The 57,671-nt window shown below is 38.4% G+C and carries 47 protein-coding genes (1 of these 47 running past the window's edge); 42 read left to right on the top strand and 5 right to left on the bottom strand.

All coding sequences use genetic code 11. The features are described 5' to 3' along the window. Nucleotides 1-351: 351 nt before the first annotated feature. Nucleotides 352-1,050, bottom strand: a complete 699-nt coding sequence (locus VZD24_RS10925) for a DUF4294 domain-containing protein (protein WP_342687614.1) — start codon at nucleotides 1,048-1,050, stop codon at nucleotides 352-354. A 126-nt stretch (nucleotides 1,051-1,176) separates the two neighbouring features. Between VZD24_RS10925 and VZD24_RS10930 the strand changes: the two genes are divergently transcribed. Next, nucleotides 1,177-2,262 (top strand): M42 family metallopeptidase, encoded by a 1,086-nt coding sequence (locus VZD24_RS10930; protein WP_279448079.1) that lies wholly within the window; start codon nucleotides 1,177-1,179, stop codon nucleotides 2,260-2,262. A 329-nt stretch (nucleotides 2,263-2,591) separates the two neighbouring features. On the opposite strand, the gene VZD24_RS10935 is transcribed toward VZD24_RS10930, so the two are convergent. Next, the gene (locus VZD24_RS10935; protein WP_342687615.1) at nucleotides 2,592-3,989 is read right to left on the bottom strand and encodes an alanine/glycine:cation symporter family protein; all 1,398 of its coding nucleotides are present in this window, start codon (nucleotides 3,987-3,989) and stop codon (nucleotides 2,592-2,594) included. A gap of 79 nt (nucleotides 3,990-4,068) precedes the next feature. Between VZD24_RS10935 and VZD24_RS10940 the strand changes: the two genes are divergently transcribed. Together VZD24_RS10940 and VZD24_RS10945 are read left to right on the top strand one after the other, a co-directional pair. Then, nucleotides 4,069-5,334, top strand: coding sequence for an acyloxyacyl hydrolase (locus VZD24_RS10940; protein WP_342687616.1), 1,266 nt, complete (start codon nucleotides 4,069-4,071; stop codon nucleotides 5,332-5,334). Beyond that, the gene (locus tag VZD24_RS10945; RefSeq protein WP_342687617.1) at nucleotides 5,331-6,653 is read left to right on the top strand and encodes an acyloxyacyl hydrolase; all 1,323 of its coding nucleotides are present in this window, start codon (nucleotides 5,331-5,333) and stop codon (nucleotides 6,651-6,653) included. Before VZD24_RS10940 ends, VZD24_RS10945 begins: the two co-directional genes overlap by 4 nt. A gap of 15 nt (nucleotides 6,654-6,668) precedes the next feature. On the opposite strand, the gene VZD24_RS10950 is transcribed toward VZD24_RS10945, so the two are convergent. Beyond that, complete coding sequence (locus tag VZD24_RS10950; RefSeq protein WP_342687618.1) at nucleotides 6,669-7,619, bottom strand: phosphoribosylaminoimidazolesuccinocarboxamide synthase; 951 nt, start codon at nucleotides 7,617-7,619, stop codon at nucleotides 6,669-6,671. 88 nt (nucleotides 7,620-7,707) lie between these two features. Next, nucleotides 7,708-8,661, bottom strand: coding sequence for a PhoH family protein (locus VZD24_RS10955; protein ID WP_279448084.1), 954 nt, complete (start codon nucleotides 8,659-8,661; stop codon nucleotides 7,708-7,710). Nucleotides 8,662-8,870: 209 nt separating this feature from the next. Between VZD24_RS10955 and VZD24_RS10960 the strand changes: the two genes are divergently transcribed. From VZD24_RS10960 to VZD24_RS11135, 36 genes are all read left to right on the top strand, one after another. Beyond that, on the top strand, nucleotides 8,871-9,710 hold the full coding sequence (locus VZD24_RS10960) for an SAM hydrolase/SAM-dependent halogenase family protein (RefSeq protein WP_279448085.1): 840 nt from the start codon (nucleotides 8,871-8,873) through the stop codon (nucleotides 9,708-9,710). Nucleotides 9,711-9,841: 131 nt separating this feature from the next. After that, a complete protein-coding gene (locus VZD24_RS10965; protein ID WP_279448086.1) occupies nucleotides 9,842-10,135 on the top strand; it encodes a putative quinol monooxygenase in 294 nt (97 codons plus the stop codon). Nucleotides 10,136-10,329: 194 nt separating this feature from the next. Then, nucleotides 10,330-12,726, top strand: a complete 2,397-nt coding sequence (gene gldG / locus VZD24_RS10970) for a gliding motility-associated ABC transporter substrate-binding protein GldG (protein ID WP_342687619.1) — start codon at nucleotides 10,330-10,332, stop codon at nucleotides 12,724-12,726. A 210-nt stretch (nucleotides 12,727-12,936) separates the two neighbouring features. Next, nucleotides 12,937-14,055, top strand: a complete 1,119-nt coding sequence (dnaN, locus tag VZD24_RS10975; RefSeq protein WP_279448088.1) for a DNA polymerase III subunit beta — start codon at nucleotides 12,937-12,939, stop codon at nucleotides 14,053-14,055. A 189-nt stretch (nucleotides 14,056-14,244) separates the two neighbouring features. Continuing rightward, nucleotides 14,245-15,060, top strand: coding sequence for an alpha/beta fold hydrolase (locus VZD24_RS10980; protein WP_342687620.1), 816 nt, complete (start codon nucleotides 14,245-14,247; stop codon nucleotides 15,058-15,060). Continuing rightward, on the top strand, nucleotides 15,060-17,072 hold the full coding sequence (locus VZD24_RS10985) for an ATP-binding protein (protein WP_342687621.1): 2,013 nt from the start codon (nucleotides 15,060-15,062) through the stop codon (nucleotides 17,070-17,072). Before VZD24_RS10980 ends, VZD24_RS10985 begins: the two co-directional genes overlap by 1 nt. Before the next feature lie 174 nt (nucleotides 17,073-17,246). Then, nucleotides 17,247-18,290 carry a T9SS type A sorting domain-containing protein gene (locus tag VZD24_RS10990; RefSeq protein WP_342687622.1) on the top strand — a complete coding sequence of 348 codons (1,044 nt, stop codon included), beginning with the start codon at nucleotides 17,247-17,249 and terminating at the stop codon, nucleotides 18,288-18,290. A gap of 211 nt (nucleotides 18,291-18,501) precedes the next feature. Then, nucleotides 18,502-18,840 (top strand): type II toxin-antitoxin system RelE/ParE family toxin, encoded by a 339-nt coding sequence (locus tag VZD24_RS10995; protein WP_279448092.1) that lies wholly within the window; start codon nucleotides 18,502-18,504, stop codon nucleotides 18,838-18,840. Between the two features lie 4 nt (nucleotides 18,841-18,844). Further along, entirely contained in the window at nucleotides 18,845-19,177 is a 333-nt protein-coding gene (locus VZD24_RS11000) for a helix-turn-helix domain-containing protein (protein WP_279448093.1), read from the top strand. 949 nt (nucleotides 19,178-20,126) lie between these two features. After that, the gene (mnmE, locus tag VZD24_RS11005; RefSeq protein WP_342687623.1) at nucleotides 20,127-21,521 is read left to right on the top strand and encodes a tRNA uridine-5-carboxymethylaminomethyl(34) synthesis GTPase MnmE; all 1,395 of its coding nucleotides are present in this window, start codon (nucleotides 20,127-20,129) and stop codon (nucleotides 21,519-21,521) included. A gap of 242 nt (nucleotides 21,522-21,763) precedes the next feature. Continuing rightward, the gene (locus VZD24_RS11010) at nucleotides 21,764-22,114 is read left to right on the top strand and encodes a helix-turn-helix domain-containing protein (protein ID WP_279448095.1); all 351 of its coding nucleotides are present in this window, start codon (nucleotides 21,764-21,766) and stop codon (nucleotides 22,112-22,114) included. Continuing rightward, nucleotides 22,114-23,208 (top strand): phage integrase SAM-like domain-containing protein, encoded by a 1,095-nt coding sequence (locus tag VZD24_RS11015; protein WP_279448096.1) that lies wholly within the window; start codon nucleotides 22,114-22,116, stop codon nucleotides 23,206-23,208. The genes VZD24_RS11010 and VZD24_RS11015 overlap by 1 nt, the downstream gene beginning before the upstream one ends. Then, nucleotides 23,208-24,161 (top strand): DUF6617 family protein, encoded by a 954-nt coding sequence (locus VZD24_RS11020; protein WP_279448097.1) that lies wholly within the window; start codon nucleotides 23,208-23,210, stop codon nucleotides 24,159-24,161. Before VZD24_RS11015 ends, VZD24_RS11020 begins: the two co-directional genes overlap by 1 nt. A gap of 158 nt (nucleotides 24,162-24,319) precedes the next feature. Next, nucleotides 24,320-24,619: a helix-turn-helix domain-containing protein gene (locus tag VZD24_RS11025; RefSeq protein WP_269353725.1), complete on the top strand. Its 300-nt coding sequence runs from the start codon at nucleotides 24,320-24,322 to the stop codon at nucleotides 24,617-24,619. Continuing rightward, nucleotides 24,616-24,912 carry a helix-turn-helix domain-containing protein gene (locus VZD24_RS11030; protein WP_269353724.1) on the top strand — a complete coding sequence of 99 codons (297 nt, stop codon included), beginning with the start codon at nucleotides 24,616-24,618 and terminating at the stop codon, nucleotides 24,910-24,912. Before VZD24_RS11025 ends, VZD24_RS11030 begins: the two co-directional genes overlap by 4 nt. Beyond that, nucleotides 24,899-25,819, top strand: a complete 921-nt coding sequence (locus tag VZD24_RS11035; protein WP_279448098.1) for a BT4734/BF3469 family protein — start codon at nucleotides 24,899-24,901, stop codon at nucleotides 25,817-25,819. The genes VZD24_RS11030 and VZD24_RS11035 overlap by 14 nt, the downstream gene beginning before the upstream one ends. Nucleotides 25,820-25,822: 3 nt before the next feature. Beyond that, the gene (locus VZD24_RS11040; protein ID WP_279448099.1) at nucleotides 25,823-27,637 is read left to right on the top strand and encodes a DUF3987 domain-containing protein; all 1,815 of its coding nucleotides are present in this window, start codon (nucleotides 25,823-25,825) and stop codon (nucleotides 27,635-27,637) included. Nucleotides 27,638-27,761: 124 nt separating this feature from the next. After that, nucleotides 27,762-28,088, top strand: a complete 327-nt coding sequence (locus tag VZD24_RS11045) for a helix-turn-helix domain-containing protein (RefSeq protein WP_279448100.1) — start codon at nucleotides 27,762-27,764, stop codon at nucleotides 28,086-28,088. Continuing rightward, a complete protein-coding gene (gene dcm, locus VZD24_RS11050) occupies nucleotides 28,078-29,334 on the top strand; it encodes a DNA (cytosine-5-)-methyltransferase (protein ID WP_279448101.1) in 1,257 nt (418 codons plus the stop codon). The genes VZD24_RS11045 and dcm overlap by 11 nt, the downstream gene beginning before the upstream one ends. Beyond that, nucleotides 29,331-31,007 carry an McrB family protein gene (locus VZD24_RS11055; RefSeq protein WP_279448102.1) on the top strand — a complete coding sequence of 559 codons (1,677 nt, stop codon included), beginning with the start codon at nucleotides 29,331-29,333 and terminating at the stop codon, nucleotides 31,005-31,007. The genes dcm and VZD24_RS11055 overlap by 4 nt, the downstream gene beginning before the upstream one ends. Then, nucleotides 30,991-32,688, top strand: a complete 1,698-nt coding sequence (locus VZD24_RS11060) for a hypothetical protein (protein ID WP_279448103.1) — start codon at nucleotides 30,991-30,993, stop codon at nucleotides 32,686-32,688. Before VZD24_RS11055 ends, VZD24_RS11060 begins: the two co-directional genes overlap by 17 nt. Before the next feature lie 12 nt (nucleotides 32,689-32,700). Then, nucleotides 32,701-33,024 carry a hypothetical protein gene (locus VZD24_RS11065; RefSeq protein WP_269353716.1) on the top strand — a complete coding sequence of 108 codons (324 nt, stop codon included), beginning with the start codon at nucleotides 32,701-32,703 and terminating at the stop codon, nucleotides 33,022-33,024. 58 nt (nucleotides 33,025-33,082) lie between these two features. Further along, nucleotides 33,083-35,164, top strand: a complete 2,082-nt coding sequence (locus tag VZD24_RS11070; protein WP_279448104.1) for a Piwi domain-containing protein — start codon at nucleotides 33,083-33,085, stop codon at nucleotides 35,162-35,164. Between the two features lie 168 nt (nucleotides 35,165-35,332). Next, a complete protein-coding gene (locus tag VZD24_RS11075) occupies nucleotides 35,333-36,355 on the top strand; it encodes a hypothetical protein (RefSeq protein ID WP_342688807.1) in 1,023 nt (340 codons plus the stop codon). Between the two features lie 5 nt (nucleotides 36,356-36,360). Further along, the gene (locus VZD24_RS11080; RefSeq protein WP_279448106.1) at nucleotides 36,361-36,681 is read left to right on the top strand and encodes an STAS-like domain-containing protein; all 321 of its coding nucleotides are present in this window, start codon (nucleotides 36,361-36,363) and stop codon (nucleotides 36,679-36,681) included. Further along, complete coding sequence (locus tag VZD24_RS11085; protein WP_279448107.1) at nucleotides 36,665-37,222, top strand: hypothetical protein; 558 nt, start codon at nucleotides 36,665-36,667, stop codon at nucleotides 37,220-37,222. Before VZD24_RS11080 ends, VZD24_RS11085 begins: the two co-directional genes overlap by 17 nt. Nucleotides 37,223-37,954: 732 nt before the next feature. Beyond that, nucleotides 37,955-42,370: a CusA/CzcA family heavy metal efflux RND transporter gene (locus tag VZD24_RS11090; RefSeq protein ID WP_279448108.1), complete on the top strand. Its 4,416-nt coding sequence runs from the start codon at nucleotides 37,955-37,957 to the stop codon at nucleotides 42,368-42,370. A gap of 16 nt (nucleotides 42,371-42,386) precedes the next feature. Further along, complete coding sequence (locus tag VZD24_RS11095; protein ID WP_279448109.1) at nucleotides 42,387-43,643, top strand: efflux RND transporter periplasmic adaptor subunit; 1,257 nt, start codon at nucleotides 42,387-42,389, stop codon at nucleotides 43,641-43,643. A gap of 107 nt (nucleotides 43,644-43,750) precedes the next feature. Next, the gene (locus VZD24_RS11100) at nucleotides 43,751-44,089 is read left to right on the top strand and encodes a P-II family nitrogen regulator (protein WP_279448110.1); all 339 of its coding nucleotides are present in this window, start codon (nucleotides 43,751-43,753) and stop codon (nucleotides 44,087-44,089) included. A gap of 16 nt (nucleotides 44,090-44,105) precedes the next feature. Next, nucleotides 44,106-44,528 (top strand): Fur family transcriptional regulator, encoded by a 423-nt coding sequence (locus VZD24_RS11105; RefSeq protein WP_154192128.1) that lies wholly within the window; start codon nucleotides 44,106-44,108, stop codon nucleotides 44,526-44,528. 44 nt (nucleotides 44,529-44,572) lie between these two features. Then, the gene (locus VZD24_RS11110) at nucleotides 44,573-44,920 is read left to right on the top strand and encodes a SpoIIAA family protein (protein ID WP_154192127.1); all 348 of its coding nucleotides are present in this window, start codon (nucleotides 44,573-44,575) and stop codon (nucleotides 44,918-44,920) included. A gap of 9 nt (nucleotides 44,921-44,929) precedes the next feature. After that, nucleotides 44,930-47,455, top strand: coding sequence for a heavy metal translocating P-type ATPase (locus VZD24_RS11115; protein ID WP_237608730.1), 2,526 nt, complete (start codon nucleotides 44,930-44,932; stop codon nucleotides 47,453-47,455). A gap of 39 nt (nucleotides 47,456-47,494) precedes the next feature. Next, nucleotides 47,495-47,929 carry a Fur family transcriptional regulator gene (locus VZD24_RS11120; RefSeq protein ID WP_237608731.1) on the top strand — a complete coding sequence of 145 codons (435 nt, stop codon included), beginning with the start codon at nucleotides 47,495-47,497 and terminating at the stop codon, nucleotides 47,927-47,929. A gap of 80 nt (nucleotides 47,930-48,009) precedes the next feature. Then, nucleotides 48,010-49,326 (top strand): APC family permease, encoded by a 1,317-nt coding sequence (locus VZD24_RS11125; RefSeq protein WP_269353708.1) that lies wholly within the window; start codon nucleotides 48,010-48,012, stop codon nucleotides 49,324-49,326. 174 nt (nucleotides 49,327-49,500) lie between these two features. Further along, on the top strand, nucleotides 49,501-49,710 hold the full coding sequence (locus VZD24_RS11130) for a GDCCVxC domain-containing (seleno)protein (protein ID WP_073217619.1): 210 nt from the start codon (nucleotides 49,501-49,503) through the stop codon (nucleotides 49,708-49,710). A gap of 59 nt (nucleotides 49,711-49,769) precedes the next feature. Next, the gene (locus VZD24_RS11135) at nucleotides 49,770-51,674 is read left to right on the top strand and encodes a heavy metal translocating P-type ATPase (RefSeq protein ID WP_279448112.1); all 1,905 of its coding nucleotides are present in this window, start codon (nucleotides 49,770-49,772) and stop codon (nucleotides 51,672-51,674) included. Between the two features lie 1,236 nt (nucleotides 51,675-52,910). On the opposite strand, the gene VZD24_RS11140 is transcribed toward VZD24_RS11135, so the two are convergent. After that, on the bottom strand, nucleotides 52,911-53,132 hold the full coding sequence (locus VZD24_RS11140) for a hypothetical protein (RefSeq protein ID WP_342687626.1): 222 nt from the start codon (nucleotides 53,130-53,132) through the stop codon (nucleotides 52,911-52,913). Nucleotides 53,133-54,017: 885 nt separating this feature from the next. Between VZD24_RS11140 and VZD24_RS11145 the strand changes: the two genes are divergently transcribed. The 3 genes from VZD24_RS11145 to VZD24_RS11155 form a co-directional block, all read left to right on the top strand. Next, nucleotides 54,018-54,452, top strand: coding sequence for a DUF6943 family protein (locus VZD24_RS11145; RefSeq protein ID WP_342687627.1), 435 nt, complete (start codon nucleotides 54,018-54,020; stop codon nucleotides 54,450-54,452). A gap of 177 nt (nucleotides 54,453-54,629) precedes the next feature. Then, a complete protein-coding gene (locus VZD24_RS11150; protein ID WP_342687628.1) occupies nucleotides 54,630-55,271 on the top strand; it encodes a DUF6266 family protein in 642 nt (213 codons plus the stop codon). A 764-nt stretch (nucleotides 55,272-56,035) separates the two neighbouring features. Beyond that, nucleotides 56,036-57,671 carry the 5' portion of a PAS domain S-box protein gene (locus tag VZD24_RS11155; RefSeq protein ID WP_342687629.1) on the top strand. The gene runs 1,502 nt beyond the window's last position, so the window shows 1,636 of its 3,138 coding nt (coding positions 1-1,636); the start codon lies at nucleotides 56,036-56,038; the stop codon falls past the right edge of the window.

Raw genomic sequence — 57,671 nt, forward strand, 5'->3', positions numbered from 1 at the left:
AATCCCGCAATACTTTTTAAAAAAATATTTCAAAAAAATTTCAGAGCGTCCGGCTTAACTCTTTTTGAACAGCTATCTGTCCTGCTAAGCGGGTGCAAATATAAAACCCTTTTCTGTTCCCACAACATTATTTAAAGGTTTTTTTGAATGTTTTTTATCAACAAATAATAAGGCTTTGAAAGCGACCATATTACCAAATAAAAAAAATGAAATGGATCTAAAAACTGTTTTTATATCTTCAGAAAAACCATTCTGAAGCCAACACCTTCATATAACGGAGGTTACCAAAAACCAAAAGAGCGAACTACGAATATAACATGTTTTACAATGCTGTGCAACTACTTGAATGGCTTAGTTATTAACAGTTTTTTTGTTCCACGCTGCCTTTAAATCTAAATAGTTTATAGGAAAAGCTGGTTTTTGACGCTCTAAGATATTTTCCTGAAAGGATCTTTCCAGAATATCTTCAATTAAATAGTCTTCTTTTACATCAAAAGGATTGTATGCTTCTTTTAAGGATATTTCAAAAAGACTGGCTGTAGTGTTGTACCAGAATGCCCGCCAACCAGTGCGCAGTTCTTTTACAAGGTCAAAAGCCGTGCGACCCGTTTGTCTGTGGATTAGTTTTACCAAAATTTGACCTTCGGTATGTGTTAGTTTTTTTAGCTTTTCTGAAAATTCTCCTTCAATATATTTTTGAATACGTTTGGTGTAACGTCTCTTGTCGCGGTTTTTGTCGATGGTTTTCAATCTTTCGGTCATTGTTGTTAGCCTTTCCGAAGCCAATTTTGCATAGGGATACACTTTTCGGGTTTTTCGACGGAGTATTAAATAGCGTCTTCGATCCTGTTCTGAACTAAATTTTAATTTGTCGAGCAAGATCACTTCATCTAGGTCTATTATTTCGCGAGCTATGGTATCACCTTCAATTATGTAGAACATAACTTCGGTAGAATCTTTTTGCTTTTTTAGGTATTCGGTATCTGTTTGTGCGATAGCATGTAAGCCGAAGAAAAATAGGCATATATATATAGGTAGAAAAAATTTCATCTAAAACTGTTTTTTTAAGCTCGGTACTCTCCAAGAACGTGCCAAAAATAAGCAAATTGCCTCGTTGCCCTTAATAAGAATTTGCTAATTTTACCCTATTATACAAATAATCAGAAAAACGCATTTATGAATACATCAATATTGAATGACAATTCGCTTAAATTTTTAGAATCGTATTTAAATAACGCATCGCCTACCGGTTACGAATGGGACGGACAAAAGCTTTGGATGGAGTATTTAAAGCCATACGTAGATGACTTTTTTACCGACACCTACGGCACGGCGGTAGGAGTTATTAATCCCGATGCAAAATTTAGAGTGGTAATTGAAGGCCACGCAGACGAAATATCCTGGTATGTTAATTATATTTCAGACAATGGCTTGCTCTATGTAATTAGAAATGGCGGAAGCGACCATCAGATAGCGCCTTCAAAAATTGTAAATATTCATACCAAAAACGGTATAAAAAAAGGTGTTTTTGGGTGGCCGGCAATTCACACACGCGACAAACAAAAAGAAGAAAGTCCTAAACCGGATAATATTTTTATAGATGTTGGCGCAAAAGATAAAGAAGAAGTTGAAAAAATGGGCATTCATGTAGGATGTGTGATAACCTACCCCGATCCTTTTCATATATTAAACGAAGATAAATTTGTGTGTCGCGCTTTAGACAATAGAATGGGCGGTTTTATGATTGCCGAAGTAGCGCGTTTGCTTCACGAAAATAATATTACACTACCCTTTGGGCTTTATATTACTAATTCGGTGCAGGAGGAAATTGGCTTAAGGGGTGCCGAAATGATTGCGGAGCGCATTAAACCGAATATTGCAATCGTGACCGATGTTACCCACGATACCACTACCCCAATGATAGATAAAAAAGTACAGGGACTGGCGGAAATTGGCTGCGGGCCAGTGATTGCCTACGCCCCTGCCGTACAGCAAAAACTGCGGGATTTAATTGTTGATACCGCCGAAAAGAAAATGATACCCTTCCAAAGAGCTGCACTTTCAAGGGCTACCGGTACAGATACCGATGCCTTTGCATATAGCAACGGCGGGGTGGCGAGTGCTTTAATTTCTCTGCCACTTCGGTATATGCACACTACGGTAGAAATGGTGCATAGAGATGACGTGGAGAACGTAATTAAACTAATCTACGAAACGCTCCTTAATATAAAAGACGGAGAAACTTTTAGTTATTTTGACTAAATTAGTGTTGTCCGATTAAAAACTTAAGACCGCTTTGCTATAAGGCGTAAGATGAAGCCTCTACTTATTGAAATACAATTATCTAAGAATAAACAACTAACTATTTTTTCGAAGGGTTCAAAAAACTTAAAAGCGAGGTAGCGGGTTTAGATTTGTCTGTAATTTTCAATAATAACAATACTTTCAAAAATATTAATCGGACTACATTGTTACTACCTTCAGTTTTGTTTATAACCGCAGCAAGTGAAAATTTGCTGCGGTTTTCATTTAATTATAGTTGAAAAAAGCAAGCTGAAACTGAGATGCAGGTGAAATTGGCATTTAAATAATTAGAAATCTTTCTTTGCAGCTATTCTATGCTGTTTTAATTTTTCAAAATAAATCTTTGCAGCTGTAATCACTTTCGGCGCAAGAAGTATGGTAGCCGTCATTGTGGGAATTGCCATTAAAGCGAAGAAGGTATCAATTAGATTTATCATCATACTCAAGGAGGTGGTGGCACCGATGAGAATACTCAGAATATAGAAATAATTATAAATCCCTTTGTTTTTTGCACCAAAAAGAAAGGCCATGCACTTGCTACCGTAGTAGGAATAGGAGAAGAGCGAAGAAATACTAAAAATAGCGATACACGCCAGCAGACCATATTTGCCGAATAAGGGCATACTTTCCTCAAATGCTGAAGCCGTTAAACTAACACCGTTTGCATCGCTGCTTTGCCATACTCCAGTTACCAAAATTGCCAAAGCGGTAAGGGTGCAAATAATAAGGGTATCAATAGCTGGGCCTAACATGGCTACCAGACCTTCGCGAATAGGTTCGTTGGTTTTTGCGGCACCGTGAGCCATGGGGGCGGTACCGATTCCCGCTTCGTTTGAAAAGGCACCACGGCGAATGCCCAGTAGGATTATACCTCCTACAATGCCACCCAAAAATGCATCGCCTTTGTAGAAGTTCGCCGAAAAGGCATCAGTAAAAATCAATCCCAAATATTTAGGGATTACATCTATATTCGTAACGAGAATAAACACCACAAGGCCGAAGTAAAGCAAAACCATTGCCGGAACCAGTTTAGATGCGGTTTTGCTAATTCGTTCCAAGCCGCCCAAAATTACTATGGCGGTAATTCCTGAAAGTATAACACCTATTATTAAATCGGTTTTAAAGCCTTCATAAACGCCAGCTGGTTTTAGTAATATGTCGTTTATGGCTTGTGTAAGTTGGTTTACGTTAAACACCGGCAAGGCGCCAATTAAACCGGCAACACTGAATACTATTGCCATCGGCAGCCATTTTTTACCCAAACCTTCGGTTATAAAATACATGGGGCCACCCTGAACAACCCCCTCACTATCTTTTCCTCTGTAAAGGATGGAAAGAGTTGCAGTAAAAAACTTAGTACTCATACCAATTACAGCACTAACCCACATCCAAAAGACAGCTCCGGGGCCGCCAATTGCGATGGCAACCGCAACGCCTGCAATATTGCCCATCCCAACAGTTGCGGAAAGAGCGGTTGTAAGAGCTTGAAAATGTGTAATTTCACCTAAATCGTTTTTATCGTCATATTTACCGCGCAAAACGGCAATGGCGTGCCCTAAATACCGAAATGGTAAAAAGCGAATTCGAATTATTAGGTATAATCCACCGCCAATTAATAGTATTAAAAGCGGCAAACCCCAAGCTGCGGAAGCCATTTCGGCAATAAATTTGTCGGTTTTTTCCAAGTTTCGACTTTAAATGTTTTAACGAATGTAGGATTAAAATTTTTAAAATTAATAAGGAAATTGTTACTTGTAGCGCCAAATGAAATTACAACTAACCATTTTAATGCTATTTGCATGCATTTTCACATTCGCACAAAGCTCGGATGATTGGAAGAAACCTGCCTTTTACTTTAATCCAGAAATACTTTTGGGGCTTACTATGGAGTCTAATGATGGTTTCCCTGATACAAAACTACAAAAGCAACTTATATTAAATTTTGGACGTACCCATACCAACAATCCGCAGGCTTGGGCACAAAGATTAAAAGGTCCCACCACGGGGTTGAGTTTTGGTGTAACCGATTACGGGAATTTAGATAGTTTGGGAATTTCAATTACCGCCATGCCTTTTATTGAGTTTAAAGCTTTTGGCAGCGAGCGGTGGAAAGTGCTAACGGGAATGGGCGCTTCATATTTCACAAAACAGTACAATGCCGAAACCAATCCGAAGAACCAAGCGGTAACTACCGATATTACCTGGGCGTTTAGAATGTATTTATACTATCACTTTCTAACTACCAAAAATATAGATTGGCGCATGGGGCTTGGCTACTCGCATCACTCCAATGGGCATATGCGGTTGTTAAATCAAGGGTATAATTCGTTTTTGGTTAGCTTTTCGGCAGCGATAAAGAATCCGATGGGTGCTTCTAAAAACACAGTTGCCGCAATGGTGCCCAACGATGAAAATACAACTTATAACTACTTTAGTGTTCGCAGCGGTTTGGGTCAGAATGTTTTTGCCTTGGCGTTTAACGATAAAAGAAACGTTTATACAGTTGCGGGGGAATACGGTCAGGTTTACAACAACACCTTTAAAATTGGCATTGGCTTGTACTACCGGTTTTACCAACATTATTACGATTATATAGCGGGGAATGAGTCTTTGGTTCAAGCGGGTCGGGAGTTTGATTATTTTAGGAGCAACCCTTGGTATTACGCATCTAATGTGGGAATTACGGTACATGGCGAAATATTCTTAAACCACTTTGGCATAGACGTGCAGCTAGGATACAACTTGCACAAACCAGCCTATAAAATAGATTGGCGCATAAATCAAGGGTGGGATAACCCACCGCGCGAAATTCCGAGAAGTTGGGTTTTGGGCGAATACAACGCCGGCTATAAAAAGAAGAGTCGGATTTCTTCCCGTTTGGGTTTAAAGTATTATTTAATAGGTATGGAAAAAGCCCCAAAAAATAATTTTTATATCGGGGCGCATCTGAAGGCGAATCTCGGGCAAGCCGATTTTTCTGAGTTGAGTTTTGGATATGTTCACAGTTTTAATCATAGATTAAAGCCGTGATAAAGACACTTTATTTTCGATTTAACGGTAATTTCGCCCTACATTTAAGTTGCTTTCGTTTTAAGGTGGCGAGCTGTTGCTGCATTCTTTTATTTTGCACTCTTTCGGTCGTAGGACAAACGGATGCCAATTGGTTAGACCATTCGTTATTTTTTAATACTGAATTACTTTTAGGGGAAACACAGGAAGCCAACTTCGGTTTTCCAAGTACCAAAACGCAAAAACAAATTATTTTTAATATTGGAAGAGATCAATCCAAGAATCCGCAGGAATGGTCGCAACGGTTAAAAGGTCCGAAAACGGGTTATTCGTTTGGCATCACCGATTTTGGCAATAGAGACAGTTTGGGGCTGGCTTTTTCATTTATGCCTTTTATACGTTTTAATGCGTTTAGAAGCGAAAGAATTAGTGTGCTGGCAAGCTTGGGAACTTCGTTTTTTACGGAAAAATACGAGGCTAAAAAGAATCCGAGAAATCAAGCCGTAACCACAGATATTACCTGGGCCTGTAGGCTGTTTTTTTATTATCGGCTTTTTACTACAGACTATATTAATATGCACTTAGGTTTTGGATATGCCCACCACTCCAACGGGCATATGCGGTTACACAATAAAGGCTACAATTCATATTTACTGAGTTTATCTACCGATATAAAAAGTATGCCGGAAGCGGAATTAGAAACTGCCGAAGTAGTGTTTCCCGCTTTAAAAAATTCGGTTTATACGTATTTTGATCTTCGGGCTGGGCTTGGGCAAAATTCATTTGCTTTGGCCTTTAATGAAAAAAAGCAGGTGTACACTGTTGCTGGCGAATACGGACGGGTTTATAACAACACGTTAAAAGTAGGGCTCGGCTTTTATTTTAGACTTTACGAACATTATTACGATTATATAAACGAAAACGAATGGTTGGTGCGCAATGGGCAGGAATACGCTTATTTTAAGAGTTTGCCGGTGTATTACGCCACAAATTTAGGGGTGCTTGTTAGTGGGGAAGTTTTAATGAACCACGTGAGCGTAAATCTTCAAATTGGGATTAATTTGCACAAGCCCGCTTATAAAATGGAATGGCGAATTAACAAGGGATGGGAAAATACGCCTAGAGAAATTCCCGAAGGTTGGGTTCTTGGGAATTTTGACGGATTTTATAAATTTAAAGAATTTATTTCCGGAAGGTTGGGCTTAAAATACTATATAATCGGAACTAAGTTGCGGCCCAAAAACAACCTGTATATTGCCGCGCATATCAATTCAAATTTGGGGCAGGCAGATTTCTCCGAAATAAGTTTGGGGTATGTACGCAGCTTCAATTTTCGGTAACTCGTTAGTACTTATTTAATTAGCCAGGTAGTGCAAAACATTTTCCTCAATACGCTTATGTATATTTGAAACATCTGCTTTTACAAATTTTTCACCTGTAATATTTTCGTAAAGCTCAATATATCTTTCAGAAACTGTTTTGATATAGGCATCGGTCATTGCAGGTACTTGCTGGCCTTCCAAACCTTGGAAGCCATTTTGGATTAGCCATTGGCGCACAAATTCTTTTGAAAGTTGTTTTTGAGGTTCGTTATTTTTCTGGCGTTCTTGATATCCTTCGGCATAAAAATAACGCGATGAATCTGGAGTGTGAATTTCATCGATCAGCACCACTTTTCCATCTTTTGTTTTGCCGAATTCGTATTTAGTATCTACCAAAATAAGACCTCTTTCGGCTGCAATCTCACTGCCGCGTTGAAAGAGTTTTCGGGTGTAATCTTCCAATTGCAAGTAATCTTCTTCTGAAACAATGCCACGGTTTAAAATTTCTTCCCTTGAAATATCTTCGTCGTGATCGCCCATTTCGGCTTTGGTTGCCGGAGTGATAATAGGTTGGGGAAATTTATCGTTTTCCTTCATACCTTCTGGCATGGCAATGCCGCAAAGCATCCGTTTGCCAGCTTTATATTCGCGGGCCGCGTGGCCACTCATATAACCGCGTATAACCATTTCGACTTTAAAAGGTTCGCAAGCTTCGCCAATGGCAACATTAGGATCTGGAGTTGCAATTAACCAATTGGGCACCAAATCTTCGGTGTCGCGCATCATTTTAGTAGCAATCTGATTTAATATCTGGCCCTTGTACGGAATACCTTTGGGCATTACCACATCAAAAGCGCTAAGCCTATCGGTTGCTACCATTAAAAGTGTATTGTTTTCTAAGGTATAAACCTCGCGCACCTTGCCGTGATAGACGTGTTTTTGTCCGGGAAAGTTGAAGTTGGTTGAAATTATTGTATTACACATTGGGATGATGGCTTGTTGGGATTTGTTATTTCGTTAATTCGTTAATTTGAAATTTAGGATTTGGGATTTGGGATTTGGAATTTGTATTTTAATCTACATTTTCAATTTTTTTATAAGCGGCAATTACTTCTTTTACCAAGCGGTGACGGATTACATCTTTATCGTCTAAATATATCATTCCTACGCCATTCACATCTTTTAAAACCAGCAATGCTTCTTTTAAACCGGAGGTGATTCGTCGCGGTAAATCTATTTGTCCGGGGTCGCCGGTGATCATAAACTTTGCGTTTTTTCCCATTCGGGTAAGGAACATTTTCATCTGGGCGTGGGTTGTATTTTGGGCTTCGTCTAAAATAACAAAGGCGTTATCTAAGGTCCGGCCGCGCATAAAAGCCAGAGGGGCAATTTGTATAACGCCATTTTCAATATGTGCCGCCAGTTTTTCTGCGGGAATCATATCGCGAAGTGCATCGTACAACGGCTGCATATAGGGATCTAATTTTTCCTTTAGGTCGCCTGGAAGAAAGCCAAGATTTTCACCTGCTTCTACAGCTGGCCTTGTTAAAATAATACGCTTAACCTCCTTTTCCTTTAAGGCTTTAACCGCAAGAGCTACCCCGGTATATGTTTTTCCAGTTCCGGCGGGGCCTACTGCAAAAACCATATCGTTTTTACTCATTAGGGCCACGAGCTTGCGTTGGTTGGCGGTTTGTGCCTTAATGGGTTTTCCGCTTGTGCCGTGAACTATTACTTCCCCACTGCTGGCAGGAGTTTCGTAATCGTCTTTTGTGCGGCTTAATAGCACGCGTTCAATTACGTTTTCGTCTAATTTGTTGTATTTGGCCACTTGTTCCAAAAGCATCATCATTCGTCTATCAAATTCCTCCAGCACGTCTTCATCTCCATAAGCCTTTATTTTATTGCCACGGGCAACGATTTTTAGCTTTGGGAAATATTTTTTGAGAAGATCAATATTTGCGTTTTCCAGTCCGAAGAAATCTCTAGGACTAATCTCGGTAAGTTCAATGATAAGTTCGTTCAAAAGGCGTATATTTTAAATATAATGTTTGGTCTAAAGCTATTCAATTTTCTGCGATTTCGATATAAAAAATAGCGATGTAAATTTTACAAAAACACGAAATAATTTATTGTGATTTAAAATTTACGTATTCGGTCAGAAATAGTTTTGCTACTAACAAAAGTAACCTATTTTTGTGGGAACTCTTTTAAGAAAATATCAACAATCCATTTATGGCTATAATTACACTTACTACTGACTTTGGAGAGAAGGATCACTTTGTTGGCGCGGTTAAGGGAGCTATATATTCAGAAATGGAAGATGCGAAAATTGTTGATATCTCGCATTATGTTTCGCCCTTCCACTTGCATGAGGCTGCTTATATAATCCAAAATGCCTATAAGAGTTTTCCACTTGGCAGTATCCATATTATTGGGGTAGATTCGGAATTAAATCCTGAAAATAAACACATTGCGGTGTATATGGACGGGCATTATTTTGTGTGTGCCGACAACGGAATTATCTCGATGCTTACCTCGGAGATGCGGCCCGAGAAAATTGTAGAAATAAATATTCACGATAGGATAATAAGCAATTTTCCTGTTTTAGACGTATTCGTAAAAGTTGCCGGACATATTGCCCGTGGGGGAACCCTGGATGTAATCGGGAAAAATATTACTGAAATAAAGGAACTCACAGGACTGCGCCCCGTAATAAGCAACCAAGACAGTGTAATTATTGGCAACGTAATTTACATTGACAACTATGGCAATGTGATTAGCAATATTTCCAGAAAGCTCTTTAAGGAAGTAGGACGCGGCAGACCGTTTATTATTAATGCACGAACAGCTAAATTTGATACAGTTTACGAGCGGTATAGCGATGCCATAAATTTTAACAATACTGCCGATAAACGGGAAGAAGACGGAAAGCGACTGGCACTTTGGAACTCATCTGAATTTTTGGAATTGGCAATTTACAAAAGCAATCCCACTTCAGTGGGGGGCGCTGCCAGCCTGTTTGGGTTGGAGTTTAGGGATACGGTTACGGTAAATTTTAATACTGAATTATAAGGTAATGGGTTTATGAATTCTGCATATTTATAAGCCATAGAACGATTGGAGATGAAGCGCGTTCAGAGAGAAACAAAGCCTATAAAGAAAGCGAAAAAGATAGAATAGTTTAGCCAATTAAATATGGAATTATGTTTACAAGAATTGTAAAAATGGAATTTGAAAAGGAAAACATCCCAGATTTTCTGGCTAATTTTGAAGTGGTAAAAGAGAAGATCCGCAGCTTTCCGGGGTGTTTGTTTTTGGAACTTTACCGCGATAAAAATGACGAAACAATCTTTTTCACCTATAGTCGTTGGCATAAGGAAGCAGCCTTGGAAAATTATAGAAACAGCCAACTGTTTAAAGAAGTCTGGAGTGTAACAAAACCGATGTTTCGCAAAAGAGCTGAAGCTTGGAGTGTAGATACGGTGGCTAGTTTGTAGTTGACGGTTGACGGTTGGCGGTTGGCGGTTGTCTGTTGTGGGTTGTGGGTTGGCGGTTGTCGGTTGTCGGTTGTCGGTTGTCGGTTGACTGTTGGCGGTTGTGGGTTGGCTGTTGTGGGTTGTCTGTTGTGGGTTGGCTGTTGTGGGTTAATTAATAAAAATACTTGGCGTCTTGGCGCCTTTGTGAGAGAAAAATGTTTACAATAATAAAACGCGAAATAAACTCTTTTTTTTCCAGTACTGTTGGGTATTTGGTAATTGCCGTGTTTTTGGTTATAAACGGTTTGTTTTTGTGGGTTTTTAGCGGAAACTACAACGTGTTGGATTCTGGGTTTGCAGACCTTTCCCCCTATTTTCAACTTGCGCCGTGGGTACTGTTGTTTTTAATTCCCGCGGTATGTATGCGTGCCTTTAGCGACGAGATTAAGATGGGCACTTTAGAGCTATTGCTCACCAAACCCCTGCACTTAAAAGAAATAGTATTGGGGAAATATTTTGGCGCCGTTATATTAATTGTAATTGCACTTATTCCCACAGGTTTATATGTATTAACCATTTCAGAATTGGGGCTTCCGCGGGGCAATTGGGATCTTGGTAGCACCTTGGGCTCATATATTGGGTTGTTGTTTTTGGTATTGGCCTATACATCAATTGGGGTGTTTGCATCTACACTTTCGCAAAACCAAATTGTAGCTTTTATCATTGCTGTTTTTCTGTGTTTTGTGCTGTATTACGGGTTTGAGGCTTTTGCGTCTTCCTCGTTTACTATTTCGCAATTGGGCATGAAAGCACATTTTGACAGTGTAGCGCGTGGGGTTTTAGATACACGGGACCTTGTATATTTTGCAGTACTATCTATACTGTTTATAGGTCTTACAGTATTTAAACTGGAAAAGAAATCACCTGCTTTATCAAAAAAACGAACCACCCATTATTTGCAGTTTGCAGTGGGTTTAATCTTATTGATCGGGCTCGGTAATTATATTTATAAGCGTTTCGATTTAACGCAGGACAAAAGGTTTACACTTTCTGAAGAAACAAAGAACATTATTGCTTCCATAGATTCGCCAATTATAGTTGATGTGTTTTTGAAAGGTGATTTTCCGCCGGAATTTAAAAGACTTCAAGGGGAAACAGAACAACTTTTAGCCGAGTTTTCGGCTTATAATTCGAATATAAAATTCGATTTTATAAATCCTACCGAAGAAGGGAACGATGCTTTTCTGGCGCAATTTGAAAAGTTTGGACTAACCCCTGCCCAGGTGTGGGTTACTGAAAAGGGGAAACAAAGTACCGAGTTGGTTTATCCGTGGGCATTGGCACATCACGATGGCCGCTCCGTAAAAATAGCCCTACTTAAAAACCAACTGGGGGCAAGCTCGGAGGAACGGGTAAATAGTTCGTTGCAAAACCTACAATACGCCTTTGCCGATGGATTTAAAAAATTAGCAAACGAGAAGTCGAAAAAAATAGCTGTTTTAAAGGGCAATGGCGAATACGACGACCGTTATATAGCAGACTTTTTTGCCACGCTGCGGGAGTATTATTTTATTGCACCTTTTACCTTGGATTCGGTTGCTTCCAATCCTGAAAAAACCTTAAAGGCATTACACAGCTTCGATTTAATTGTAGCCGCACAGCCAACGGAAGCATTTAGCGATGCCGAAAAATACGTGTTGGATCAATATATAATGAAGGGTGGTAAATCGCTTTGGCTGATGGATGCCACACAGATGCAAACTGATTCTGCCACCGGAAAAACCTTTGCCTTTGGGAAGGATTTAAATCTGGGCGATTTCTTTTTTAAATACGGCATTCGAATTAACCCCAATTTGGTTAAGGATGTTTATTCGGCGCCAATAGTATTGGCAAGTGGCGATGAGCGGGAGGCACAGTACAACCGCTACCCGTGGTTTTTTAATCCGTTGAGCAGTAGCGCGAACAACCATCCAATAGTAACAAATATTGAAGCGGTAAAGTTTAGTTATGCCAGTGGGATAGACACGCTTCCCAACAACATACAGAAAACGGTTTTGCTATCTACTTCACCTATATCGAAAAGTGTGGGGCTCCCCTTCCCTATTGACTTTGATATGGAAATTCCGAAGAACTTGCAAGTGGTAAATGAGGGGCCTGCCCCTGGGGATTTTAGCGCAGGCGAAATACCGTTAGCAGTGTTATTGGAAGGCAATTTTACTTCGGTTTATAAAAATAGAGTTAAGCCCATAAGCTTAGAGAACACTAAAAACTTAGACGAGGGGGTGGCTTCCAAAATGGTGGTAATTAGCGATGGCGACGTTATTAAAAACCAAATGCAGGGCAACAGACCGCTGGAACTAGGTTTTGATAAAATGACCAATCAATTCTACGGAAATAAGGAATTTCTGCTTAATACGGTTAATTATCTGCTTGACGACAGCGGACTTATAAACATTAGAACGCGCCAAATTGCGGTGCCATTTCTGGATCCGCAAAAAACTGTAGCGCAGCGCACCAAGTGGCAAATGCTTAATATATTGCTACCGTTGGGATTACTAGCTATTTTTGGATTGGTTTTTACCAGCTACCGCAAACGAAAATACACCCGTTAAATGTTGATAAGTTTGTTTTAACAAACACTTCAATTGAAATATATTTGTACTTCGGCGAAGTTTATATAAAGCAAGGTCGAAATGCGCAATACCCATAACGAATACATTAAATTACGATAAATTTGGGTAGGATTGCCTAGCTTTTATTCCATTAAATTTAAAAGTTTTGGGGCGTATTTATTGAGAATTATTTCATAAAAAACACATAGAATGAAATTTATTGTATCGAGTTCCTATTTATTAAAACAACTACAAGTATTAGGCGGTATTATTAACAACAACAATACCCTGCCAATTTTAGATAATTTCTTGTTTAACCTAGACGGAAAATCGCTTACTGTTTCCGCTTCCGATTTGGAGACTACCATTTCTTCAAAATTAGAAGTAGAAAGTGCCGAAAAAGGAATGGTTTGTATTCCCGCACGGCTTTTATTGGAGACGTTGAAAACCTTTCCCGAGCAGCCGCTAACCTTTACTATTGAAGACAATAACACTATTGAAATTAGCAGTAACCACGGTAAATATGCTCTGGCATATGCCGATGGGGAGGAATTTCCGAATGCAGTAGATTTAAAGGATCCTTCGGCTACAATTGTACAGGGCGACGTACTTGCTACCGCAATTAGCAAAACAATCTTTGCCTCTGGAAATGACGATTTACGACCTGTAATGAGCGGGGTTTTCTTTCAGTTTTCAACAGATAATTTGGTGTTTGTAGCTACCGATGCCCACAAGTTGGTTAAATATACCCGCGATGATATAAGCGCCTCCCAAACGGCAGAATTTATTATGCCGAAAAAACCACTTACCCTTTTAAAAAGCATACTTGCGGGAAGTGAAGAAGATGTTACCATTGAGTACAACGAGAGCAATGCGAAGTTTATTTTTGAAAACACCGAAATGGTGTGCCGCCTTATTGACGGTAAATATCCAAATTACGAAGCTGTTATTCCGAAGGAGAACCCGAACAAATTGGTTATAGACCGAAATCAGTTTTTAAATTCCGTGCGTAGGGTATCTATTTTCTCAAGTAAGACTACGCATCAAATTAGGTTAAAGATTGCCGGTGCCGAACTGAATATTTCGGCAGAAGATATAGATTACAGCAATAAAGCCGAGGAACGATTAACTTGCGATTATCAGGGCGATGATATGCAGATAGGCTTTAACAGCAGGTTTTTAACCGAGATGCTAAACAATCTTACCAGCGATGAAGTTTCTTTAGAGATGAGCCTTCCTAACCGCGCAGGGATACTTACTCCGGTAGATGGCCTGGATGAAGGCGAAACCGTTACCATGCTCGTTATGCCAGTGATGCTTAACAATTAGTAAGTAATTATAGAAGTTATTTGTATAGAATACGGTTGTTATTAGCTATCAGTAATAGTAATACAGTTTCTTTTTAAACAAAAAGAACCGCAATTTTTCTACCACTAGTTAACTATTGTGAATTTTAACATTTCATAATAGTTAACTAGTTTTTTTTTCTATTTTTAAACAATCAAAAACCTACATATTATGACCAACCAATTTAAAGATATTGATCAAGCGTTTAATATAAGTATTTTGGGAAAAGGTACTCAACCCATGGTATTTGCCCATGGTTACGGTTGCGACCAAAATATGTGGCGATTTGTTTACCCTTACTTTCAAGAGAAGTATAAGGTTATTTTATTTGATTATATAGGTGCTGGAAATTCGGATATTTCGGCATATACCAATGAAAAGTACAATTCGCTGGAGAGTTACGCCAACGACGTTCTTGCAATTTGCGAGCATTTAAAATTAAAAGATATAATATTTGTAGGGCATTCGGTTAGTGCAATGATTGGAATGTTAGCTTCGATTAAGGCACCTTCCCTATTTTCAAAATTAATTTTAATAGGTCCGTCGCCCTGTTACATCAATAAAGAAAACTATATTGGCGGCTTCGATAAGGAATCTATCGATGAACTTTTAGAGGCTTTAGACAGTAACTATCTGGGGTGGTCGCAAAATATGGCACCCGTTATAATGGGCAACGAAGACAGACCCCAATTAGGGAAAGAATTAAGTAATAGTTTTTGTAATACCGACCCTGAAATCGCTAAAAATTTTGCCCGAGTTACTTTTCTATCAGACAATCGGGAGGATTTACAAAAAGTGTCGCATCCTTGCCTTATACTGCAGTGTTCGCAAGATGTAATTGCGCCTACTGAAGTTGGAAAATACGTGGCAAATACCGTTAAAGATGGCACCCTTAAAATTTTAAAAGCCACGGGGCACTGTCCTAATTTAAGCGCCCCCGAAGAAACCGCAGAAGCAATGATAAATTTTCTAGAAAATAATCCTTAGTGGACAAAAACTATAGTTCGTTAAAGCAAACAGATTCTATTCGTTTAAAGGCAGCTTTAGACTTATATGAAAATGCACCTTGCGGTTCAGTTGTATTTCGTAACGATGGGTTAATTATTGCTATGAACAATACCCTGGCCCATTGGCTAGGTTTTAAAAAAGATGAAATTGTTAATGTTCGTACGCTTCCAAGTTTTTTTAAAGTAGGTGGAAAAATATATTTTGAAACACACTTTTTTCCCTTGATTAAAATGCAAGGCTTTATCCACGAAGTGTATTTTGATATGTTGCGGAAGGATAAAAGTAATTTTCACGCTTTAATTAATGTAAGGGAAATACCTGCGAAAGAAAGTAATGAAGCTACATTTCAGGCGACTATTTTAGATGTTTCGGACCGCAGGGAGTACGAAAAGCAGCTATTGGAAGCAAAGCGAAAAGCCGAAGCCGACAGCAAAGCAAAAGCAGATTTTTTAGCTACGATAAGTCACGAAATTCGCACCCCATTAAATGCTATCTTGGGTATTGGCAATCTACTTCACAATACTCCATTAAACGAAAACCAAAAGGAATACGCTCGACTTCTATTAGGCTCTTCAGAACATTTGCTCAGCCTTGTAAATAATTTATTGGATTTAAGTAAGATTGAAGCAAAGAAGCTAGAATTGGAATACGTTTCTTTTAACTTGAATGAACTCATTACCATTTTAAAACAAATATATTCGGTAAAGGCTTCAGAAAAAGGGGTTGAATTGCGATTAGAATTATCAGAAGATGTTCCTCAAAATATAATTGGCGATCCCGTTAAATTAAATCAGATTCTTACCAACCTTATCGGGAATGCTATAAAATTCACTAAAAAGGGAGCTATTACAGTGGCTATAAGTGTAATTCAGAAAGTAAAAAAACAAGTTACTTTAAAATTTGAAGTTACCGATACTGGCATTGGCATACCGGAAGAAAAACTTGAAACCATTTTCCAAGAATTCTCCCAAGCAAGTTACGACGTAAGTGTAGAATATGGCGGAACAGGCTTGGGACTTACCATTAGTAAAAAACTACTCGAACTTCAGGGCAGTCAGTTGCACGTTAGTAGTAAGCTCAATAAAGGATCAACTTTTAGTTTTGAATTAAATTATAAGATTGATAAAAAGAAAGTCAATAAAACCGCACAACTTCTCAATAAAAAAGACGACGTAAGTTTTGACGATTATAAGGTTTTAATAGTTGACGATAACCATGTGAACATTTTTATTACGGCTCAATATCTGGATCAATGGCGTATTTCATATGTTACAGCTAAAAGTGGCACGGAGGCTTTATCTATTTTAAAGAAAGAAAGTGTAGATATTGTATTACTCGATTTACAAATGCCAAAAATGAACGGGTATCAAACTGCGGAAAAAATTAGAGCATTAAAACTTTCTAAAAAGCCTGTAATTGTTGCATATTCGGCAACTACAAAAGGTGAAGTGCAAAACGAACTTATTAAAGCTGGTATAGACGACCACCTGCCGAAACCTTTTCAACCAACAGAACTTTTCGATCTTTTAAAGATGTATAAAACCTTAAAGCAAGCAAAAGGGAAGAAAAAGCGAAAAAGTTTGATGAAGACTGCCACCTTATCTAAAAAGTATGCGAAAGAATTAAAGCCTGTGGATAACACTACAATTGAGGAAAGTTTTAGTTTGGAGCGATACCAGAAAATGGCTAATAACAACCCGAAGTACCTAAGAAAGTTTATAAAAAGTTCGCTAAAAGCCATAAAGGATTATGAAGGTGAATTTAAAACCGCTTTAAAGAATAAAGATGTATCCGGATTAGAAAGTCTTATCCATCAATCTACAATGACATTGTATTACATAAAAGCCGAGAAATTAACTTCATTAATGAAGAAGTGTAAAGACTTAATTGCGACCAATGATAGCGATACGAATTTAAAATTGGCTATTGACGATTGCAATAAAGAGTTTGCAATCATATTTGAGGGTTTAAAAAAGGCTAAAAACAAATAGTCTCTTTTGTATATTTCACTAATATATTTCAGCACTTATTTCTTACTATAGCGGGCCACTTCTTCCTTTTTTCACTTTATTCTATTAAAATTATGTAAGAAGAAGAGTTTTCGTGATGACATTTTTGGTTTGTTCCGATCGTATAGGAGAAGTATTAACTAAAATTGACAAATTATGAGAACATTGTACACCTTTATTGCTGTTTTATTTTTAAACATTTTAATCTGCCCCGCCCAAGTAACCGATGTGGTAACCGGAATTAACGACCCTTCACGATTACTTCTTGACGGCAATACACTGTATTATTGCACAGGATCGGAAATTTTTAAGATAGATGTAACGGAGAACTCTCCAACACCTATTTCGGTATTAAGTGGTTTAAATGGTGTGGTAGGAATGACTGTTGATGGCAATACCCTATATTTTTCTGAATTTAATGCGGGATCAATTTCAAAGATAGACCTCACCGATCCCAACCCAACGAAAGAAACCGTTATTGATGGGCTTAATACCCCTGCAACGATTTATCTTTCTGGAACTACTATGTATTATTCAGATGCCAATGACAATGTGGTCAATAAATTTGATGTAACCGACCCCAACCCCACCACGGTTTTGGTTGCTACCAGCAATGTAAATTTTAGTCCCACTGGTTTGGCACTACAGGGAGATATACTGTATATGGGACAAGGACAGGCCAATCGGGTTTCAAAAGTGGATGTTACAAGTGGGGTAACCCAACCGGTAGATGTGGTAACCGGAGTTCAAAGACCGCTGGGGATACGTATTGTGGGAAACAATTTATTTATGGCAGAATATATTGGGAATAAGGTATCTATAAAAAATCTTACCGCTGGTTCTGGTACGGCGGAGGATGTTGTAACAGGCATAGACAAACCCACCGATATAGAAATTTGGGGGAATACGCTTTTTATTATGGAAAGGGGAGCCAATAGAATAGTAAAAATGGAGTTGCAATTGGGCGTAATGGAGTTTAATGCAAACCGTATTACCCTGTTTCCAAATCCGACGTCGGCGTTTATTGAAATCTCCAATCTACGGGAAACGACAAATTATATTATTTATGCCATTGATGGATCGCAAGTAGGTACAGGTACAATTAATCCGAAGGAAAAAATAGATGTTTCGAACCTATCGAGCGGTAGCTATTTCTTGAGAACTGAGCACGGAGCTATGGCTAAGTTTATAAAAAAATAGGCGATGTGTTTCTCTACCCATATGCTGCCCCGATGGGGCAGTTTGTTTTAGGTATTTAGCTGGACATTGCATTTTATTTAGCTACCGCACGTTTGTTATGGGTGTGATTCTCTATCCAAATGTTACCAATATTGCAATTAAGAAACATAAGTTTCCATATAATACAACTTTTTGATTTATATTTGTCTATTAAAATGGATGCATTAAACGAATGAAACCAAAGTTTGAAGTCGTTTTTCTTGAACAAGCGATTGACTTTATGGCTAAAATTGACCCAAAGTCAAAAAAGAAGGTTTATTATAATATAGACAAAGCCAAGCTGACTAATGATCCTGAACTATTTAAAAAATTAGAAGATAAGATTTGGGAATTTAGAACAAAATATATTGGACTTCAATACAGACTCCTCGCCTTTTGGGACAAAACTGACAAAACTGAAACACTAGTCTTGGCGACCCATGGAATTATAAAGAAAACGGACAAAGTTCCAAAAGCCGATATAGAAAAAGCGAAAAAGATTATGGCGGAATATTTTACCCAAAAAGAATAGAAATATGGAAGCAAAAAAGAAAAAGATGAAAATGATGACCCTTGACCAAATGAAGGATAAGGATTTGGGAGAGATTGGAACACCTGTGCGCGATAAATACGAGTTCGACTTAAAAATGGAAGTCTTGGGTGATATGATAAAGTTGGTTCGGAAAGAAAGAAAATTGACACAAGAACAACTCGGAGAGTTAATTGGAGTTCAGAAATCCCAAATTTCAAAATTGGAACGGAATACGAAAAATGTGACTATTGAAACCATTTTAAAAGTATTTGGAGCTTTAAAGGCCAACGTAAAATTCAGCGTAGAAATGAACGAATTGGAGTTTACAGTGGCATAAGCACTGGGATTGGAAAGGCATATTATGTCCCTACGGGACATTTGTTGCTAGGGGTGGCGTTTCTCTACCTATATGCTGCCCCGCTGGGGCGGTTTGTTTTCGGTATTCAGCTGGACATTGCATTTTATATATCTACCGGACGTTTGTTATGGGCATGATGTTTCTTCACCTATATTCTGCTTTGCTGGGGCAGTTGTTTTTTTGGTACTCCATTTGGGATTGGAAAGGCATATTATGTCCCTACGGGACATTTTGTTGCTAGGGGTGGCGTTTCTCTACCTATATGCTGCCCCGCTGGGGCGGTTTGTTTTCGGTATTCAGCTGGACATTGCATTTTATATATCTACCGGACGTTTGTTATGGGCATGATATTTCTTCACCTATATTCTGCTTTGCTGGGGCAGTTGTTTTTTGTATTCAATTTGGGATTGGAAAGGCATATTATGTCCCTACGGGACATTTGTTGCTAGGGGTGGCGTTTCTCTACCCATATGCTGCCCCGATGGGGCAGTTTGTTTTAGGTATTTAGCTGAACATTGCATTTTATTTAGCTACCGCACGTTTGTTATGGGCATGATATTTCTTCACCTATATTCTGCTTTGCTGGGGCAGTTGTTTTTTTGGTACTCCATTTGGGATTGGAAAGGCATATTATGTCCCTACGGGACATTTTGTTGCTAGAGGTGGTGTTTCTCTACCCATATGATGCCCCGATGGGGCAGTTTGTTACACCAAAATGAGTTTTAAATACACTAATCTAAACTTTTTGATATATATGATTTTTAGAAGATTATAGAGTAAAGTTAAGGAGGAAAGGAATTGACAGGCTTACGAATAAGATAGTATATGCAAACAAGGTAAAAGGGGTGGTATTCTTACAACTCCTTTTTTTATTGTGGCTATCTTAAACTTATAAAACTTGTGGAAAGTAATGTTACCTTTGCAATCCATGACACACACAGATACCATAGTTGCAATGGCAACACCTGCGGGCGTAGGAGCAATAGCGGTAATACGGCTTTCGGGCCCCGAGGCATTACCTATTGCCGCCTCACTATTTAAATCGGTTTCAGGCAAGGATATTTCAAAACAAAACACCCATACCGTTCACCTTGGAAATATAATAGACGGGGAACGTGTTATAGACCAGGTGCTGGCCACCATTTTTAAAAACCCGAATAGTTATACGGGCGAGGATGTGGTTGAAATATCTTGTCACGGCAGTAATTACATCCAACAGGAAATCATTCAATTATGCCTGCGCAAAGGTTGCCGAATGGCACAGGCGGGGGAATTTACGCTTCGCGCATTTCTGCACGGCAAAATGGATTTGAGTCAGGCGGAAGCTGTGGCAGATTTAATAGCCAGCGATAGTGCTGCCAGCCACCAATTGGCGATACAACAGATGCGTGGGGGCTTTTCTTCAGAAATAAAAAAACTACGCGAGGAGCTATTGAACTTTGCTTCGCTTATAGAGTTGGAGCTGGATTTTGCGGAAGAAGATGTTGAATTCGCAAATCGGGAGGAGTTTCAGAAACTTATTACGAGGATAAGTTTGGTATTAAAGCGATTGTTGGATTCGTTTGCAACAGGCAATGTATTAAAGAATGGTATTCCCGTAGCTATTGTCGGCGAGCCCAACGTTGGAAAATCTACTTTACTAAACGTATTGTTAAACGAAGAGCGTGCCATAGTAAGTGACATTGCAGGTACGACCCGCGATACGATAGAAGACGAAATTACCATAGACGGCATAGGTTTTCGATTTATAGATACGGCAGGAATTCGCGATACGGCCGATGTTATTGAAAGTTTGGGCATCAAGAAAACCTTTGAAAAGATTGAGGCCGCACAAGTAGTTATTTATCTTTTTGATGCGTCGCCCTCCTCTCAAGGGGTAGCTTATAAAGATGTTCAATCTGAAATAGAAAAAATCCGAAACAGATACCCGTTAAAAAACTTAATTATTGTAGCCAATAAGGTTGATAAGCTTTCAGAAGAAGAGATTGAAAAGCTACAGGCAGCGATTGGTAGTCTTCATTTATTATCGGCCAAAAAAGCTATGGGCGTGAAAGAGCTACAGGATAAATTGCTTGAATTTGTAAATACTGGCGCGCTTCGCAATAACGAAACTATAGTTACCAACAGTAGGCATTACGATGCCATGTTAAAAGCATTGGAGGAAATAAACAAGGTACAGGAAGGAATTAACAGCGGTTTAAGCGGCGATTTGTTGGCTATTGACATTAGGCAAGCCTTATATTATTTTGGTGAAATTACCGGTGAAATCAGCAATGACGAGCTACTGGGAAATATATTTGCCAATTTCTGCATCGGAAAGTAATTACATTTCCCTTGCTACCCTAAACCCTTCTTTTTCTTACTCTTAGAGCGTTTTTCTTTCCTTTATTTGTTGCTAATTTTCCTTTTTATTGCTTATATTTGTTTCTAATTTGTTGCTAATAGCAACAAATCTGTTGCTAACAACAGATTTTTTAGACCGTGGCGAAATGATGTTACATACAGATACATACTGATATTTCCAGATACCTCCAGTGACAGAAACAAGCCTAAAAAGATTATACAATGAGCAGCAACATCGAAATACGTAAAATTTGTCAAGATTGCGGAAATTCATTTATCGCCCGAACTACTGTAACCAAATTCTGTAGTCACAAATGCGCCTCGAGAAATTACAAAAAACGCAAGCGAGATGAGAAAATCCAGCAAGTGGCTCCAGTAAGTGTTCAACGAATGGAATTCAATCAAGAGCAATTAAAGGACAAGGACTTCTTAAGTATAGATGAAACCTGCAAATTATTAGGTACAAGCCGAATGACGATATATCGTCAGATTAAGAGCGGAAACATAAAAGCCGGAAAAATTGGGAGACGTACCATTATCCAGAGAACCGAAATCGATAAACTTTTTCAATAATGAAGGTAACACTAAGAAAACGCAATCAAGGTGGTAAAACCAGTTTATACTTGGATTATTACCACAAAGGTAAACGCAAAGCCGAATACCTTAAACTCTACCTTGACCCCGCGGCCAAAACCAAAGAAGCGAAAGAAGTCAACAAGAAGACCTTGCAGTTAGCAGAAACCATTCGGGCCCAGCGACAAATCGAAATCCAAAACGGTGTATATGGTTTCAGGGACAACGAAAAACTAAAAGCCAGCTTCACCAATTACATTGAGCTACTGACTGAAAAAAGAAAAGACAGCACCGGCAATTACGGCAATTGGGACAGTATGCTAAAGCACTTAAAATCCTACATTCCTTGGGATACTACTTTTTCGGAAGTAAACAGAGAGTTTGTCCAAGGCTTTAAAGAGTTCCTGGATAAGGAAGTAAAAACGAAAGGCAACCAAAGTCTTTCCCAAAACTCCAAATACTCATATTTCAATAAACTTAGAGCGGCATTGAAACAAGCTGTTAAAGACGGCATCATTCCCACCAATCCGGCAGAAGGAATTGATGGTTTTAAGCAAGGCGAACCTCAGCGCGAATTCCTAACCCTTGAAGAACTTCAAGCTGCGGTTAAAGCGGAATGTGAAATTCCACAAATGAAAACAGCTTTCATATTTTCTTGCTTAACTGGATTACGCTGGTCAGACATAAATAAACTACTTTGGTCAGAAGTTCAACACTCCAATGAAATGGGTTATTACATACGTTTCAGACAAAAGAAAACTAAAGGAGCAGAAACGCTTCCTATCTCCGCCCAAGCCTTCGGCTTGCTTGGAGAACGTCAAGATAAGGATGAAAGAGTATTCAAAGGGTTAAAATATTCAGCGTGGCATAATCTAAAATTACAGCAGTGGATGATGAAAGCCGGCATTTCCAAAACCATTACCTTTCATTGCGCTCGGCATACATACGCTACTTTACAACTTTCGGCAGGTACCGACATTTATACCGTATCAAAACTTCTTGGCCATAGAGAATTAAGAACCACACAGATTTACGCCAAGGTTATTGATGAAAAGAAGAAAGAAGCAGCTAACAAAATTCAACTTGACTTATAATGAGTGGTAATATTTTTTCATCCCTGGTGTCTATAACGAGAGGAATTCATAGAGACAATAAAACAGAGCACGAGTACACCTTGCTTTTAACTCATATAGATAAAGTGTCTTTGGCTTCCAATGCTGCTTTTGAAATAAAGTTCAAGCGTCCTTTGAACAGTAAAAAGGAATATTATCAGCAAGTAATCCGTAATGAAACAGAAAAAATAATACAGTCATTTCTTGAGGAATTTCCTTCTAATGCCATTATGGAAGAAAATAAATTCGCTTACGGTATCTTCGAAAACAAATTCACAAAATACTTACAAGACATCGCCTATTATATTGAAAACAGACAGATTGATGATGATTTAAGAACCGATGATAATTATATTATCCACTACCTAAAAATTTCCGCGCTCCGATTATATGCCGAACTGCAGGAGCAATACGGTCAATATTCAACCAATCCCGCTTACACTATTCCAGAATTAGCCGAAAAATATTTCAATGACCCTGATTTTGGAACTGACAGTATTTGTAAAAAGGAAAAGAAAAGTGTTTTAACTGTAGAAAAAGGTAGCTCCAAGACGATTAGAAATACAAAGACCTCCTTTAATTTCACAAAAACAGACACTTCCATTTTACTCAAAGTTCTCCAACAATTACAGCTGAAAATTGATTTGCTGAAAATTGAAACAAATGTTGAACAGCTATATCAACTTTTAATATCATCAGATTACAATCAGTTGGATTATAAAATTTATCTTGAATGTGAAACTACTCAATTCAGCTACATTGTTTCTCAGCTGAATCCTTTTTTCACCAATCTTAAACCCGCCTCAATTGAGCGCTCCAACAAGTTCATTACCCTAACTGGTGTACCGTTAAAAGCGAATAATCTCTACAAAAACAAAGTTCATAACACGAAAGAAAAGGAAGAGATTGATAAAATAATCCAACAACTGCAATAAAAAACAGTAAGAATAGTAAGAAATCTTACTGTTACCTTACCCTTAGCTTACACCCTTACTAAAATCGTCCTACTCTTTTTAAACCTTTGTCCTGTTCTTGAAACCCAAGAATGACAATTGGCCAATTGTCCATTTATCTATTCCAAAATATAATAGCAATGGACGAAATTTTAAAAAGACTCGAAATAATCGAGAAACACGTATTAGACCAGAACATCATTCTGAAGAATGTACTCAACTTCAATGAAGCTTGTAAGTACTTGGAATTATCCCAATCGCATCTGTATAAACTTACGAGTGCCGGCAGTATTCCTCATTACAAACCCAACGGTAAAAAATTGTATTTCAACCGTGCCGAATTGGAAGAGTGGTTATTGCGTAACCGCAATACCACACAAGATGAAATCGATAAACAAGCAGCTAATTATCTAATCAAAAAAGGGAGGGTAAAGCTATGACAGAGATAATCGATTTGCTCTTGGCACTCTCCCAAGAGATTAAGGACCTAAAAACACGTATCGATATTACCAGGGCAACGAGAGTAGAACGCCTAAAAGATACGTGGATTGACAATCAAGATGTAATGCAAATGCTACACATAAGTCAGCGAACCCTGCAAACGCTCCGGACGAATGGTACTATTCCCTTTAGCCGGATACGCGGTAAATTTTATTACAAGGTATCCGACATTGAGAAGCTTTTGCAAGACCATTATTATAACCCAAATTTCAAATGCGATGGAAATAAGTAAAGAAGCAATTCTAAACAAAACGCATTATGGGTTAAAAGTTTATGCCTACATCCTACGGCAGTATTATCCTGAATCAGTCCTTTCCCTAAAGGGAAGGGACTGCGGGATAACCCGAAACCCATTTAATGGAGGAAAGGACACATTACAAATAAACATTGTTGATAATGTTGCCCAACACTATGACACAGAACTAACTGATTTTAAAGGAGATATTTTTGAGTTTGCATCGTATCACTTTAAAACATTAGAAGAACAGGATTTATTGATAAAATTGAATGAAGCACTGCATCTACGTATTGGTCAAAAGAACAGTTTTTACAATCAAGAAGAATTCCAACCCGCGGTCGAGTTTCCCGAAATCGCAACACAGGCTTCGCCCGTGTTCAGCTATTTTCAAAAACCTGTAACCAATATAATCCCAAATCGGCAAGCCTCTTTGGTTGAGGTGTTCCACCTCATCAAAGGAGATGATTTTGCTTCGTGTACAAGTACACTTCGCAAAATTCAAGACGTGAAAAAAGCCCGAAAGTATAAGGCGTTTCATTTCGATTATGTAACCTTTTCCGGATTGTTCTCAAAACGAAACGATAAGGACCTTAAAAAGCATTCGGGACTTTTAACTATTGACTTTGACCACCTCAAAGATATTTCCAATTTAAGGGAAGCTTTGCTCAAAGATGAATACTTTGAAACCGAACTTCTTTTTACATCACCTTCCGGTGATGGCCTAAAGTGGGTTATCCCTATTGAATTAACCAAAGTCAAACACCAAGATTTCTTTAAAGCGGCCGCCAACTACATCCAGCATTCATACAGCTTGGAAGTGGACGTATCGGGCAAAGACATTTCAAGAGCCTGTTTTTTACCACACGACCCTAATGTTTTTATCAATCCAAAATATTTATAAGTTATGCAGAAAAAAACGTTTAATCCGTTGGATTGGATGGAAAACCCAACCCAACAACAGCAACTTACAGAACAGAAACCACAACCAGTTACAGACAATAATTCAGATGTTGAAAAAATCATCCAGAACATAGAGGCAAATCAAATTGATATTGCCCCAAATTATAACGACTGGATTAACATAGGCTTCGCCTTCGCGGATGAATTTGGAGAAACTGGAAGAAACCTGTTCCACAGGGTCAGCCAATACTATTCCGGCTACAATTCAAAAGAATGCGACAAGCAATTTGACAATTGCCTAAAGTCCAAAGGTCAAGGCGTATCCCTCAAAAGTTTCTTCTTTCTTGCCAAACAAGCGGGAGTTTCGATTGCGACGCAATCTTCACACACCAGTGCTTCCTCGCTTGCTAATCGCAAGCATCGGATAAATGAACAACAACAAAATTCTCATTCAGAAGAACGAACACGGGAAAAAATGCCAACGTTCCCAAAATCTCTATATCCTGAACTTCCTCAATTTCTACAACAGGTCGTTGCTATCGCAACTTCTGATGAAGAAAGGGATATTTTGCTGTTAGGTTCCCTGGTCGCAATCAGTGCTTGTTTACCAAAAGTCTATAGCATTTATGACGGTAAAAAAGTATTCTCCAATCTCTTTCTTTTTGTTACAGCCCAAGCTTCAGCAGGTAAGGGCCGTATGGTGCATTGCCGCCAATTGGTAAATCCCATTCACAAAGAATTACGCGAAGAAGCCAAATTGCACAAACAGCACTACGAGTTGGATTTAGCAGAGTATAATGCCAAAAAAGGCAAGGAAGAAGGTGTCGAAAAACCCTCCAAACCACCTGAAAAAATGCTATTCATTCCAGCAAATAATAGTTCTACAGGAGCCTACCAGCTTTTGGGAGACAGCGATGGCAAAGGACTGATTTTTGAAACCGAAGGAGACACCTTAGCGCACGCCTTTAAAAGCGATTACGGCAATTACAGCGATGGTTTCAGAAAAGCCTTCCATCACGAAACTATTTCCTATTACCGCAGAACCGACCGCGAATTTGTGGACATTGAAAATCCTTGCCTTTCTACGGTGCTTTCGGGAACCCCAAAACAAGTTTCGGCATTGATACCCAATGCTGAAAACGGCTTATTCAGCCGTTTCATTTTTTACTATATGAATATAAATCCTGTTTGGAAAAATGTATTTGCGAGCACCACCGACAACGGTCTCGATGATTACTTTGAAACCTTAGGGAATGAGTTCTACGAACTCTATAAATTACTCAAAAGCAATGGAGAATTTCAATTCAATCTTACGGTTGACCAGCAAGAACAATTCAATTCATTTTTTAGTAAAATACAAGGCAAATACATCACGCTACAAGGATTGGATTATATGGCCACTATTCGCAGATTAGGGTTAATCGCTTATAGGTTCTGTATGTTGTTTTCCGCTTTGCGGATACTGGAGACAGGAGATATTTCAAACAAATTAGTTTGCGAAGAAAGGGATTTTCAAGCTTCGCTTGAAATTATTAAAGTTTTGGTAGTTCACTCAAGTAAAGTATTCAGTGAATTACCAGAAGAAGAACAAAAACCCTCCCGCAAAAACAGAAAGGAAAAATTTCTCCACAATCTACCAAAACACTTCAACCGGCAGATATATTTAGAAGTTGCCAAAGAATTGAAAATTCCAGCGAAAACAGCTGAAGGTTATATTACGAGTTTTATAAAGGCAAATCTCATTCATCGCGAACAACAGGACAACTATTTAAATCTCCTTAATGAGGAAAATGAGGATATTGAGGATGTTAAGAAATAGCATCCTCAATATCCTCTACTTCCTTAATATCCTGTTTTCAAAAATATCTCCTTGCATATTTTATTCTGTAAAAAAATAATTGTTATTTTGAGCAAGATTTTATTTTCAAGAAAAAAAATTCAAAATGAAAAAAGGAATTGGAGAATATTTGCGAGAATTACGTAAATCCGAAGGATTTACTCTTACTCAAATGGGTGCGAAATTGGGAATGGATTCAGGAGCACTTAGTAAAATTGAGAATGGTAAGAGAATTTTAGATGCTGGATATCTACCAATAGTGGCTCAGGTTTTTAATCTCGATTTAGAAATTTTAAAAACCGAATTTTTTGCAGAGAAAATTGCTAACGAATTGATAGAAAACTCTTGCAATGAAAGTACACTAAGACTTGCAGAGGAAAAGATTAAATACATAAAAGTTAAAACGGCTGAACAGACTAAACTTGAAATATAAAATGCTTAAATATTCTACCATAAGAAAAAGATTTAATTTAGAAAGACTTAATTCTGATTCTACAGAATTAGCAAATTTTACCCATTTTCTTCAGAATTCTAATGAAGATATTTTTAGAGCTAATGCATTGAATTATTTAGAAGAATATGATTTAGATATTTTATCCGCATTTGAACCTTCAAGTATTCCTTATTTGCCTATAAAATGGGATATACCTTTTCCAGGTCCAGAAAATCCTGATTTTACATTTATTGACCTATTTGCTGGCATTGGTGGATTTAGAATAGGTGCTCAGGAGAATAATGGAAAATGTGTTTTTAGCTCTGAATGGGATAAATATGCAATGCTCACTTATGAAAAGAATTTTGGTGAGATTCCATTTGGTGATATAACTAAGATAAGCGCAAGTGAAATTCCAGACCACGATATTTTATTTGCAGGATTTCCGTGTCAACCTTTTAGTTATTCTGGACGAAATGAAGGCTTCAAAGATAAGACAAGAGGAACATTGTTTTTCGATGTTCTTAGAATTCTTGAGGAAAAAAGGCCTAAGATGTTTCTACTTGAAAACGTAAAAGGTATAATGTCACAGAATAAAGGAAAAACCTTGCAAATAATACTCGAATCCCTTGAGAATATAGGGTATCATATTAAATGGGAAATTTTAAAAAGCTATGACTTTGGGTTACCACAGATGAGGGAAAGATGGTATTGTGTTGGTTCAATAAATCCGATAATATTTGAATTTCCAGTTGGTAAAGCGAATAAACCTGCTCTGAAAGAAATAATTGATTTCAGCGAAAAAAGCCCTTTATTAGCATTATCTCAATTTGAAATGGAAAGAATTGATTTTCATTTTAAAAACGTGGGAAACGGTGTAGAGCGCGTAAAACACGATAATTCCAAATATGAACCTAATACTAAAAAAGGTAAACACGGTGTCTATTCATTTCAAAAAGCTGACGGTTCATTAAGATTTCACGTAGGAGACAGGTCAAAAACTCAAATACAAGAAGCCTTTTATTGTACGTTAAATTCATATTCACCTACAATTATTGCCAATCGTGTACCTAAACTTTGGGATTTGGGCAGGAAATTATCTATACTGGAATCAAAACGTTTACAGGGTTTTCCCGATGAATATGATTTTCCTGTTTCCGATAATCAGGCTTATAGGCAGTTAGGCAATAGTGTATCAGTTCCAGTAGTTCAAGCTATAATCCAAGAAATGAAAAAATATCTATGAGCAAACTAAGTCTTGAAACCGTCCTGCAAAGCTATAAAAACTTGGACGGGCACATTAATAATCAGATAATTGGACTACTCTCCGTTTTTATCAATTCAGATGTGAGTGGCATTATTCAGCCTAATCAAACTTATAGGGTTCCAATTAATATTTTAGCAAGTTATCTTCAGGAGCAATTCTATTTGGGTGAGAAAATTAAAGAATACCCCAATCTTGACTATTGGTATTTTCGATTATCTCAAAATTGGGTTGATAAGCTATTTGAATTAAATAATGAAAAACAGATTAACTTACTTGACCTCGCTGTATTTCTATTTAAGAATGAAAATTTTGAAAGTACCCCTGATGGTAAGGAACTCGTTCTAAAATTAAAAAACAGCCTTCGCCTACCGCAAAAGGTTTTTGATGAATTATTCTATTACAACCCAGGCAGTTTAGTCATAGACGTTAACACACCTGAATATTCGGCAAAAACATTTTTAAAAGTTTATAAACAACATTTTGGATTATCCACAGATGCTGCTACTATAAGTTTTGACAGTAATTCTTTCTTGGTCAAAAGTCATCCTGGCGAATTGTCAAGAGGACCATTCATTCAACCTTTATATTCTGCAATGTCTATTCAGGAATTACTATTACTTACAAAGTTTGACTTAGACCAATACTATCCTAAAATTGATATTCAGAACTTTAACCTATCAAAAAATATGAATAACAAAATCTTCTACGGTGCCCCTGGCACAGGAAAATCCTATAAGCTTGAACAAATACTTAAAAGTGTCCCGCAAGAGCAAAAGGAGCGCATTACCTTCCATCCGGATTTTGACTACGCTTCTTTTGTCGGTGGCTACAAGCCTGTTTCCGTAAAGAAGGAGGATGAAAGTTTTGATATTCAGTATAAGTTCGTCCCACAAGCTTTCGCTAATATATATGTTAGAGCGTGGAAAGATGCTAATCCTGAGAATAAGTATTATTTGGCAATTGAAGAAATTAATCGCGGCAACTGTGCGGAAATTTTTGGAGATATATTTCAACTTTTAGACCGTGATGCTAATTATACGGTTACACCATCTGAGGAGTTTCAAAAGCATTTAGAAGAAGAATTGGGAGCAGGACACGAGGGACTTAAAGACGGACTAAAATTGCCAAAAAATTTATACATATATGCCACGATGAACACGTCAGACCAATCACTATTCCCTATGGACAGTGCATTTAAAAGACGGTGGGATTGGGAGTATATACCTATTTGCTATGGCGAGACGACAGAAGAAGATAAACCGAATCCATCCTTTTCCTATTCCGTACAGCTTGATGACAATAGAAGTTTTAGCTGGAATGATTTTATTTCAAAAATAAATACGGAACATATTCAAAACCAGCCAACACTTGGTATGGACAAATGTATCGGCAATTATTTCATTAAGCCCAACGCAGATGGTGTAATCACTTTGGAAGCCTTTGTAAATAAAGTCCTGTTCTACCTCTGGAATGATGTATTTAAAGATGAAAAAAATGATGTATTTGCCGAAAATGAAGCTTATGAAAGTTATTTCCCTATAAAATCTAATGGCTTAAACAAACTTATAGCATTACTTAAGCGCATTGATGTAGAAATAGAAGAACACCCACAAAACGGTCAAGAAGAACAACAAGATGAAGTTATTAATTGAGGAACAAGAATATCCGGTTAAGCAGCTGGAAGCCCTCTTTGACGACTTCAAATTCTATAAACAGACTGGAAACAAAGGAGTAATCAAATCGGTTGGATACTACCACTCTTATAAAAATAACGAATTGGTATTTATGTTACCAAAGGTTTTTATGAAAGATGGTACGACTACCATATTTGGTTTAAATACACAGGAGTTATACGATACGCTTAAGGATACTTCCGTCAAACACGACCGGGACCTACAATGGTTGCGCGAACTATCTATATATTTTTACAATAGTCTTATTGAATACAACCGCAGATGGGAAAAGAACAGTCTGCTCAATCCATCTAAAACTTTTGAACTAAACACAAATATTGGCAGCAATAACTATTCATATCTCGACATTGTTTTAGCCTTTACAAATTTCTATAAAAGGAACAAAAACTTCATCTTACAGCATCACATTGAGCAGGTAACCAATAAGATAACGAAGCCAAAATGGGAAAGAACGGTGCGTAAGGCATTACCATTGATGACTGCATCTGGTACGCCAGTTTATTTAGGTATTCGCAATAAAAAGAAGGTGCGCAATTTAGAAGAAGAACTGATTACCTACTACTTCTCAATTCTCAACAAACTCAATAACGCACATCAGCTTAATCTAAAGATTGATAAGTCTTATAAACTTATAACTGGTTACAAATTTGACCAACTCTGCTTAGATGAATATGGATTGACCAAGTTGCGTAAAATTAAATATCGGTATTTCAATGATACGCTCAGAAGAATGTATCAGCTATGCGAACTTTATTTTTCCAATAACAGTAAGGCGAGTAGTAAAAAAGACAAAGAAGAATATCTCTGCGTGAATAACTACAACATCATATTTGAAGATATGATTGACAAATTGTTTACTGATACAGTAGCAAACGATGAATCCATACAGCACCTAAAGAAGAATCAGGATGGGAAGCTCATAGACCATATTTATGAAGACCAATCCATTATTGACCGCAGCAATATCTTTTACATAGGTGATTCTAAATATTACAAGCCAAATAATGAAGCAGGTAGTCTATCCAAATACAAACAGATTACCTACGCAAAGAATATCATTCAGTACAACATAGATTTATGGAATAAAGAAAATAGGTTTTATAATGACCAAATAGTTTATCGCGATGACTTGACGGAAGGTTATAATATTACTCCTAATTTTTTTATCTATGGTCATATAACGGCCAAAGACGATTTTACTAATCATCAAATTGAACCTAAATCAGATAAACCGCGGTGCTCATACCATTGGCAACATAGACTTTTCGACCGCGATACCCTGTTTGTACATCAATATTCTATCAACTTCCTTTTTGTTCTAAAAGCATACACGGCTTACAATCCAGCCAATTTGAAAAAGTTCCAACTGGAAGTGAAAAATATTTTTAGAAGTGGATTTATAGACTACTTCAATGACCCTGAATTAAGTCAATTCACGTTCTATCAGTCCAACATTGACGGCAAGCAAAAGGATGATTACATAAAAGACAACTTTAAAACACTCAACGGTAAATGTATCACAACCATTGATGGTAAATTGATTATTGCAAAACACGCAGAAGATGTAATCTTAGAAGGTTTTATTAAAGAGAATGCGGTACATTTTGAACTTATTGAAACTCTTCCTATAAAAAATTAAATTACTTCAGATATGGCCACCGAAGAACAAAAAGCAATGCAAGTAGAAAATTTTCTAAATAGAGCCTACAAGTTGGACAGGCGTATAAAGAGACCTTCCAAAGGAGAATATTACTCACTCACCCGTGCGGAACAAGATGGGAATGCTCAAAAAGAATTGGATATTTTAAAAAATAGAATAGAACAAGCCATTGACATTTTTTTCAAACAAAGGTTAAACCATAAAACCGAAGAACACCTCAGAATATTACTATCGCATAATGCAAGTGCTAAAAATAGTAACGATATCAATAATGTAGTTGAAAAAGGGCTACTACTTACCGAACCATTTAAATAACATAATGCTCTAACGCATATATAGAAATCCTATGTAGAACAACCAAAACCACCAACCAATGCAAGAACACATCAAATTTAACGCCCTAAACTTCAATTGGCCCCGCCGGCTATTGACCTTTTACGTATCGCTCCAGAAATCGGAAGGAGACGACACGATATATTATAAGAAGTTTCCAAAAAGTATTTCTGAGGTGTTCAGCAAGATAGAATTGGAAGGAGTAACCGAAATTTACACCACATTTACAAACCCTAAAGATGGTTTTAAACCCCTTAAAATTGACTTCAATAATGCCAATTTAAGTTTGTATAAACAATACCTGAATGCCCAAATCAGGAAATATTTTGATAATCTAAATATTATTAATCGGAAGAACCGTATCATCAAAGACAGGCAAGTTTGGGTACTAAATCAAGAATATCACAAGGACTATCATTGCTATGATAAATTCTCCATAAAAGTACAGATTGCAGAAATCTCAGACTATCCGGAATTAATAATCTCCTTTGATGGCACATCAAAAGTTTTAAAAAAATCGGTACAAGAAATTGAAAGTTCGCAACTCGTTAAAACAGCGGTTTATAGAAATCAAATTATAAATTTTCAGATGAACCGAGACACTCCTGAAAAAGAAACTTTCTTTAACAGTCTCATCCTAAATGAAATTTACCCAGTTCTTAATGGAAACTTGCAAAAAGAATTGGGTATACCCTTTCAGATTAAAAAAATAAAAAACCGATACACTGCCTATCTGGAAAAAATCCAAAAGTTCACCAAGGAATACTTATTTACCGAAGCCTTCAAACAAATATGCGATTTGAGGAGTGAGGAATTTATTGATGCCCCAATAAATCGGATTGGCCATATCCCAAAAGAGAAAGCTTTATTAGAATATGGCAAAGACAATTTTGGCAATAAACAAACCGGAATCTCTCCAAAACTCGAATTAAAGAATTATCGCCCCTATTCCCGACCTCCTAACCAAAATATCAAGTTTTTCTTTATCTATCACGCAGAACATAAGCCTCTTATCAAAAAATTATGGGATTATTTAAAAAAAGGAACTGGTTATTCATATAAGGGATTGAAAGAGTTTATAGATATTCCTGTCAATTCTGAACCAGATAATTTTATAGAATTCACGAATAAAGAAAACCCTCTTCCCCAAATAGAACAAAGACTTTATGAATTACAATGGGATAAATCAGTAGCTTATCTGGCATTTTATATTAGCCCCTACACCCGATTTGAATCCAACCCACAATTAAAGAATATTTATTATCGTATAAAAGAATTGTTCTTGGACGAGAACATTATGACCCAGGTTATAGATTTTGAGGATTTACAGCGCAACATTTCGGACTATCAATGGCACTTAAACAATATATCCTTAGCCATACACGCCAAACTGGGAGGAAAACCTTGGAAACTGGCCGTCACCGATAAAAAGGAGTTGATTATTGGTGTTGGAGCCTTTACCAATTTAGACCATAAGCATAGATATGTTGCAAGTGCATTTAGCTTCCAAAATAACGGCATCTTCAACAAGTTCGATTGTTTTTCCAAAGACCAGACAGAACAATTAGCAGGCAGTATATCCAAAGCTATACGTACTTTTTTTAACCAATCCGAAGCCGATAAAATTGTCATTCATTTCTATAAAGAAATGAGCAAGGAGGAATTAGAACCCATTCTACGGGTTATGAGCAAACTTAAACTTGAGAATAAGCCAATTTATATTTTAAACATCAATAAGACAGAAACCAAAGACATTATAGCCTATGACATTGATTCTGATAGTTTGATGCCATATTCCGGCACCTTCATCCGTTTAGGAGAACGAAATTTCCTGTTGTTTAATAATGGCCGCTTTGAAGAAGAAAAATTTTATCCTTCAGACGGTTATCCTTTCCCTATAAAGATTGGTTTGAGCAGTCCTACCCCAGATGCTTTCGAAGACGACAACGTCATTACAGAATTACTGACGCAGGCATTCCAATTCAGTAGATTATATTGGAAGTCTTTAAAACCCCAAAACGTACCCATCACTATAAAATATCCCGCAATGGTTGCACAGTTAGTCCCACGCTTCCAAACCGGTATCGAAGATGAATCAAAAGATAAACTATGGTTTTTATAAGCCTAAAAACATAAAATACAATCGAAATCTGTCGGCCAAAAAAACTTGCCAATAACAATAAAATATCTTGAAATAGTTGCAGAAATACTCCCACACTTTGACGGTAACTAAATACCTGAATTTGGACAAGATAACCTTTGGGTTCTGTAGCTTGTTTATTAATATTCAATGAAAAAACTTAAACCAAAATATAAAAGGTATCTACAAATACGCAGTAGACGCCAAATGAAAAATAAAAAACGAAATGGCAATCCTCGTTCATTACGTCAATCAACTTCTGGTTTAATTCCTCGTAATCATACACTTAGTTTTATAGACGTTCCTACTCCTATAGTCTTTAAACTTCAATATGAACATTGTGAAGAAGTTATTAGCTATATTAATAAAATCAAAGGTATTGGCAGAAGCGGCAGACATATGAATATTATAATGGATGATATTATTGATATTGGCGAAGGCGCAATATCAATGTTATTATCGGTTATGGAAGAGCTTGTTAGGGAAGGAATCATATTTACAGGCACTAAACCAAAACAACCAATACCACGAGGGATTTTAGAGAAATCGGGGTTCTTTAAATTTGTAAAAGGAAAAATTGATGAAAGTAACAGTACAACTAAAAATACAATTTTAAATACGGGCGATAATCAAACCCCTCAATCGGAATTAGCTGAAGAAATTATTAAATCAATGGAGACTGTTTGGGGGCAAAAAGGTAGAAGCCCTTCCATTTATAGCTGTGTATTTGAAATGATGAGAAATGCTTGTGACCACGCTTTCAAAAATGAGAATCAAATTAGATGGCATTTTGCATTAAGTCATTCCGAAATTGACAATTTGGTTAAGTTTTCTTTTGTAGACAATGGGAAAGGAATAATAAGAACATTTACTGAAGGAATTTTGAAAAATTTCTTAAATTTATTTAATGACAATCTTGATATAGTAGAAACAGCATTTACGAATGGTATTGCCTCTCGTACTGGTTTATCGTGGAGAGGCAAAGGACTCCCTACAATTTATGAGAACTATGATGATGGTCATTTGAATAATCTTGTTGTCATCTCTAATAATGTTTATATAGATTTTGATAGAAAAATTAGGCACAAACTTAAGAACTCCTTCTCAGGCACATATTATTATTGGAAAGTTGACCAAAGTTGTACAAAAGAGTGTTTTGAAATTAAGAATTAAAAAAAATGGTAGAAATAAATATATACGAGGATTTTACTGATACTCCTGGAGCAAGAACTTATGAGGATGGGGAATTTTCTGGACAACAGTTTTTTGATAAATTATTGTTGCCGAAATATGAAGAAGCAGTAAATAAAAATGAAAAACTACAAATAAATCTGGATGGTACCAATGGCTATGCAAGTTCATTTTTAAATGAAGCATTTAGTCGGTTAGGTAATAAATTTAATCCAGAAACTGTATGGAATAATTTAATTCTAATTTCAAACGAAGTTCCAAAATACATTGATAAAGTAAAAGAATCCATTTATGAAAAAAGGAAGTAATATTTTTATCAACCTGATATTCTTTCTTGGTGGTTGTCTAATAACTTATTTTGCTCTTCAATATTCCTACTTTAATATTAATACAGAAGTAAATGTAGTTGAGACTTTATTAAGTCTAATTATAGCATTAATTGGTTTATATATAGCCATTTCCATTCAAAAGAAGTATAACAAAAATCAAAGTCTTCACTCTATTGTTCAAAGCAAAATGGATAATATTTGGAATGGTTTTTCAATATTTGATAATCAATTGAATGATCAAAACACTATTCAACTTAAAATTGTAACAAAATCTTTCAAGAGTTTATACAAAGAACTTAACAACCTAAAAATAGTATTTACCACATTTAATTTGAATGCTACTTGTATTAATAAATTAGAAAAAAGTATGGAAGCATTTGACACTTTAATTACAAGTGATTTGCCAATTTCCAATAACGTTATTAAACTTTCAAATCACAAAACTGTTATTAAAGACCAGTCAAATTTAATTCATCAAGATATAGTTAATTCTCTGAAAGAAATAAACGATATCCTTTAAGCCACCGCACAGCCACTTGCTTCCAGTCGGTTCTTTTCGCTCGTTCGTGCCTCACTCTCTACAATCACCCACTTCCATCAACGCGCAGCAAGAGTACTCCTTCAATCGGTTCCGTTGCTCTCCACCTCATTCAGTCCTACACTTGATGTTTCAACTCCTGTGAATCATCATAATCGCACAGCCTGTGCATCGATTAATTTGTATATTTGTAGCACTTTATGAAATTACTCTTTTCCATATCAATGTCAACACTATTCCTTTTTCAGGGAATTAGCCTTGATATGGACTTTTGTGGACCAATAAAAGAAATTTCAAACATCATTACCCATTATCAAGACCATAAAATGTATGGCGACTCTTTCCTTGAATATGTAGTTGAAGATTACATTGACAATGATGCAAAAAATGAAGGGCATCATAATAACCCAGATAAGGAGAATACACCAGTTCATTCCCATCATCAATGTTGTCATCCTTTAGTGTTATTTATTACGAACAACAATTCGGCCCTAATCAATCGACTAAAGTTTGAAGATAAAGAGCCGTTCAATTTATATACAGTTAACTTATATTCCAGATATCTGGAATCTCTCTTCCAACCCCCGCGAGTATAATTCAGTTTTTTTAAGGATAGCTATATCCTAACGTGATGCTTCTCAAGATAGGCATTGCTTTATAAAAGCGTTGCATCTATTCGCATCGTAAGTTTTAAACTGAATTAATACATTTTCTATGATTAACAAAATCATTTCATTTTCCATTAATAATAAATTTATTATTGGCTTATTTATAGTGGCACTTGTTGGTACGGGCATTTGGTCTATGGCCACTATAAACTTAGGTTCTGTACCCGATATAACAAACAACCAAGTACAGGTAATAACCGTGGCCCCAAACTTGGGGACAGAAGATATAGAACAATTTGTTACCTATCCCGTAGAATTGGCAATGGCCAATCTTCCTGACGTCATCGAGCTGCGTTCAGTATCCCGTTTTGGGCTGTCCGTGGTTACCATTGTTTTTAAGGACGAGGCAGGCACTTATCTGCCACGGCAATTGGTACAGGAGAAATTAACCGAAGTTGCCGGAGAAATCCCCGAAGGTTTTGGCACACCTTTTATGGCACCCATAACAACAGGTCTGGGCGAAATTTTTCAATATACCTTAAAAGTGACAGAAGGCTATGAAGACAAATATGACGCAATGGAGCTTCGTACCATCCAAGATTGGATTGTAAAACGCCAAATGGCTTTAGTGCCAGGCGTAGTCGAGGTCAATGCTTTTGGAGGTTATGTAAAACAATATGAAGTTGCCATAAATCCTGATAAACTAAAAAGTTTTGGCATTACAATGAATCAGGTTTTTGAAGCTCTTAAAGTGAACAATGCTAATACCGGTGGTGCTTACATTGAAAAAAACCACCAAGCCAATTTTATCCGTGGCGAAGGGCTGGCTCGAAGTATCGCCGATTTGGAAAACACGGTTGTGACCACTCAAAATGGAAGCCCTGTCTTGGTAAGGGACGTTGCCGAAAAAGTGGGCTACGGAAACCAAGTGCGTTATGGTGCATTTACCCAAGACGGTCACGAATCCGTAGGTGGACAAATTTTAATGCTGAAAGGCGAAAGCCCAGGCGACGTGATTGAAAATGTGGAAAAGCGTATTGTAGAAATTCAAAAATCCCTGCCGGAAGGTGTTTATATTGATGCTTTTTTAAGCCGAAGTGAACTTATTGAGGCAACCACAAGTACCGTTAAAAACAATCTAATAGAAGGAGCCCTAATCGTCATATTTGTTTTGGTCTTACTTTTGGGAAGCTTCCGTGGTGGCTTGATAGCAGCTTCGATAATCCCTTTATGTCTATTATTTGCATTTATTTTGATGAAACAATTTGGCATTTGGGCAAATTTAATGTCCTTGGGTGCGATCGATTTTGGAATTATTGTAGATGGAGCGGTGATTATCGTGGAAGGAGCGGTTTTCCACATTCATCAACGGATGAAAAAATCCACAACCGCCATCAACCAAGCTGAAATGGATGAAATCGCCTATGATTCTTCAAGTAAAATGATGAATTCTGCCTTCTTCGGTCAACTAATTGTTCTTATAGTTTTTACACCGATTCTTTTTTTGACCGGTGTGGAAGGGAAAATGTTCCGGCCAATGGCATTTACATTTGGTTTTGCCGTTTTAGGAGCGATTATCCTTTGTCTTACCTACGTGCCAATGATGTCATCATTATTTTTAAAACCTGCTAAAAATCAAAATAGTTGGTTCGCCAAGTTTGAAAACAAGATTGATAGGTTCAGTGATAAAATTATGGATGTTCTGAATCGTATCTATCTGCCTATATTAAATTTTGCACTTCGCTTTCGGGCAGGTGTGGTTATAGGCGCGGTTTCCTTGCTTTTGATTTCAGGATTTATTTTCAGCAATATGGGAGCAGAATTTGTCCCTAAATTTGATGAAGGCGATATTGCATTTCAAGCATTGATAAAACCGGGGAGCAGTCTTACAGAATCTATTGAGGCTTCAGAGAAACTTCAGAAGTTAATCAATGAGTTTCCGGAAGTAAAAACAGTAGTTTCTAGGATTGGTGTGGCCGAAATACCGACAGACCCGATGCCTATGGATATTGCCGATAGTTATATTATTCTTGAAAAAGATAAGAGTAAATGGACTTCCGCAGATAGTAAAGAAGAACTGATAGAAAAAATACAGGAAAAAATTTCAGTAGTTCCCGGCGTAAATTTCGTGTTTACCCAACCTGTAGAACTTCGTTTTAATGAGTTGCTAACTGGAGTCCGTGAGGACGTGGCAATCAAATTGTACGGAGAAGATTTGGATGTGTTGGCAGATAAGGTACAGGAAATCGCAGCGGTAATACGTGAAGTGCCGGGTGCAGCAGACCTTAACGTAGAGGCTACAAGCGGTTTGCCACAAATGACAGTAGTGTATAACCGCGCAAAAATGGCGCAATACGGTGTAACCGTGGATAAATTGAATGATTATGTAAGTGCCGCCTTTGCAGGCGAAAGGGCAGGTGTGATTTTTGAAGGCGAAAAGCGTTTTGATGTGGTCATCAGGTTGGCAGAGGACTTTAGACAAGACATCAATAGTTTAAAAAATCTTTACATAGACCTGCCGAACGGTGCTCAAGTGCCTCTAAAGGAAGTTGCGGATATCAGTTATAAATCCGGGCCAATGCAAATTTCAAGAGACAACACTATGCGTCGTATATCTGTGGGTGTAAATGTTCGTGGACGCGATGTAAAATCGATGGTCGAGGAAATTCAGCAAAAACTGGAAACGGAAGTGGAATTGCCACCAGGTTATTACGTCACTTATGGAGGATCATTTGAAAACCTGCAACGTGCATCAGACCGATTGATGATAGTAGTGCCCATCGTTCTACTAACAATATTTATCCTGCTTTATTTCGCTTTAAATTCATTTTCACAGGCTTTGATGATTTATATGGCAGTGCCTTTGGCGGCAATAGGCGGGGTTTTCATTTTGTTGATCCGTGGAATGCCTTTCAGTATTTCGGCAGGGGTCGGGTTTATCGTACTCTTTGGAGTAGCGGTTTTAAACGGTCTGATACTCATAAACAAATTCAATGAACTAAAAGAAAGTGGAATGACAGATTTAAAAAAACGTATATACGAAGCTACGCACGAACGTTTACGTCCCATTTTATTGACTGCCATTACCACAATTATGGGCTTTATCCCAATGGCGGTTTCCACCTCTGGTGGTGCAGAAGTACAGCGACCATTGGCAACAGTAGTCATTGGAGGAATGCTTACGGCAACATTTTTGACCTTGGTGGTTATTCCTATTCTTTACTATTGGCTGGAATCGAGAAAGGAACGAAACAATACAAAGGGGGATATAAGCTATGTCAACAGGTCAACAAACATTATAACGGTATTATTGATGGTTGGAGGTTTGATGGCTTCTGGTACTTCATTTGCCCAAGACAATAGTCAAGATGGTACAATTCCAAAGACCTTGACCATTGATGAGGCCATTGCTATGGCAAAACAGAATTATCCTACGCTCAAGGAAAGCCAGGCATTTATTGAACGGGAAAAGGCGATGAAAGGCACCAGTTTTGACCTTGGTAGTACGGAAGTATTCACTGGCAAGGAAGAATATGGCAATAACCTACCCGGAATACAAACAACCGTTGGTGTGCAACAGGGAAATATTGATTTGCTTTCCGGGTTTTCAAAATCGAAATTTTACAAAGAACGTATTGCCTTGGGAGAAAAGTTTTTTGTGGCAAGTGAACAACAGTTGGTGCGTAATGTGATGCAGGCGTATGACCAAATTAATTATTACAAGGCACAGTTGCGTTTTGCTGACCAATTGGACAGTACTTATGCCAATTTTAAGAACGCTGCCCAACTTAGGTATGACACAGGAGAAACAGGCAAGTTGGAGTTTATTGCAGCCTCTTCCGAATTTCAGCAGATACAAGTATTAAAACAACAAGCTTTCGATGATATTGAAATCGCCAAACGTGCCTTAAAGCAATATTTGGGAACCGATGAAAACATCGAGACGGTTGATGGCGTTTACGAGCCATTGGATTTTATGGCTACATTAGATTCAACTTCAGTGGCAAATAATCCAATGTTGCAATATGCCTTGCAAAATGCCGAAGTAAGCAAGGCAAACGTGGGTGTCGAAAAATCCCAATTTCTACCTAAATTTAGTTTATCGTATGGCAGGCAGGTTGTAGATGATGTTTCAGGCTTCAACACCTATCAGGCGGGTATTAGCATTCCGCTATGGTTTTTTCCGCAGAAGTCAAGGGTAAAAGCAGCAAAGGCAGACGCAATGGTAGCAGAGAATCAATATTTGGAGCAAAAGGCGGTTACAGAAAGTCGCGTGTCGCAATTGACCAAATCCCTTGAAAAAACAAAGAAGATTTTGCAATATTACGAAGAAGGCGCACTATTGTTGGCAGAACAGCAAATTACCACAGCGCAATTGGCATCCAAGGAAGGCGAAATAGATTATGTCAATTATATCACAATTCTCAACAGTGCCATCAGGATAAAACAAAACCATTTGCAATACATAAACCAGTTTAACCAACAATCCATTGAGATACAATATCAATTGGGCAATTTATAATCTTAAAAAAAGAAAAATGAAGAATATATTATTAGTAAGTACCGTATTATTTACACTTATGTTTATGAGTTGTAATGATGCCCCAAAATCTGAACTTGGGCATAACGAAGCCGAAGGCGTATCAAAAACCAATGAAGCTGGGGAAGATGCACACGGCGATGAAGGCCACAATGAAGGAGAAGAAGAAGGTCACAGCGAGGAAGAAGGCGTTGTGGAACTTACAAAGCAACAGGCCGAAACCATAGGTTTGGAAATGAAACCTTTGGAGGAACGCAATTTAGGGAACAACATTAAGGTAACGGGAACGCTGGAGCTTTTCCCACAGGACAAGGCGAACATAAGCCCGTTTGTTGGTGGAAATGTGAGTGCCATAAAAGTAATACCCGGAGATAACGTAAGCAAAGGTCAAGTGCTGGCATATATAGAACACCCGGATATCATTGCAATGCAACAGGACTATCAGGAAAAAAATGACGAACTGGTCTTTTTGAAACAGGATTTTGAACGCAAGCAGACGCTTTATGACAAAGGCGTTTCTTCGGGAAAGGAATTTCAAATGGCTCAATCAAAATTTCGTTCCACAACATCCAGCGTCAATGGTTTGAGGGCCCAATTGAAACTGTTGGGCATTAATCCCGACAAAGTGGCGGAAGGTCAAATATATTCCGCTGTTCCCATTACCACGCCAATAAGTGGATACGTGGCAGAAGTAAATATAAGTTTGGGCGATTATGTGGGCGCACAATCCAAAATGTTCTCAATAAGCGATAACTCAAAAATTTACGTCAATTTTAAAGTATATGAAAAGGACATATACCAAATAGAGAAAGGGCAACAGATATATTTTTCCACGGCCTCTCGCCCAGATGAACTGCTTAAAGCAACCGTTCGGTCTATAGGTAAAACTTTTGAGACAGACCCAAAAGCCATAGAAGTTCTTGCTGATATAGAAAACAAGGATAAAAATCTTTTGCCAGGTATGTATGTGGAAGGGCGCATAGTGCAGGGCGAGAAAAAAGGTTTCGCTATTCCTGAAGCTGCTATCATAAAAGAAGGCGAGCAATCCTTCATTTTCATTTTGGATGAAGACGAAGAAATGGAAGCGGGCAAAATGAAATTCAAAATGATACCCGTAACGGTTGGTATTACTGATTTAGGCTTTGTTGAAGTCAATCTTCCTGCCGAAGTTTCAAAGGATGCCAAAGTTGTCATAAGTGGAGCTTATAACCTGTCTTCGGAAATGGTTAAAGGCGAACTGGAACACGCACATTAATTCAATCACCATCAAAGATTTTGATTCCGGGTTTGTTTATCGTCTTAATAAGTTAGTTAAAAATTAAAAAACAGGCTCGGTTCAAAATCGATTAAAAATTTAAAAAAATGAAGGAAATAAAAGCATTTATAAAACCGAACCGGATCCAAAGGGTAATTGAAGCTCTTGCTGATAGTGGTTTTAAAAGTATGACCCTGTCACAAGCAGAAGGCACGGGCGCGTTCAAGGCAAAAGGCGCAAGACCGTCGCTGGATTTTCACGTAACAGATAGTCCAGTGGTCAAATTGGAATTGGTCTGTCAAAATGAGGAAGCCCAAGCGGCCATTGAAACAATTATAGCCAACGCCAAAACCGACGGGCCTGGAGATGGTATAATTTATATAGCTAATATAGAAGATGCGTTTCACATTAAAACAGGAGATTCCTTAAAACGTTACGACCTGTAATTCTCTTTCTAAACAAATGGAAAAAATAGTTCAATTTTTAGAAAGCAAAGGAATACGACCTACAGCTATGCGCCTTATGACCTATAAGCGGTTGGCAGAGTTGAATGTTGCCATCAGCCTTGGCGATTTGGAAAAAGATTTTAAGATCAGTGAAAGAAGTACCCTGTTTAGGACTATGAAAGCGTTTGAAGAAAAAGGGATTGTGCATCAAATCGAGGATGGGACAGGGGTTATAAAATACGCCCTTTGCGAAGAAAATTGTGAATGCGAGGTCGGCAACGACCTTCATTTGCACTTTCATTGCAACAATTGTAATGAAACGGTCTGTTTAACAGAGCATAAAATCCCTCACATCAACTTGCCTGATGGCTATATCACGGAGGACATTAACTTGGTGGTAAAGGGTATTTGCGAAAAATGCAGTGGCAATTTGGATTAAACGTTTGGTTTTTAAATTCAATTATCATTTATAAATAGTGAGCAATGATAACAATCTATAAAAAAGAGGCTACTGTATATATGGTAGCAGAGAATAAGCTGGATGCCAAGGATTATGAAAACTTGATACCGGTCTTAACAGAACACATAAATGCATATCAGGAAGTGTTCTGGTACATTGAAATGCAAAATTTTGAAGGTTGGGCAGCAGAGACATACTGGAAGGGAATTGAATTATACCTTCCGAATGAAAAGCATTTAAAGCGAGTTGCTTTGGTGGGCAGCGTTAAATGGCAAGAGCAATTTACCGAGGTATTGCTTCCTTTTTCAGAAGCTCATATAAAATTTTATAAGACCGAAGAAAAAGACGATGCCAAAGAGTGGATAAAATAAAAATAAAAAATGGAAAAACTACAACTAAAAATACCGGTCATCCTTCCGCAAGTTCCTAACGAAAAAGATTCTTGTGTTGAAAGGCTTATTCAAAAACTACAAGCTAAAGAGGGCATCGAAAAAGTGCACATTGCCGATGCAAACGGAGCTGATGTGCCAAAGCTCTGTTTTCATTATGACCCAGATATCATTTCCATTGACCGCATTCAATCCCTCGCCGAAAGTACTGGTGCCGAGATTACCGAAAAATACGGGCATTTGCTCATTGAAGTTAAAGGAATCAGACACACAAGACAGGCTCGTTCCATAGAGAGAAGCCTTTTGGCAATCAATGGAGTTTTGGAAGCTTCCGTTTCAGGCTCTGGAATGGTACGACTTGAGTTTGATAAAAAGCAAACAAATTTTGATGAAATAAGCAAACAAATTGAAAAGGAAGACCTTCAGGTTCAACGCAGTGCTTCAAACGAAAATGATTACACCGAAGCATCCAAAAAACAAGAGCGTTCAAAGAAGGAAGAGACTAAAGAGCAAACTTCCACCGAGGGACACGAGCACAAAGAAGGCGAGACCCACGAGGAAGGAGAAGAGCACGCCCACGGTGGTATTTTCGGTAAAAATACGGAGCTTATTTTTTCCATTATCTGTGGGGCACTTCTCGGAATAGGTTTCGGCCTTTCCTATGTGGAATCCATCCCAGATTGGGTCAGTCTTACTTTATACATTGGTGCTTACTTTTTCGGTGGTTTCTTTACGGCCAAGGAAGCAGTACAGACGGTTGCCAAAGGCGGTTTTGAAATTGACTTCTTAATGCTGGTTGCCGCCATTGGTGCAGCCATTCTGGGAGAATGGGCAGAAGGTGCATTGTTATTGTTCCTGTTTAGTTTGGGGCACGCCCTTGAACATTATGCAATGGAAAAGGCCCGAAAGTCCATTGCGGCACTGGCAGATTTAGCACCAAAAACAGCATTGCTGAAAAAAGATGGTAAGACAGAAGAAGTCGGGATTGAAAAATTAAGTATAGGCGATATCATTGTGGTCAAACCCAACAGTAAAATATCTGCCGATGGTGTTGTGGTCAATGGAAAAAGCAGTGTCAACCAAGCACCTATCACAGGGGAAAGTGTACCTGTGGACAAAATTCCTGTGGAAGATACGGGCAAGGACTATTCGGCAGACGATGATATCAAGGACGAAAACCGCGTTTTTGCCGGAACTATCAACGGTAATAATACTTTGGAAATAAAGGTAATCAAAGAAGCCAAAGACTCTACGCTGTCCCGACTGGTCAAATTGGTCAACGAGGCACAGACCCAAAAATCCCCCACCCAACTTTTGACCGACAAGTTTGAAAAATACTTTGTACCATCCGTACTGATATTGGTTGGTATCCTACTCTTTGCCTTTTTGGTCATTGATGAACCGTTTAGTGCCAGTTTTTACCGTGCAATGGCAGTATTGGTAGCCGCCAGCCCTTGTGCACTCGCCATTTCAACACCAAGTGCGGTATTAAGCGGTGTGGCACGGGCAGCACGGGGCGGTGTACTTATCAAAGGTGGGCGACCGCTTGAGGATTTAGGGGTCATTACCGCTTTGGCTTTTGATAAAACGGGCACACTTACCGAAGGCAAGCCCAAACTTACCGAAGTAGTACCACTGGGGAATATTGAAGAAAATGAACTGTTAAAGATAGCCGTTGCCGTTGAAAACTTGAGCGACCACCCTTTGGCCAAAGCCGTCGTAAGGGATGGGAAAGAGCGTCTGAAAGGTACTGATATTACCGATGCGTCAGATTTGGAAGCGGTTCTCGGAAAAGGTATCAAAGCTTCTTTGGGCAAGGATAAAATCTATATAGGAAACCTTGACTTGTATGAAGACCTCGATGAAGCAAAACCATCCGAAGATATATCGAATAAAGTAAAAGAACTTGAAGGTGGTGGAAATACCACAATGCTCATAAGAAGGAACAAAGAATATATAGGTATCATCGCCCTGATGGATACCCCACGGGAAGCGGCCAAGGAAACCCTTAAAAAATTAAAGGAAATCGGTATTAAGCGGATGATAATGCTAACTGGCGATAATCAAAAGGTTGCCGATGCCGTTGCTAAAGAAATTGGGTTGACCGATGCCTGGGGAAGCCTGTTGCCAGAGGAAAAGGTAGATGCCATTAAAAAATTAAAAGAACAGGAATCCAAAGTCGCAATGGTAGGCGACGGTGTGAACGATGCCCCTGCAATGGCAAACAGCACCGTAGGTATCGCAATGGGTGCAGCGGGCAGTGATGTGGCATTGGAAACAGCTGACATTGCCCTAATGGCCGATAAACTGGAAACCCTGCCCTTTGCCATAGGTTTGAGCAGGAAGGCAAAGACCATTATCAAGCAAAACCTTTGGGTCAGTCTTGGTATTGTTGCCCTGCTTATACCCTCAACCATTTTTGGGCTTGCCAATATCGGTATTGCGGTGGTAGTCCACGAAGGCTCAACACTACTTGTGGTATTCAATGCCTTAAGGCTTTTAGCGTATAAAAAATAAATTTAGTAAAAAAGATTGCTTTTTGAATCAATGCTAAAAATGACAAAGACGGAAAAAACACTTTTAAACCGAGGGATTCGACCTACTCAAATGAGGTCGAAGATATACAAGTTCCTGAAAAGGAAACAAAGTGCCATGTCCTTTTCCGATTTGAAAAAGGCGTTTGTTCAAAAGAGCGAAACCAATAAAACAGCAAACAGAACTACCTTTTATCGCAATCTCAAGATTTTTGAGGATAAAGGGTTGATTCATCAGATTAATGATGGTGTAGGAGTGGCAAAATATGCGATTTCTGATGAAAATGCCAAAGGTAAATACGGTACAGATTTACATATGCACTTTCATTGTACCGTTTGTAGGAAAACCATCTGTTTACCAAATAAAATATCGGAAGAAAGCCTGCCAGACGATTATGAAGTGAACGATGTGAACTTGGTTTTGAAAGGAATATGTGAAAAATGCAGGAAAAAATAACAGGTGGGAGTACTTGAACCTTGAACCCTTGCGCCCAATGGTCCAGTTCAGGTTTCTTTCACCCTCTTTAACTAAAAAATATGGCAGAATTAAAAAAATCATTGGGAACACTTCGACTCACTTTTTATGGCGTTGGCACCATTGTGGGCGCAGGAATTTACACGGTAATCGGCGCAGCAGCTGGACAAGCGGGAACAGACCTCTGGTTAAGTTTTATCTTTGCTGCCATTGCAGCAAGTGTGTCGGCAATGTCTTATGCTGAATTATCCTCAACCTATCCGAATGCGGGTGCGGAATTTATTTTTGTACGCAAGGCGTTTCCTAAGATTGATATTCCGTCTTTTCTCACGGGCTGGACGATTGCGTTCCACAGTTCGGCCACCATTGCAGCGGTGCTACTGGCTTTTTCAGGCTATTTCAACACTTTTTTTAGTATTCCTTCCCTACTTGTCAGTTATGGTGTTTTGGTTATGCTCTCGTTGATAAGCATTACGGGCATCAAGAAATCATCTACCGCTAATATCATTATGGTTAGTATTCAGCTCTTGGGATTGTTCCTTCTTATAGCGTTCGGACTTTTGGAAACAGGCCCACCAAAAGCAGCATTTTTTAAAGTTGAATCCTTTTCCGGTACTTTGGCAGCAACGGCTACCTTGTTTTTTGTTTATACTGGCTTTGAACATATGGCGGCTTTGGGTTCAGAGGTAAAAAACCCTGGCAAGACAATTCCTCGTGCCTTTCTATTGACAATGGTTTTTACAACCGTCATCTATTTGCTCATATCTTTTACGGTACTCAACATTGCCGACCCGTCAGAACTGGCAAAAGTGGATTCGCCACTTTCACTTGCGGCATCCAACCTCAACAGTTGGTTGCCCGTTGCCTTGGCCGTAGCAGCACTTTTCGCCACTGCAAATGCGGCTTTTAGTGGTATAATTTCTATTAGCAGGTTGCTTTTTGGAATGGCAAGCGTAGGCGAACTACCAAAATTTATGACCAAAACCAATGCACAGAAAGTTCCGTGGGCAACTACCCTTGTAGTTATGGTAGCAGTTGCTGGATTTATATTGTTGGGCGATATCAAAATCGTAGCGGGAATGTCATCTTTGGGTGCATTGCTTGTTTTTGTTGCCGTGAACATTGCACTTATCGTATTGCGTTTCAAAGCACCCAATAAAGAAAGACCATTCAAAGTTCCTTTATCCATTGGAAAAGTTCCAGTATTGCCCATATTGGCGATACTCATTAGTTTGTCCTTGGTAATTCAATATGATTGGGAAGTATATTCAGCATTTGTGGGAGCTATTGCAGTAGGCATTATCTTGGATTATTTTTTGGACAAAAAGTCAAAAGATGAAATAGACCCTGAAAAAGAAAAGGAGCTTTTTAACCATTAATCTAATGTTATGGACTGGATGTTTGAAGATTTTAAAACCGAACTGGATAACCTAAATCCTTACGAAAATGGTAACGCGATCATTGAGTTTGACGATACTAAAACGAATGAAGGTGAAAATTGAGGAAGCAATTAATGCAACAAATTACAAGGTAACAAGAAAAAATAAAAATCAATGGAAGCTATATTAAAATCAGAAATTACCTGTCCAAACTGCGGACACAAAAAAGTAGAAGATATGCCAACAAATTCCTGTCAATTCTTTTATGAATGCGAGAAGTGTAAAACTGTTCTAAAACCAAAAGAAGGTGACTGTTGCGTTTACTGTTCTTATGGTTCTTTGCCCTGTCCTCCTATCCAGTTAACAAGAAAAGATGAATGCTGATGCAAATGCAATTCCTGTGCATAACCTTTTAAAGTATCTTTAAAGAAAATTTTAATAAAATGAAAGCAGCTACATCCCGGCCCTTAAGCCCAAAAGTTAATAAAGAAAAAACAGGCTGGAAAACCCACTGGGACCTTCTGCTTGCCTTGCTGATTTTGGTTATACTGTTAACATTGGAATATGGGTTTAACCTCGACATACCCACTATACCTTTATTGGCAATTAACCTCATTGCTTATATTCTCGCCGGAAGAAAAGTTTTAGATCTCGCTTGGCGAAAGTCAAAAAGAGGCGATTTCTTCAATGAATTTGTATTGATGAGTGTGGCAACAATCGGCGCATTCATCATTGGAGAATATGAAGAAGGTGTTGCCGTAATGGTATTTTACCAAATAGGCGAATGGTTTCAGGACTCGGCAGTTAAGCGCGCCAAAAGAAGCATTAAAGCCTTGCTTGATATAAGGCCTGATGAAGTTATCGTTCTAAGAAACGGAAAATCACAGGTTATACATCCTTCAGAAGTAGAAATAGGAGAAAAGATACAAGTGAAACCTGGTGAAAAGGTTGCCTTGGATGGTGATCTCATTTCTGAAAAAGCCTCTTTCAACACTGCGGCATTAACAGGGGAGAGCAAACCAGATACCAAATATAAAGGTGAACAGGTACTGGCCGGGATGATCAATCAAAATACACTTGCAGAAGTAAAGGTAACCGCCCTGTTTAGGGATAGTAAACTCAGCAAAATCTTGGAAATGGTACAGGATGCCACCGCACGTAAATCACAGACCCAACTCTTCATATCCCGTTTTGCCAAAGTATATACCCCAATCGTATTTTTCCTTGCACTGGCACTTTGTGTAACCCCAATATTTTTTGTGGATGATTATGTGTTTCGGGAATGGTTTTATCGTGCCTTGGTATTCTTGGTGATCAGTTGCCCCTGTGCATTGGTTGTTTCCATACCTCTGGGCTACTTTGGAGGTATCGGCCTTGCTTCCCGAAATGGAATCCTGTTCAAAGGCGGAAACTATTTGGATGTTATGACCCAAGTAAAAACAGTGGTGATGGACAAAACAGGCACCTTGACCAAAGGGGTCTTTAAAGTTCAGCAAGTAGTACCCGAAGGAATTGAAAAAGAAGAACTGATCAAAGTAGCAGCAGCTTTGGAAAAGAACTCGACCCATCCCATAGCCATAGCTGTAACGGATTATGCCGATAATAAACACCAAGGCCTACAAACTTCAAACATTGAAGAAATAGCAGGACACGGCTTGAAAGGCATCGTTGGTAATAAGGAAGTATTGGCTGGAAACCTTAAACTTTTAAAGAAATATGACATAGCTTATCCTGCCGAAGTCGAACAGATTGTAGATACCATAGTGGTATTGTCCATTGATAATAAGTACGCCGGTTATATCACTATTGCCGATGAAATAAAGGAAGATGCATATCAGGCCATCAAGGAAATGCACCGTCTAAACATAAAAACCGTAATGTTATCTGGTGATAAACAAACAGTGGTAGATCAGGTGGCAAAAGTTTTGGGAATTGATGAAGCTTATGGTGGACTGCTTCCGGACGAAAAAGTGGAGAAAGTGGAGGCTCTTAAAAAAGAAGGAGTAAAATTGGCCTTTGTAGGCGATGGTGTTAACGATGCTCCGGTTATTGCCCTCGCCGATGTTGGTATTGCAATGGGCGGTCTCGGTAGTGATGCCACCATCGAAACAGCAGATGTAGTTATTCAAAACGACCAGCCGTCAAAGATCGTTGCAGCAATAAAGGCGGGTAAAATCACCAAAAACATTGTCTGGCAAAATATCATTCTCGCTATGACAGTCAAAATTATAGTACTTGCATTAGGTGCAGGCGGTGTTGCTACTTTATGGGAAGCCGTTATCGCAGATGTGGGTGTAGCTCTTTTAGCTATATTGAATGCTGTGAGAATACAACGGAAGGATTTATAACATCCGCATACTTATCTTGGCTTCAAAAAGATTGTTTTTCTCGAACGAAAAAAATGTTCCTTGCTCTGGCGGTTGTTGCTATGTTCGCTTCAAAAACTTAATAGACAACCCAGATGTCATTTATAAATTGCTCATTCCTCTACTGATATTTTTATTGTGATATTTTTTATTGGTCAAATCCTCAGGCAAATCCCTAAAGTTTAGCTATTCAGACAGGGTAAGCCTGACATTAACTACTACGACAAGAAATTCACCTATTTCATTAGCCATTGCCGTTTCTGCTTTTTTTTATGAACCATTAATAGCATTATCATTAATTATTGAACCATTGGTTGAACTTCCAGTTTGGTTTTGACATCACAAATCATATTGTATTATTGTGCTTAATATACTGACCCTAATTTCCTCACCACTAAAGCTAACCTTATTCCTTCTATAGCGGAATTAGATGATTCCAATTTAAGGAAAAAAACCCACCGCACAGCCATTTGCTTCCAGTCGGTTCTTTTCGTTCGTTCGTGCCTCACTCTCTACAATCACCCACTTCCAGCAACGCGCAGCAAGAGTACTCCTTCAATCGGTTCCGTTGCTCTCCACCTCAATCAGTCGCACCCTTGCTTTTTCCCACGCGCATCCAAACGCAGGTAAAGCGGTGTTCGTCAGTCCTTCCGCTTTGTTCCGCAAAAACATATCTGCAAGGGTAAAATGAACTCCCTGCGGTCGCCCTTGCATATACCGTTCACTTACCAGGTGCCTTGCGCTCCAGTGGGTGCTCGCCACCTGCCGTTCACTTGTTTTGCTTCACACGCTACTCTCCTTCCTCACCCGTGGCTACTCCATCCCCCCAAACCCCAATAAGGTGTTCGCTCCGCTCACCACTTTTTTAATTGGGGGTCTGCCGCCACTTGTTAATTTTGCGAGCCTGCGGGTCGCTGCGGGCTAATCGGGCTGTCACGATTTTTGCAGTCCGCCATTTGCTTACAGTCGCTTCATTTCAGTCATTCGTTCCTCATTCCTTTCATTCAGCCACTTTCAGCAACGCTCACAAGAGTAGCTCATTCACTCCACTGCGCGAGCCTTCGTACCTCCATTTTGCAATGCCCCAATGTCTACTTCAATTAACTTTTGACTTAATAAAAGAATCAAAACACTCATCAAAATTGTAGCTCTTTAGGCATTGCTCCATTACGGCTCCGGCATCGTTTCGTTGCGTTCAATCGCTACCCTTGCCTTTCCCTACCCGGAAGCAAAAAATCGCGCCAGCCCTGCCGTAAACGGTAGGCGTCTGCCGCCCTCCTTCCTCGGGCTTCTGCAGCCACCACCCTTGCTCCGCTCGCAGGCGGCTCGCATTATACTTCCAGCAATCCATTCCGTTACTCTCCATTCCTTGCTTCCACTATAGCTCCGCTTTGGTTTACCTGCCCAATAAAATTCAATCGAATCAGAATAAACATCCACTTGATCATTTAAGAATGGTCATCTGATAATCATTGTTGACTCCGATTAATTTCTATTTAAAACGAACTTCCGACTTGAATATGAAACTTACCACTATCTGACTTCTACAATCAAATACATTATCCCTATTCATCCGATTTACTTAAAAACAATAACCCCACTTTTAATTCGGAATCAAATCAACATTTCGTTATAGAGAAGTAAAAACTCCAACATAAAGCAAAGGTACAGGCGTGCGGATGCGAGAGCTGCAAGGGTTCGCTTCGCCTGTTTTAAAAAAAAATCTCCACCCTCGCTTCTTGCTTGCATTCAAATTTTCACTGTTAATGATACTATGGTTTCCACCTGATTGTTACGCTCTTAACACACGGGTAGTATTTTTTTTAACAGCCCTTGCATCAGTCGCACCGATCCTGTGGCATAAGGCATTATGTTCAAGTTTTTATTTAGAGTCCGTTTAGGCAGCCGGTGGTTGTTGGCGGGCATACGCACCTCGGGCAGTCCGTTCTTCATTGGTGTGCATTACGTAGGCTTCAAGGAGTATACGTTGCGCATCCTTTGGCTAGAGTGCTGCCTCACAGAGCTCCCTTTTTAGGGGGCTCTTTTTTTTAGTCGTTCCCCTAAAAATTAATAAAAGAGGTCAGCAAAGATAGGCGGGTTGCCCCATTCTTCAGCCACCACGGGTTTTCAAGGTCAAGCCCTCCGGGTTTTGATGAAAATCTCCATCCGCCTCTGGCTGGATAGTATTTTCATTCAAAAACCTTGACAACCCCAGCAAACCCGCCTAAACGAAAGCTTTCTCTTTTCTTTTTTTTCGCTTCTGATTTTCTCTTCTGAAAAAAATTAATGCGAAGCAAAAAGAAGCCAATTCTAAAAAGCTTTTATATGAAAACGTTCCGAATCAAAACTCACAGACTACCCCTCACCTATTCCAAACCACATTTCTTTATACTCAATAAAGGATTAAACAGTGGAAAACCATTAAAGGAATCTTGTCCGAATTGCTTTGTCTGCACTACAACCGGCGAAATCCACAGGGATTTTATGCACTGGTTATGTTTCGGATTATGGAAATCAAAATCATTCCATTACTTTTTGAAAGGATCGGTGATTCCGTTTATAACCCTTGGAGATGTGAAAACCCATCTTGAGAAAAGTGAATCTATTGCATCCAATAATTTTGAAAGACTCAACCAGTCCATCCAAGCCCTAAAATCTTTAGAACTCAACGAACAAAAACTAAAGCTGACTCTAAAACTGATTGATACCGCGAAAAAAGCAATCTTTCAACAACTAATGTATAAATCAGATGCATTTTAAACTCTTCATTTATAAGAAAACCCCTTTCTGAAAGGCAAAATAAAGCAAGTAAAAGCAACACCCCCCGCTACCAGAGCTCCGCACATTAATTGAAGTAATTTAGTTGTATAAGGACGACGCCGTATAAAGTCCGTGCCAAGTCCGAATATTTGTTTAACCCATTAATACATAAAAATTATGGCAATTATCAATCAAGGTATTCTCGGTGGTGTATCTGGAAAAATCGGGAATGTAATCGGTGGGACCTGGAAGGGCATCGATTACCTAAGAATCAAACCTTCCAGTGTAGCGAACCCCAAAACTGAAGGACAATTAGACCAGCGATCTAAGTTTGCCAAAGTGCTTCATTTCCTTCAGCCGATGACAGATTTCCTACGAGTAGGTTTTAAGCAATACGCAATCAAAATGACCGAATTCAACGCTGCGATGTCTTACAACCTGTTTAACGCTGTACTTGGAGCGTATCCAAACTACACGATAGATTATCCCAACGCATTGGTGAGCCGCGGAAATCTAAAAGGTGTAGCAAATGGAACAGCAACCTCCACAACCCCCGCAGAAATAGATATTACGTGGGATGACAACTCCAGCAGTGGAAATGCCCTGGCCACAGACAAGTCTTTAATCTTGATCTTGAACCCAGACAAGAAAGAGAGTATTTATACCACCAGTGGTCCTCTCAGGCCAGTAGGAACAGAAACCCTCAACCTACCTCCTGAGTATTCCGGTGATGTAGTCGAGGTTTACCTAGGCTTTGTCTCTGAAGACGGTGCCAAGGTTTCTAACAGCTCCCATTTAGGCTCTGTAACAGTTGCTTAAAAAGCGATTGACGTTTTCTTCGAAAACCGGTCTCATTTGAGGGCGGTTTTTTTATTTTTACCACCTCATCTTGTCTATCTTTATTCCTTCATTAGTCAAAAGTAAATAGTTTTTGTTGCTTATACGTTGCCTAAACCTCGTAACTCCTTTATAGACAAGACTAGAAAGATATTGCATCGGGAAGTAACCACTTAGTTAGCGACGGTAAATGCCAAATAGAGCAAAGAAAAACCGACGCTGTGGTAGCAAAGATTCTTTTAGTGGTTATTGAGGGAGGATTTACAGCTGGTGTTACAATTTTAAAATATTGCATAGGAGAATACTACTATTTACTTCAATATTCTTCTATAATAAGTCCGATAATTTCCGTTGAAAAGGGTTAAACTTACATTATGGGAGGTGTTTTATTTTATTTATGTTAAATTTTCTTTAACTTGTACCTTTGGTATTGTTTTGGTAAATGGATATTAAACAGTATCAAGGTATTACCTTTTGTTATTAAAAAACAATGTAGCAGAATTTATTTGAGCAACAAATCTACTTTAGCATGATAAATCTTTACAAGGCAATAGATAGGAAACTATTATCTAAAAAATGTGAGTTTGCAAATTCATTTTCAGGTGCCACAACAATTGGTTGGCATCCATTTCTCTTCTTCGAAAATGTAATTATTAACCATTTCGGCAAACATCGATTTCAATTCAATTTGTTTTATAGGTATTTTACCGGTATAGCTTTTTCGCTTAAAACAACCATTTTTATCTATGAGCAGTTCTATTGAGAAATACAATTTCCCAGATCAGGAAATATTTGATCTATACCCTTTCCCTATGTGGATTTACGACGTTGAAACACTTCGGTTTTTGGCGGTAAATCAAGAGGCAATAAAGCATTATGGCTATTCGGAAGCGGAATTTATGTCGATGACCATAAAAGACATTAGGCCTGAAGAGGAAATTCCGAGATTATTAAAGGCGGTAAAGGAAACGCGGGCTAGAACAAAACAATACAAAGACTATCTGTATGTTCACCAAAAAAAAGATGGAAGTCTTATTCGGGTTCAAATAAAAAGCAATCTACTTCATTTTAAAGGCAGGCAGGCAGATATAGTTACTGCCATAGATTTAACGGAGCACTATTTACAGGAAAAGCGAATTAGTGAGCAAAAGCAATATTTGGCAATAATTGGAGAGCTGAATCAGCTATTGTTACGGTCGGAAAATTGGGTAGTGGCTTTAAACCGTTGTTTTCAAATTGTGGGCGATACGCTTGAAATAGATAGGGTTTATTTTTTTCAGAATAATTTAGAGAAGAATACCACCTCCCAGCGTCTTGAATGGGTTCGGGATAGCAGCGATATGCAAATAGACAATCCGGAGCTGCAGCAAATACCCTACTCCCAGTTTCCACTATTTATAAACCAGTTACAGGAAGGTAAATTTTTTGAGGCCATTGTATCAGAACTGCCCAACACCCCTATAAAGCACATATTACAAGAACAGAACATACGGTCTATTTTAGTACTTCCCGTGATGATTAACAGGGTGTTTAGCGGGTTTATTGGAATAGACGACTGCGTACATGAACGAAGGTATAAGGAACATGAATTAGCGCTTTTAAAAAACCTCGCATCCAATTTGGGACATGTTATTAAAGCGAAGCAGGCACAGCAAAAGTTAATAGATAGTGAGGCACGGTTTAGGTCGCTCGTTCAAAATGGAACCGATTTAATTGCCATTATTAACAAGGAAGGATTTTATACCTATGTAGCCCCGAATTCGACTAAAGTACTGGGTATTCCGCCAAAAGATTTTATAGGTAAAAACGCATTCGATTTTATATATGAAGAAGATGCGCCCCGCTTATTAAAACATCTGGAGGAAATTTTAACAACGGAAAGAGTATCTATTGCCCCTTTTAGGTTTCCGGATGCCCATGGAAATTGGCGGTGGATACAAACTGAATTAACGAACCATCTTCAAGACCCTGCCATAAACGGCATTGTGGCAAATACGAAGGATGTAACCCCAGAGGTTGAAAAAAACCTAGGAAAGGAGCTCGTGGCCTCCCTTACCAAACAAATTAATGGTCCTGGCTCATTATCTATTTGTTTGACAGAGGCTTTAAAGGAATTGATTAAGTTATCGGGAATTCACATTAGCGAAGCTTGGCTAATTTCAGAAGACAGTACGAAGTTGAATTTAATCTCAAAATGGCAACAGGATATTGCGCTTAACGAGTTTTACGACAGCTCGAAAGAGGTTCACAGTTTTAAGATAGGCAGTGGATATCCGGGGCATATATGGCAATCTAAAGAATCGTTTATATGGCAGGATATTCAAAATTGCAACACTTTTGTTCGGACTGATGCTGCAGATATCACCAATTTAAATTCGGCTA

Origin of the sequence: Aequorivita flava, from assembly GCF_038742595.1 — a bacterium.
Lineage (GTDB): Bacteria > Bacteroidota > Bacteroidia > Flavobacteriales > Flavobacteriaceae > Aequorivita > Aequorivita marisscotiae.

Bases quoted from the DNA above. Each gene is read 5' to 3' on its own strand.
- VZD24_RS11075 (WP_342688807.1), top strand. From the start codon at position 35,333: ATGAAAAAACTTAAACCAAAATATAAAAGGTATCTACAAATACGCAGT.
- VZD24_RS10925 (WP_342687614.1), bottom strand. From the start codon at position 1,050: ATGAAATTTTTTCTACCTATATATATATGCCTATTTTTCTTCGGCTTA.
- VZD24_RS11025 (WP_269353725.1), top strand. From the start codon at position 24,320: ATGGACGAAATTTTAAAAAGACTCGAAATAATCGAGAAACACGTATTA.
- VZD24_RS11065 (WP_269353716.1), top strand. From the start codon at position 32,701: ATGGCCACCGAAGAACAAAAAGCAATGCAAGTAGAAAATTTTCTAAAT.
- mnmE (WP_342687623.1), top strand. From the start codon at position 20,127: ATGACACACACAGATACCATAGTTGCAATGGCAACACCTGCGGGCGTA.
- VZD24_RS11040 (WP_279448099.1), top strand. From the start codon at position 25,823: ATGCAGAAAAAAACGTTTAATCCGTTGGATTGGATGGAAAACCCAACC.
- VZD24_RS11000 (WP_279448093.1), top strand. From the start codon at position 18,845: ATGGAAGCAAAAAAGAAAAAGATGAAAATGATGACCCTTGACCAAATG.
- VZD24_RS11055 (WP_279448102.1), top strand. From the start codon at position 29,331: ATGAGCAAACTAAGTCTTGAAACCGTCCTGCAAAGCTATAAAAACTTG.
- VZD24_RS11150 (WP_342687628.1), top strand. From the start codon at position 54,630: ATGGCAATTATCAATCAAGGTATTCTCGGTGGTGTATCTGGAAAAATC.
- VZD24_RS11080 (WP_279448106.1), top strand. From the start codon at position 36,361: ATGGTAGAAATAAATATATACGAGGATTTTACTGATACTCCTGGAGCA.
- VZD24_RS11090 (WP_279448108.1), top strand. From the start codon at position 37,955: ATGATTAACAAAATCATTTCATTTTCCATTAATAATAAATTTATTATT.
- VZD24_RS11115 (WP_237608730.1), top strand. From the start codon at position 44,930: ATGGAAAAACTACAACTAAAAATACCGGTCATCCTTCCGCAAGTTCCT.
- VZD24_RS11125 (WP_269353708.1), top strand. From the start codon at position 48,010: ATGGCAGAATTAAAAAAATCATTGGGAACACTTCGACTCACTTTTTAT.
- VZD24_RS11020 (WP_279448097.1), top strand. From the start codon at position 23,208: ATGAGTGGTAATATTTTTTCATCCCTGGTGTCTATAACGAGAGGAATT.
- VZD24_RS10960 (WP_279448085.1), top strand. From the start codon at position 8,871: ATGGCTATAATTACACTTACTACTGACTTTGGAGAGAAGGATCACTTT.
- VZD24_RS10995 (WP_279448092.1), top strand. From the start codon at position 18,502: ATGAAACCAAAGTTTGAAGTCGTTTTTCTTGAACAAGCGATTGACTTT.
- VZD24_RS11070 (WP_279448104.1), top strand. From the start codon at position 33,083: ATGCAAGAACACATCAAATTTAACGCCCTAAACTTCAATTGGCCCCGC.
- VZD24_RS10965 (WP_279448086.1), top strand. From the start codon at position 9,842: ATGTTTACAAGAATTGTAAAAATGGAATTTGAAAAGGAAAACATCCCA.
- VZD24_RS10940 (WP_342687616.1), top strand. From the start codon at position 4,069: ATGAAATTACAACTAACCATTTTAATGCTATTTGCATGCATTTTCACA.
- VZD24_RS11085 (WP_279448107.1), top strand. From the start codon at position 36,665: ATGAAAAAAGGAAGTAATATTTTTATCAACCTGATATTCTTTCTTGGT.
- VZD24_RS11060 (WP_279448103.1), top strand. From the start codon at position 30,991: ATGAAGTTATTAATTGAGGAACAAGAATATCCGGTTAAGCAGCTGGAA.
- VZD24_RS11010 (WP_279448095.1), top strand. From the start codon at position 21,764: ATGAGCAGCAACATCGAAATACGTAAAATTTGTCAAGATTGCGGAAAT.
- dnaN (WP_279448088.1), top strand. From the start codon at position 12,937: ATGAAATTTATTGTATCGAGTTCCTATTTATTAAAACAACTACAAGTA.
- VZD24_RS11110 (WP_154192127.1), top strand. From the start codon at position 44,573: ATGATAACAATCTATAAAAAAGAGGCTACTGTATATATGGTAGCAGAG.
- VZD24_RS10980 (WP_342687620.1), top strand. From the start codon at position 14,245: ATGACCAACCAATTTAAAGATATTGATCAAGCGTTTAATATAAGTATT.
- VZD24_RS11015 (WP_279448096.1), top strand. From the start codon at position 22,114: ATGAAGGTAACACTAAGAAAACGCAATCAAGGTGGTAAAACCAGTTTA.
- VZD24_RS11035 (WP_279448098.1), top strand. From the start codon at position 24,899: ATGGAAATAAGTAAAGAAGCAATTCTAAACAAAACGCATTATGGGTTA.
- VZD24_RS11030 (WP_269353724.1), top strand. From the start codon at position 24,616: ATGACAGAGATAATCGATTTGCTCTTGGCACTCTCCCAAGAGATTAAG.
- gldG (WP_342687619.1), top strand. From the start codon at position 10,330: ATGTTTACAATAATAAAACGCGAAATAAACTCTTTTTTTTCCAGTACT.
- VZD24_RS11045 (WP_279448100.1), top strand. From the start codon at position 27,762: ATGAAAAAAGGAATTGGAGAATATTTGCGAGAATTACGTAAATCCGAA.
- VZD24_RS11130 (WP_073217619.1), top strand. From the start codon at position 49,501: ATGGAAGCTATATTAAAATCAGAAATTACCTGTCCAAACTGCGGACAC.
- VZD24_RS11105 (WP_154192128.1), top strand. From the start codon at position 44,106: ATGGAAAAAATAGTTCAATTTTTAGAAAGCAAAGGAATACGACCTACA.
- VZD24_RS11095 (WP_279448109.1), top strand. From the start codon at position 42,387: ATGAAGAATATATTATTAGTAAGTACCGTATTATTTACACTTATGTTT.
- VZD24_RS11145 (WP_342687627.1), top strand. From the start codon at position 54,018: ATGAAAACGTTCCGAATCAAAACTCACAGACTACCCCTCACCTATTCC.
- VZD24_RS10930 (WP_279448079.1), top strand. From the start codon at position 1,177: ATGAATACATCAATATTGAATGACAATTCGCTTAAATTTTTAGAATCG.
- VZD24_RS10950 (WP_342687618.1), bottom strand. From the start codon at position 7,619: ATGTGTAATACAATAATTTCAACCAACTTCAACTTTCCCGGACAAAAA.
- VZD24_RS11135 (WP_279448112.1), top strand. From the start codon at position 49,770: ATGAAAGCAGCTACATCCCGGCCCTTAAGCCCAAAAGTTAATAAAGAA.
- VZD24_RS10990 (WP_342687622.1), top strand. From the start codon at position 17,247: ATGAGAACATTGTACACCTTTATTGCTGTTTTATTTTTAAACATTTTA.
- VZD24_RS11120 (WP_237608731.1), top strand. From the start codon at position 47,495: ATGACAAAGACGGAAAAAACACTTTTAAACCGAGGGATTCGACCTACT.
- VZD24_RS11100 (WP_279448110.1), top strand. From the start codon at position 43,751: ATGAAGGAAATAAAAGCATTTATAAAACCGAACCGGATCCAAAGGGTA.